The sequence below is a fragment of the Streptosporangium sp. NPDC023825 genome (genome assembly GCF_040639575.1).
In the GTDB taxonomy this organism is placed as follows: domain Bacteria; phylum Actinomycetota; class Actinomycetes; order Streptosporangiales; family Streptosporangiaceae; genus Streptosporangium.
Genome location: NZ_JBFAAE010000016.1, coordinates 1 through 56,344, shown reverse-complemented (window position 1 = coordinate 56,344; position 56,344 = coordinate 1). Strand labels below are relative to the sequence as shown.

The 56,344-nt window shown below is 71.9% G+C and carries 50 protein-coding genes, 1 pseudogene and 1 riboswitch (1 of these 52 cut by a window edge); of the genes and pseudogenes, 26 read left to right on the top strand and 25 right to left on the bottom strand.

Translation table 11 applies throughout. The features are described from left to right. The 3 genes from AB0G15_RS16805 to AB0G15_RS16795 all read left to right on the top strand — a co-directional run. Positions 1–32, top strand: partial view of a Tat pathway signal sequence domain protein gene (locus AB0G15_RS16805; protein WP_362840132.1) — the final stretch only. 2,698 nt of this gene lie to the left of the window's left edge; only the last 32 of its 2,730 coding nucleotides appear in the window; its start codon lies off the left edge, out of view; the stop codon is at positions 30–32. Between the two features lie 27 nt (positions 33–59). Further along, positions 60–1,928, top strand: coding sequence for a hypothetical protein (locus AB0G15_RS16800; protein ID WP_362840130.1), 1,869 nt, complete (start codon positions 60–62; stop codon positions 1,926–1,928). Positions 1,929–2,006: 78 nt separating this feature from the next. Then, the gene (locus AB0G15_RS16795) at positions 2,007–3,887 is read left to right on the top strand and encodes a DUF2264 domain-containing protein (protein WP_362840127.1); all 1,881 of its coding nucleotides are present in this window, start codon (positions 2,007–2,009) and stop codon (positions 3,885–3,887) included. 230 nt (positions 3,888–4,117) lie between these two features. Here AB0G15_RS16795 and AB0G15_RS16790 read toward each other — a convergent pair whose 3' ends face one another. The 3 genes from AB0G15_RS16790 to AB0G15_RS16780 form a co-directional block, all read right to left on the bottom strand. Continuing rightward, positions 4,118–5,767 (bottom strand): extracellular solute-binding protein, encoded by a 1,650-nt coding sequence (locus AB0G15_RS16790; RefSeq protein WP_362840124.1) that lies wholly within the window; start codon positions 5,765–5,767, stop codon positions 4,118–4,120. An 85-nt stretch (positions 5,768–5,852) separates the two neighbouring features. Continuing rightward, on the bottom strand, positions 5,853–6,734 hold the full coding sequence (locus AB0G15_RS16785; protein ID WP_362840122.1) for a carbohydrate ABC transporter permease: 882 nt from the start codon (positions 6,732–6,734) through the stop codon (positions 5,853–5,855). A gap of 5 nt (positions 6,735–6,739) precedes the next feature. Further along, positions 6,740–7,729, bottom strand: a complete 990-nt coding sequence (locus AB0G15_RS16780; protein WP_362840119.1) for an ABC transporter permease subunit — start codon at positions 7,727–7,729, stop codon at positions 6,740–6,742. 242 nt (positions 7,730–7,971) lie between these two features. Between AB0G15_RS16780 and AB0G15_RS16775 the strand changes: the two genes are divergently transcribed. Further along, positions 7,972–8,985: a hydroxyacid dehydrogenase gene (locus AB0G15_RS16775; RefSeq protein ID WP_362840116.1), complete on the top strand. Its 1,014-nt coding sequence runs from the start codon at positions 7,972–7,974 to the stop codon at positions 8,983–8,985. Positions 8,986–9,325: 340 nt separating this feature from the next. Then, positions 9,326–16,450, top strand: a complete 7,125-nt coding sequence (locus tag AB0G15_RS16770) for an RHS repeat-associated core domain-containing protein (protein ID WP_362840113.1) — start codon at positions 9,326–9,328, stop codon at positions 16,448–16,450. Between the two features lie 98 nt (positions 16,451–16,548). Here the strand turns inward: AB0G15_RS16770 and argG are convergent, their stop codons facing one another. From argG to AB0G15_RS16755, 3 genes are all read right to left on the bottom strand, one after another. Further along, a complete protein-coding gene (gene argG / locus AB0G15_RS16765) occupies positions 16,549–17,997 on the bottom strand; it encodes an argininosuccinate synthase (RefSeq protein WP_362840110.1) in 1,449 nt (482 codons plus the stop codon). 194 nt (positions 17,998–18,191) lie between these two features. After that, positions 18,192–18,815, bottom strand: a complete 624-nt coding sequence (locus tag AB0G15_RS16760) for a GNAT family N-acetyltransferase (protein ID WP_362840107.1) — start codon at positions 18,813–18,815, stop codon at positions 18,192–18,194. Positions 18,816–18,964: 149 nt separating this feature from the next. Continuing rightward, a complete protein-coding gene (locus AB0G15_RS16755; RefSeq protein ID WP_362840104.1) occupies positions 18,965–19,441 on the bottom strand; it encodes a TipAS antibiotic-recognition domain-containing protein in 477 nt (158 codons plus the stop codon). Positions 19,442–19,835: 394 nt separating this feature from the next. Between AB0G15_RS16755 and AB0G15_RS16750 the strand changes: the two genes are divergently transcribed. After that, the gene (locus tag AB0G15_RS16750) at positions 19,836–22,181 is read left to right on the top strand and encodes an ATP-binding domain-containing protein (RefSeq protein WP_362840101.1); all 2,346 of its coding nucleotides are present in this window, start codon (positions 19,836–19,838) and stop codon (positions 22,179–22,181) included. 214 nt (positions 22,182–22,395) lie between these two features. Here AB0G15_RS16750 and AB0G15_RS16745 read toward each other — a convergent pair whose 3' ends face one another. The 5 genes from AB0G15_RS16745 to AB0G15_RS16725 form a co-directional block, all read right to left on the bottom strand. Next, the gene (locus AB0G15_RS16745; protein ID WP_362840098.1) at positions 22,396–24,153 is read right to left on the bottom strand and encodes an ABC transporter ATP-binding protein; all 1,758 of its coding nucleotides are present in this window, start codon (positions 24,151–24,153) and stop codon (positions 22,396–22,398) included. Continuing rightward, positions 24,150–25,865 carry an ABC transporter ATP-binding protein gene (locus AB0G15_RS16740; protein ID WP_362840095.1) on the bottom strand — a complete coding sequence of 572 codons (1,716 nt, stop codon included), beginning with the start codon at positions 25,863–25,865 and terminating at the stop codon, positions 24,150–24,152. Before AB0G15_RS16740 ends, AB0G15_RS16745 begins: the two co-directional genes overlap by 4 nt. Before the next feature lie 52 nt (positions 25,866–25,917). Further along, positions 25,918–26,214: a hypothetical protein gene (locus AB0G15_RS16735; protein ID WP_362840092.1), complete on the bottom strand. Its 297-nt coding sequence runs from the start codon at positions 26,212–26,214 to the stop codon at positions 25,918–25,920. Positions 26,215–26,360: 146 nt separating this feature from the next. Continuing rightward, positions 26,361–27,479, bottom strand: coding sequence for a serine hydrolase domain-containing protein (locus AB0G15_RS16730; RefSeq protein ID WP_362840089.1), 1,119 nt, complete (start codon positions 27,477–27,479; stop codon positions 26,361–26,363). A gap of 106 nt (positions 27,480–27,585) precedes the next feature. Next, positions 27,586–27,726: a hypothetical protein gene (locus tag AB0G15_RS16725; RefSeq protein ID WP_362840086.1), complete on the bottom strand. Its 141-nt coding sequence runs from the start codon at positions 27,724–27,726 to the stop codon at positions 27,586–27,588. A 277-nt stretch (positions 27,727–28,003) separates the two neighbouring features. On the opposite strand from AB0G15_RS16725, the gene AB0G15_RS16720 reads away from it, so the two are divergent. The 3 genes from AB0G15_RS16720 (at position 28,004) to AB0G15_RS16710 (ending at position 29,646) form a co-directional block, all read left to right on the top strand. Next, on the top strand, positions 28,004–28,432 hold the full coding sequence (locus tag AB0G15_RS16720) for a MarR family winged helix-turn-helix transcriptional regulator (protein ID WP_362840083.1): 429 nt from the start codon (positions 28,004–28,006) through the stop codon (positions 28,430–28,432). Next, on the top strand, positions 28,422–28,937 hold the full coding sequence (locus tag AB0G15_RS16715) for a hypothetical protein (protein ID WP_362840080.1): 516 nt from the start codon (positions 28,422–28,424) through the stop codon (positions 28,935–28,937). Before AB0G15_RS16720 ends, AB0G15_RS16715 begins: the two co-directional genes overlap by 11 nt. 277 nt (positions 28,938–29,214) lie before the next feature. Continuing rightward, positions 29,215–29,646: a GNAT family N-acetyltransferase gene (locus AB0G15_RS16710; RefSeq protein ID WP_362840077.1), complete on the top strand. Its 432-nt coding sequence runs from the start codon at positions 29,215–29,217 to the stop codon at positions 29,644–29,646. 248 nt (positions 29,647–29,894) lie between these two features. On the opposite strand, the gene AB0G15_RS16705 is transcribed toward AB0G15_RS16710, so the two are convergent. Then, positions 29,895–30,362, bottom strand: a complete 468-nt coding sequence (locus AB0G15_RS16705; protein ID WP_362840074.1) for a nuclear transport factor 2 family protein — start codon at positions 30,360–30,362, stop codon at positions 29,895–29,897. A gap of 308 nt (positions 30,363–30,670) precedes the next feature. Between AB0G15_RS16705 and AB0G15_RS16700 the strand changes: the two genes are divergently transcribed. The 3 genes from AB0G15_RS16700 to AB0G15_RS16690 all read left to right on the top strand — a co-directional run bounded on the left by AB0G15_RS16700 (position 30,671) and on the right by AB0G15_RS16690 (position 32,988). After that, the gene (locus tag AB0G15_RS16700; RefSeq protein WP_362840071.1) at positions 30,671–31,183 is read left to right on the top strand and encodes an RNA polymerase sigma factor; all 513 of its coding nucleotides are present in this window, start codon (positions 30,671–30,673) and stop codon (positions 31,181–31,183) included. Next, positions 31,180–32,229: a CU044_5270 family protein gene (locus AB0G15_RS16695; RefSeq protein WP_362840068.1), complete on the top strand. Its 1,050-nt coding sequence runs from the start codon at positions 31,180–31,182 to the stop codon at positions 32,227–32,229. The genes AB0G15_RS16700 and AB0G15_RS16695 overlap by 4 nt, the downstream gene beginning before the upstream one ends. 135 nt (positions 32,230–32,364) lie before the next feature. Further along, complete coding sequence (locus AB0G15_RS16690) at positions 32,365–32,988, top strand: TetR/AcrR family transcriptional regulator (protein ID WP_362840065.1); 624 nt, start codon at positions 32,365–32,367, stop codon at positions 32,986–32,988. A 321-nt stretch (positions 32,989–33,309) separates the two neighbouring features. Here the strand turns inward: AB0G15_RS16690 and AB0G15_RS16685 are convergent, their stop codons facing one another. Beyond that, positions 33,310–33,792 carry a GNAT family N-acetyltransferase gene (locus AB0G15_RS16685; RefSeq protein ID WP_362840062.1) on the bottom strand — a complete coding sequence of 161 codons (483 nt, stop codon included), beginning with the start codon at positions 33,790–33,792 and terminating at the stop codon, positions 33,310–33,312. On the opposite strand from AB0G15_RS16685, the gene AB0G15_RS16680 reads away from it, so the two are divergent. From AB0G15_RS16680 to AB0G15_RS16655, 6 genes are all read left to right on the top strand, one after another. Then, entirely contained in the window at positions 33,706–34,281 is a 576-nt protein-coding gene (locus AB0G15_RS16680) for a sporulation protein (protein WP_362840059.1), read from the top strand. The two genes, AB0G15_RS16685 and AB0G15_RS16680, sit on opposite strands and share 87 nt — an antisense overlap. Next, positions 34,278–34,553, top strand: coding sequence for a hypothetical protein (locus AB0G15_RS16675; protein ID WP_362840056.1), 276 nt, complete (start codon positions 34,278–34,280; stop codon positions 34,551–34,553). Before AB0G15_RS16680 ends, AB0G15_RS16675 begins: the two co-directional genes overlap by 4 nt. Positions 34,554–34,620: 67 nt before the next feature. Then, complete coding sequence (locus tag AB0G15_RS16670; RefSeq protein ID WP_362840053.1) at positions 34,621–35,241, top strand: L-threonylcarbamoyladenylate synthase; 621 nt, start codon at positions 34,621–34,623, stop codon at positions 35,239–35,241. A gap of 216 nt (positions 35,242–35,457) precedes the next feature. Then, complete coding sequence (locus AB0G15_RS16665; RefSeq protein ID WP_362840050.1) at positions 35,458–36,489, top strand: LacI family DNA-binding transcriptional regulator; 1,032 nt, start codon at positions 35,458–35,460, stop codon at positions 36,487–36,489. Positions 36,490–37,492: 1,003 nt separating this feature from the next. Further along, entirely contained in the window at positions 37,493–38,944 is a 1,452-nt protein-coding gene (locus AB0G15_RS16660; RefSeq protein ID WP_362840047.1) for a glycoside hydrolase family 43 protein, read from the top strand. A 221-nt stretch (positions 38,945–39,165) separates the two neighbouring features. After that, a complete protein-coding gene (locus AB0G15_RS16655; RefSeq protein WP_362840044.1) occupies positions 39,166–41,262 on the top strand; it encodes a PQQ-dependent sugar dehydrogenase in 2,097 nt (698 codons plus the stop codon). A gap of 93 nt (positions 41,263–41,355) precedes the next feature. Here the strand turns inward: AB0G15_RS16655 and AB0G15_RS16650 are convergent, their stop codons facing one another. Both AB0G15_RS16650 and AB0G15_RS16645 read right to left on the bottom strand, forming a co-directional pair. Next, the gene (locus AB0G15_RS16650) at positions 41,356–42,270 is read right to left on the bottom strand and encodes a substrate-binding domain-containing protein (protein WP_362840041.1); all 915 of its coding nucleotides are present in this window, start codon (positions 42,268–42,270) and stop codon (positions 41,356–41,358) included. Positions 42,271–42,368: 98 nt separating this feature from the next. Next, positions 42,369–43,241: a bile acid:sodium symporter family protein gene (locus AB0G15_RS16645; protein WP_362840038.1), complete on the bottom strand. Its 873-nt coding sequence runs from the start codon at positions 43,239–43,241 to the stop codon at positions 42,369–42,371. A gap of 425 nt (positions 43,242–43,666) precedes the next feature. Beyond that, a riboswitch (cobalamin riboswitch) is annotated at positions 43,667–43,854 on the top strand. 95 nt (positions 43,855–43,949) lie between these two features. Between AB0G15_RS16645 and AB0G15_RS16640 the strand changes: the two genes are divergently transcribed. The 4 genes from AB0G15_RS16640 (at position 43,950) to AB0G15_RS16625 (ending at position 46,795) form a co-directional block, all read left to right on the top strand. Further along, positions 43,950–44,297, top strand: coding sequence for a (2Fe-2S) ferredoxin domain-containing protein (locus AB0G15_RS16640; RefSeq protein ID WP_362840035.1), 348 nt, complete (start codon positions 43,950–43,952; stop codon positions 44,295–44,297). A gap of 203 nt (positions 44,298–44,500) precedes the next feature. Next, positions 44,501–45,559, top strand: coding sequence for a methyltransferase (locus AB0G15_RS16635; protein ID WP_362840032.1), 1,059 nt, complete (start codon positions 44,501–44,503; stop codon positions 45,557–45,559). A gap of 65 nt (positions 45,560–45,624) precedes the next feature. Then, positions 45,625–45,960 (top strand): ABC transporter substrate-binding protein, encoded by a 336-nt coding sequence (locus tag AB0G15_RS16630; RefSeq protein WP_362840029.1) that lies wholly within the window; start codon positions 45,625–45,627, stop codon positions 45,958–45,960. 151 nt (positions 45,961–46,111) lie between these two features. Continuing rightward, a complete protein-coding gene (locus tag AB0G15_RS16625; RefSeq protein ID WP_362840026.1) occupies positions 46,112–46,795 on the top strand; it encodes a hypothetical protein in 684 nt (227 codons plus the stop codon). 222 nt (positions 46,796–47,017) lie between these two features. On the opposite strand, the gene AB0G15_RS16620 is transcribed toward AB0G15_RS16625, so the two are convergent. Then, complete coding sequence (locus AB0G15_RS16620; protein ID WP_362840023.1) at positions 47,018–47,179, bottom strand: hypothetical protein; 162 nt, start codon at positions 47,177–47,179, stop codon at positions 47,018–47,020. Here AB0G15_RS16620 and AB0G15_RS16615 point away from each other — a divergent pair. Next, positions 47,169–47,741 (top strand): sigma factor-like helix-turn-helix DNA-binding protein, encoded by a 573-nt coding sequence (locus tag AB0G15_RS16615; RefSeq protein WP_362840021.1) that lies wholly within the window; start codon positions 47,169–47,171, stop codon positions 47,739–47,741. The two genes, AB0G15_RS16620 and AB0G15_RS16615, sit on opposite strands and share 11 nt — an antisense overlap. A 117-nt stretch (positions 47,742–47,858) precedes the next feature. Here AB0G15_RS16615 and AB0G15_RS16610 read toward each other — a convergent pair whose 3' ends face one another. The 6 genes from AB0G15_RS16610 to AB0G15_RS16585 form a co-directional block, all read right to left on the bottom strand. After that, entirely contained in the window at positions 47,859–48,581 is a 723-nt protein-coding gene (locus AB0G15_RS16610; RefSeq protein ID WP_362840018.1) for a VOC family protein, read from the bottom strand. Between the two features lie 437 nt (positions 48,582–49,018). Further along, a complete protein-coding gene (locus AB0G15_RS16605) occupies positions 49,019–49,696 on the bottom strand; it encodes a hypothetical protein (protein ID WP_362840015.1) in 678 nt (225 codons plus the stop codon). A 171-nt stretch (positions 49,697–49,867) separates the two neighbouring features. Next, positions 49,868–50,308: a DUF1772 domain-containing protein gene (locus AB0G15_RS16600; protein WP_362840012.1), complete on the bottom strand. Its 441-nt coding sequence runs from the start codon at positions 50,306–50,308 to the stop codon at positions 49,868–49,870. After that, positions 50,305–50,943 (bottom strand): TetR/AcrR family transcriptional regulator, encoded by a 639-nt coding sequence (locus AB0G15_RS16595; protein ID WP_362840009.1) that lies wholly within the window; start codon positions 50,941–50,943, stop codon positions 50,305–50,307. The genes AB0G15_RS16600 and AB0G15_RS16595 overlap by 4 nt, the downstream gene beginning before the upstream one ends. Then, on the bottom strand, positions 50,940–51,389 hold the full coding sequence (locus AB0G15_RS16590) for a nitroreductase/quinone reductase family protein (protein ID WP_362840006.1): 450 nt from the start codon (positions 51,387–51,389) through the stop codon (positions 50,940–50,942). The genes AB0G15_RS16595 and AB0G15_RS16590 overlap by 4 nt, the downstream gene beginning before the upstream one ends. Beyond that, a complete protein-coding gene (locus AB0G15_RS16585) occupies positions 51,389–51,787 on the bottom strand; it encodes a hypothetical protein (protein ID WP_362840003.1) in 399 nt (132 codons plus the stop codon). The genes AB0G15_RS16590 and AB0G15_RS16585 overlap by 1 nt, the downstream gene beginning before the upstream one ends. 178 nt (positions 51,788–51,965) lie before the next feature. Here AB0G15_RS16585 and AB0G15_RS16580 point away from each other — a divergent pair. Next, positions 51,966–52,969: pseudogene (locus tag AB0G15_RS16580) on the top strand (IS5 family transposase). A gap of 19 nt (positions 52,970–52,988) precedes the next feature. Here the strand turns inward: AB0G15_RS16580 and AB0G15_RS16575 are convergent. Next, positions 52,989–53,576: a TetR/AcrR family transcriptional regulator gene (locus AB0G15_RS16575; protein WP_362840000.1), complete on the bottom strand. Its 588-nt coding sequence runs from the start codon at positions 53,574–53,576 to the stop codon at positions 52,989–52,991. 156 nt (positions 53,577–53,732) lie between these two features. Between AB0G15_RS16575 and AB0G15_RS16570 the strand changes: the two genes are divergently transcribed. Then, the gene (locus AB0G15_RS16570) at positions 53,733–54,752 is read left to right on the top strand and encodes an aldo/keto reductase (protein WP_362839997.1); all 1,020 of its coding nucleotides are present in this window, start codon (positions 53,733–53,735) and stop codon (positions 54,750–54,752) included. 428 nt (positions 54,753–55,180) lie between these two features. On the opposite strand, the gene AB0G15_RS16565 is transcribed toward AB0G15_RS16570, so the two are convergent. Further along, entirely contained in the window at positions 55,181–55,471 is a 291-nt protein-coding gene (locus AB0G15_RS16565) for a hypothetical protein (protein ID WP_362839994.1), read from the bottom strand. Between the two features lie 31 nt (positions 55,472–55,502). After that, the gene (locus AB0G15_RS16560; RefSeq protein WP_362839991.1) at positions 55,503–55,955 is read right to left on the bottom strand and encodes a carboxymuconolactone decarboxylase family protein; all 453 of its coding nucleotides are present in this window, start codon (positions 55,953–55,955) and stop codon (positions 55,503–55,505) included. Between the two features lie 95 nt (positions 55,956–56,050). On the opposite strand from AB0G15_RS16560, the gene AB0G15_RS16555 reads away from it, so the two are divergent. After that, a partial coding sequence (locus tag AB0G15_RS16555; protein WP_362839988.1) for a winged helix-turn-helix domain-containing protein occupies positions 56,051–56,344 on the top strand: 294 nt, incomplete at its 3' end.

Here is a 56,344-nt window from a genome sequence, read left to right as displayed (position 1 = left end):
TCGCTCTGATCGGCGACCGGCTTCCCGCGTAACCCCACCCTCCAATGAAGGAGATCTTCATGCGTGTCATGCGTGGATGGCGAGCCGCTCGACGGCCGGCCGTCATCGCCTCGGCGATCGTGATGGCCACGACGGCGCTGGTCGCCGGTCCCACCTCCGCGACCACCGCCTCGTCCGGCGGGTCGGCGCTCGCCCCCGTCCGCCCGATGGAGAAGCTGGGCCGCGGTGTGGTGGCCGTGCGCTCCGGCAGCAGGGACGTCCTGGTCAGCTGGCGGCTGCTGGGACTGGACCCGGACGGTATCGGTTTCAACGTCTACCGCTCCACCGCCGGCGGCTCTTACGTCAAGCTCAACTCCGGCGTGCTGACCGGCGGCACCAACTACGTCGACTCCACGGCCGACCTGAGCAGGTCCAACAGCTACCACGTACGGCCGGTGACCGGCGGCACGGAGCAGGCGGCGAGCGCGGCGTTCACGCTGACCGCCAACCACGCCACCGAGCCGGTGGTCCGCGTACCGCTGCGCGCCGGCGGCCCGGTGAAGTTCGTCTGGGCCGGTGACCTCGACGGCGACGGCGAGTACGACTACGTGCTCGACCGGCAGACCTCCCCCCAGAAGCTGGAGGCCTACCGCAGCGACGGGCGCTTCCTGTGGCAGGTCGACATGGGGCCCAACAGCACCAACCAGAACAACATCGAAGGCGGGTCCTCCACGATCGACGTGGGCCACAACGACGGTGTCACCGTCCAGGACCTCGACAGCGACGGCCGGGCCGAGGTCGCCGTGCGCATCGCCAACGGCGTGACCTTCGGCAACGGGACGAGGTTCACCAACGGCAACGACAACCGCCAGTTCATCGCCGTTCTCGACGGCCGGACCGGAGCGGCCCGGGCCACGGCCCCGGTGCCGGCCGACTACCTGTCCGACGGCCCGATGTACGCGCGCTTCGGGGTGGGCTACCTCGACGGCACCACGCCGAGCCTGGTGGCCTTCATGAAGAACCGGATCGGCAGCGGGGCCTTCAACCTCATGATGGCCGCCTGGAGGTTCGACGGCAGCACCCTGACCCAGCAGTGGAAGTGGCTGCGCGGCAACCAGAACACACCCGACGGGCACAACACCCGCATCATCGACGTCGACGGCGACGGCAGGGACGAGGTCGCCGAGATCGGGTTCGTGCTCAACGGCGACGGCACCCTGCGCTACTCGCTGGGGCCGGCGGGGATCGTCCACGGCGACCGTTTCCACATCGCGAAGATGGACCCCTCCCGCCCGGGCCTGCAGGGCTACGGCGTGCAGCAGGACAACCCCAGTGGCCTGCGCGAGTACTACTACGACGCCCGCAACGGCTCCGTCATCTGGCGGCACACCGGGTCCGGCACCGCCGACGTGGGGCGGGGCATGGCCGGCGACATCGACCCGCGCCATCCCGGCATGGAGGTCTGGTCCTTCTCCGGCCTGTACAACGCGCCCTCCAACCGGCTCGCCGAACCGAACACCTCGCTGCGGCCCTGGCCACAGATGGGTCTGTGGTGGGACGGCGACCTCACCATGGAACTGCTCAACGACGGCAAGTTCGAGAAGTGGGACCCGAACAACCCCACCGCCACCAACCAGGTCCCCCGGCTGCTGAACATCTCACAGTACGGCGCGGTCAGCGCGGCCCAGGGCGTGAACCCCACCCTTGTCGGCGACCTTCTCGGCGACTGGCGGGAAGAGGTCGTCTACACCAACGCGAGCTACGACGAGCTCATCATCTTCACCACGAACCGGCCCACCGGCACCCGGCTGTACACGCCGGCGCACAACCCCGCCTACCGCAACGCCATGACCCTCAAGGGCTACATGCAGTCCCACCACGTCGACTACTTCCTCGGCCACGGCATGACCACGCCTCCCCGCCCGAGCATCCGCTACGCGGGCGAGTGAGCATCGAAGTTAAAACGCTTACTTCGAGAGTCAGGATATTCCCGATAAAGCCGATGTAAGCGCTGTAGTATCCGTTTTATGTCATTGAGCGGCCTCCCATCGTCCGACGAACGACTGTCCGGCCACACCGGCTGGACCCGGGCGCACTGGGAGGCCGCCGCCGATCGCCTGCTGGCCTCCGTGGTGCCGTACGCGACGGAGGGTTTCGCCCAGTTCCGCCTGCCCGGCCGGGCGAGCCGGTCGGGGCCGGTGAGCGACGGGCTGGAGGGCTTCGCCCGCACGTTCCTGCTCGCCGCCTTCAGGATCGCCGGAGCGGGCGGCGCGGTGCCGCCCGCGCTGCTGGAGCGCTACGCGAGCGGCCTGACGGCCGGGACCGACCCGGCCCACCCGTACGCCTGGCCCGCGCTGACCGACATGTCCCAGCAGCTCGTCGAGGCGGCCTCGGTGGCGCTGGCGCTGCACGAGACCCGGCCGTGGCTGTTCGACCGGTTGTCGCCGGCCGAGCAGGAGCGGGTGGTGGCCTGGCTGGCCGGATTCGCCGGGCGGCGCACCCCGGACAACAACTGGGTGCTGTTCAAGGTGGTCGTCGAGCAGTTCCTGGCAGAGGTGGGCGGGCCGCACGAACCGGAGGAGATCACCGGCGGGCTGGAGCGGATCGAGGAGTGGTACGTCGGCGACGGCTGGTACTCCGACGGCAGGGGCAAGAACTTCGACTACTACTGCGGCTGGGCGATGCACCTGTACCCGTCGCTGTGGGCGAGAATGTCCGGCGACACCGCCCGCCGGGAACTCTACGCGGCACGCCTGCACCGCTTTCTCGGCCAGTACCAGCACTTCTTCGCCGCCGACGGCGGCCCGGTGCACCAGGGACGCTCGCTGACCTACCGGTTCGCGACGGTCGCGCCGCTGTGGCTGGGAGCGCTGACCGGCGCCTCGCCCCTTCCGCCCGGCCGCACCCGCCGCATCGCCGGCGGCGTCATGAGCCACTTCGCCGAGCGCGGTGCGCCCGACGAGCGCGGCCTGCTCACCCTGGGCTGGTACGGCCCGTTCCCGCCCCTCGCCCAGGACTACTCGGGGCCGGCGTCGCCCTACTGGGCCAGCAAGGCGTTCCTCGGCCTGCTGCTGCCGCCCGAGCACCCGGTCTGGACGGACGCCGAGGAGGCCGCGCCCGTCGACCTGGCCGACCAGACGGTGGCCATGCCCGCGCCCGGCTGGCTGCTGCACGCCACCCGCGCGGACGGCGTCGTGCGGCTCGTCAACCACGGCAGCGACCGTGACCGCGTCCAGGACCCGGACGGACCGCCCGACCCGCACTACCTCAAGCTCGCCTACACCAGCCACACCGGACCCGAGCTGGGGGAGAGGGCGCACGGGGTGGACAACCACCTGGCCGTCATCGCGCCCGACGGGACGCCCTCCCTCAGGCGGCGCATCCAGCCCCTGGCCGTCTCCGACCGGTTCGCCGCCTCCGCCTACCAGGACGGCCCGGTCCACGTGGTGACGGCCTCGGTCGTCGACGGCCCGGCGGAGATCAGGATCCACCGGGTCACGGCGCCCGCCGGATACCGGGTGCGGGACGGCGGCCACGCCCTGGCCGCGGCGGTCCCCCCGGAGCCGGGCCGGGGGGAGAGGGGCGTGGCGCTGGCCCGGCGGCCGGACGGGCTGAGCAGCGCCGTGCGCGCCCTGCACGGCTACACGGGCACGGGCCTGGTGACGGCGCGGGGCACCAACGCCTTCGGCGCGCACTCGGTCACGCCCTACGCGGTCGCCGACGCCCACCCCGGCGGCACCGCGGTCTACGTCAGCCTCGTGCACCTGGCGGTGACGCGGCGGTGGCCGCCCGCGCCGGGCGTGCGCGTGCGGGACGACCTGGTCGTCCTGACGCTGCCCGGCGGGGAGACGGTGACCGTGCGCCTGGACGGCGTCCCCACCTGCGAACGGCCGGCGTCCCGCGCCTGAGGTGGCGTCCGGAGACCTTCGCGGCCACGCGGGCGCGGCCGGCGACGTACCGGGGGACCGGCAGGGGAGGGAATCGGCCCCGGACGCCCCGGGAGGGGCCGGCCGGCCGGTTCGCGGTGCGCTCCCGGCCGGCCGACGAGGCATGCGCGCACGAGGAGATGAGGCGTGCGCGCCAGAGGAACCGGCGGACCGCGTGTTCCCGGCCCGCCGGTTCCTCGTGCGCTCCCGGTCTACTGGTTGGCCGCGTGCTCCTTGGCCAGCTCCGCGGCGACCTGGTCGCCGCCCGCCTGCCGCCACTGGGTGACGACGTCCTTCCACGCCGACAGCGGCTTGCGCCCGAACGTGATCGCCGTGATCCCGTCCCCGAGGATCTGGCCGAGCTGGGCACCCTTGCTCGCCTCGGTGGCCGAGCGCAGGCCGACGGCGGGGTTGCGGACGCTGTCGGGCAGGGTCGCCTTCTGCCACTCGTACACGGACTTGGCCACGTCGGAATGGCCCGGCAGGTAGAGGACGGAGGGGGGCGCGCCGAGGAACTTGACGGGCAGGAGGGTGTTGTTCTCCTGGGTGTACAGCTCGGTGGTCTTGATGCCGTCGGCGTCCTTGGTGAAGTGCCTGCCCTCGACGCCGTAGTTGGCCAGCTCGTACTCGCTCGTTCCGAACGGCGCGCTGAGATAGTCGCAGATGCGCAGCAGCAGCTTGATCCGCTCGGGGGAGGCCTTCTTGAAGGCGACGTAGCCGAAGATGCCGGGGCTCTGCCAGGGCGTGGGGCTCTCCCCGTACGGCCGCCCGAGGTCGAGGTCGAACCGGTCGTTGATCTTCGTGATGAAGCCCAGGTTCACCGAACCGAAGCCGTCGTTGATCGAGGCGACCGTGCCGTTGTGGAAGTAGCTCTGCATGTCGGTGGAGCTGACGGTGAGGCTGTCGGGGTAGTGCGTCCTGGCCTCGGCCAGCTTGCGCATGATCTCCAGGGCCTGCTCGAACTGCGGTGTGGTGATGGTGTGCGAGAACGTGCCGCCCGACGCCGACCAGGTGTTGGGCGCGCCCAGCGAGCCGGCGTGGTAGGTGATCCCGCCCAGGCCCCCGAACAGCGTCTTGAACCAGCCCACGCCCCACTTGCGGTCGCCGGTCAGCTCCTTCATGGCGTCCAGGTACTGCTCGGTCGTCCAGTCCTTGGGGATGCTCGCCGCGTCCATGGCCGAGCGGTTGACGAACAGGCTGTTGGCCGGCTTCGGCCGCTCCAGCGGGACCCCGTAGATCCTGCCGCCGATCCTGCCCATGCCCTGCCAGGCGTAGGTCGGGAGGTTGGCGAGGTTCGGGAACCGCTTGACCGCGTCCCCGCCGACGAACTCCGACAGGTCGGCGCAGCGGGCCTGGATGAACTCGGCCGCGTGCGGGAGCGCCAGGTTGTTGAACATGACGATGTCCGGCAGGTCGTCGCCGGCGGCCATCAGCGTGGCCATCTTCTGCGCGTACTCCGGGTCGGGCACGACGGTGACGTTCAGGTCGACGTTGAGCGCCTTGTTGAGCGCCTGCCAGTACTCGTTCCGGCCCACCGGCTTCGGCGGGGCGCCGAACGACACGACCATGGCCCTGACCTCGGAGCCGTCGCCCACGGTGTCGTTCACCGACCGTACGAGCTTTTCCGGGTACTTCAGGTAGAGCGGCTGCACGCCGGAGGCGTCGCCGGGAAGGTCCGGCGCCGGTCCGGCGAACGGCACGTAGGCCGGCCAGGGGGTCAGGCTCTTGCCCGCGTTGGAGACGCCCCCGCCTCCCGGGGGGCTCTGGCCCGCGCACGCGGACAGCAGGGGCGTGGCGGCCAGGCCGAGCGCGCCGGTACCGGCCAGGCGCAGCAGGGAACGGCGGTCGATGCGGTGATCCATGGCAGGGGTTCCTCTCCCGGCGTCGCGCCGAAAGGAGTGTTTCTCGTGGGGGGTCAGGCCCTCGGGGCGCCGGTCAGGACACCGGTCAGGCTTTCAGGGCGCCGGTCAGGACGCCCTTGGCGAAGTAGCGCTGCAGGAACGGGTACACGCACACGATGGGCAGCGTCGCGAGCATGACGACGGCCATCTGGACCGACTGTGGTGAGGTGGCCGCCAGCTCGCCCGAACTCTCGGACAGGGAGGCCCCTCCGGTGACGTACTGCCGCAGGACGGTGCCGATCGGCCACCTGGTCTGGTCGTTGAAGTAGATGATGGCCTCGAAGAAGCGGTTCCAGTACGCGACCGCGTAGAACAGGCCGATCACCGCGATGACCGCCTTGGACAGCGGAAGGACGACCTTGCGCAGGATCGCCAGCTCACCGGCGCCGTCCATCCGCGCGGCGTCGAGCAGCTCCTGCGGGATGGCCTGGAAGAAGCCGCGCATCACGACCAGGTTGAACACGTTGACCAGGAAGGGCAGGACCAGCGCGGCGTACTGGTCGAACAGCCCGGCGCCCTGCACCACCAGGAACAGCGGCACCATCCCCGGCGGGAACAGGAACGTGAACAGCACCAGCAGCAGCATCGGCTTGCCGCCGTAGACGCGCGGCCTGCTCAGCGTGTAGGCCAGGCCGATGGTGCACGCCAGGCTCAGCGCCGTGCCCACCAGGGTGACGCCCGTGCTGACCAGCAGCGCGCGGGTGATGATCCCGCCCTCCAGGATGTCGGTGTAGGCGTCCAGGGAGAACTCCGCCGGCCAGATCACCCAGCCGCCGTTCTCGATGACGTTCTGCGGGCCGGCCAGGCTGGTGGCCAGGACGGTCCACAGCGGGAAGACCACCAGCAGGACCACCACGCTCAGCGCCACGGCCTTGGCGGCGCGCACGGCCGGGCCGGGGCGGCCCTTCCAGGCGGGTGCGGCTGTCACGCTCCTCATGCCCTGTAGACCCCCTGCTCGCCCAGCCGGTGTGCCACCTTGTTGGCGGTGTAGATGAGCACCACGCCGATCAGCCCCTTGAACAGCCCGACCGCGGCGGCGTAACCGAAGTCGCCGCCCGCGAAGCCGGTGAAGTAGACGAACGTCTCCAGTACCTCGCCGGTCTCCGGTCCCACCGACTGGCGCTGCAGGAAGAACTGCTCGAACCCGATCGACAGGAACTCGCCCAGCCGCAGCACCAAGAGCAGCACGATGACCGGCCTGATCGCGGGCAGCGTGACGTGCCACAGCCGCCGTCCCCAGCCGGCGCCGTCCAGTGCCGCCGCCTCGTACTGCTGCTCGTCGACCTGCGACAGCGCCGCCAGGAAGATGATCGTGGCCCAGCCGCACTCCTTCCAGACGAGCTGCGCGATCACCAGCGGCCCGTAGGCGCCGGGGTTGCCGATGATCGAGACGCCGCCCGCGCCCAGGTCCGACAGCCAGCCGTTCACCACGCCCGCGCCGCCCAGCATCTGCTGGAAGAGCGCGATGACGATCACCCACGACAGGAAGTGCGGCAGGTAGATCACGCTCTGCACGAACCGCCGGACGGTGTCGCCCACCAGGCTGTTCAGCAGCAGCGCCAGGGCCAGCGGGGCGGGGAAGAAGAACACCAGCTGCAGGGCGGCGATGATCAGCGTGTTCTCCACCGCGTTCCAGAACGCGGGATCGCCGAACATGCGCTCGAAGTGCGCCAGGCCCACCCACTCGCTGCCCGGGACGCCGAGGAACGGGATGTAGTTCTTGAAGGCCAGGACGTTGCCGAACAGCGCGCCGTAGTGGAAGAACAGGAAGTACGCCAGGCCCGGCACCGCGATGAGCAGCAGCACGCGGTCGGTCCGGATGCGCCGGAGGCGACCGGCGGGGGAGCCGTCGGCGGGGGACGAGGCCGGTGCCTTCTCGAGGGGTGGGCTGGTGCCACCAGCGTCGCCGCGGACCCGCGTCATGCTCACGTCCAACGCCCTTCGTGCGGTACCGAGCCGAAACAGAATGTTCATCAACATAAAACGTTTACATAACCGCGTCAATAGCCTGGCGACTCCCCGGAACATGGCAAATCTCCACGCTCATACGGCGGTTGTCCTCGCGGGGAACCGTTGTGGGCAGTGCATCCGGAGCGTAAGGTTGCTCTGTTTGTGGAACCGTTTACATCCGTCCCCCCGCCGATCTACCGATAGGAGTCCACTCCGTGCCACGGCGACCCGTCGCGGCTTTCGCCATCGCCCCCTGGGCGTTCGGCGGAGTCTTCCCGGCCGACCTCGTCACTCGACTGCGACACCTGGTCGACATCGATCCGGCGACGACGTTCACCTCGTTCGAGGGGCCGTCCGCCGCCGCGGTCCTGGCGCGCGCGGACATCCTGCTCACCGGATGGGGCTGCCCGCGCATCGACGCCACCGTGCTGGAGGCCGCGCCGCGGCTGCGTGCCCTCGTGCACGCCGCCGGCACCGTCAAGACCTCCGTCGACCCCGTCGTGTTCGAGCGCGGGCTTCTCGTGTCCACCGCCGCGGAGGCCAACGCCGTCCCCGTCGCCGACTACACCATGGCCATGCTCGTCCTGGGCGCCAAGCAGGTGTTCGGCCGCGCCAGGCGCTACGCCACCGCCGTCGAGGGCGGGCCCGTGGACTGGCTCTCCGGCGACGGCACCGGCCTGCACGGCTGCACCGTGGGCGTGATCGGAGCCTCCCGGGTGGGCCGTCTCGTGCTGCGGCGGCTGCGGGAGTTCGACGTCGAGGTCCTGCTCTACGACCCGTACCTGACCGCCGCCGAAGCCTCCCGCCTCGGTGCCGAGGCGGTCGGCATGGACGACCTCTGCCGCCGCAGCGACCTCGTCACCGTGCACGCCCCCGCTCTCCCGGAGACCCGCCACATGCTCGACGGCCGCAGGCTGGACCTCCTGCCCGACGGGGCGACCGTCATCAACACCGCTCGCGGAGCCCTGATCGACACCGAGGCACTGACCCGGCTCTGCGCCACCGGCCGGATCTCCGCCGTCCTCGATGTCACCGACCCCGAGCCGCTGCCGCCCGGGCACCCCCTCTTCGGCCTGCCCAACGTCCTGATCACCCCGCACCTGGCGGGGGCGCAGGGCCGTGAGATGCGGCGTCTCGGCGAGTTCGCCGTGGCCGAGGTGAGCCGGTTCCTCAGTGGCACACCGCTGCTGGGGCGGGTGCAGCCGGAGCAACTTCCGTACATCGCGTGACGATCCCGCCGATTGCCTGTACGGGGCTGAGCCCCCGGTCCAGGGCGAGCCGGTCCGGAGCGGCGGCGGGTTCGGCGGGAAGGGGAACGTGCAGGAATACGCGCTCGCTGTGCGTATTCCTGCCTCCTGATCGCGGACGTCGCAGAACAAACTTCTGTGGACATGAGGGTTCCGTCCTGACGGCGGGCCCTCCTCTTCCTGTCCAAGGAGTTTCACGTGTTACGAAGACGGGCCGGGGGTCCGGTCGCGGTGGTCGCCGCGGTGGCCGTACTGGCGGGAGGGCTGGTGACGAACGCGCCCGCGCGCGGACGCGCGGCGGCCGGGAAACGCGGCCGCCCTGATGGCGGGGGCCAACAGGGCGCCGGAGGCGACGGCGCCGGCGGGGGGATCCGGGCAGACCGCCCCGGACGGTGACTTCACGTACTCGTACCCGATCGAGGTCCCGCCGGGACGGCGAGGGCAGAGCCCGGCGGTGGAGTTGCGGTACGCGTCGTCGGCGCCGGTGCACGGCGGGGTGGCCGCGGGGTGGAGCCTGCCGGTGCGGGCGGTCACGGTGGACCCGGAGGCCGGGACGTTCCGCCCCGAGCGGCCGGACGGCGGCGGCGCGGCCGATCCGCGCAACTTCGCCGCGCCGGACGGCAGCCCGATGGTGCCGGACCCGAGCCTGCCGGTCTCGCCCGGCGGGGTGGGGTACCGGTCGCTCAACGACACCGGCTACACCCGGTTCGAGTATCTCGGCGAGGTCGCCTCCGAGCCGTACTGGTGGAAGGCGTTCCGCGGCGACGGCACGGTGCAGCGGTTCGGGGTGAAGAGCCGGCACCCGTACGGGTACGCGCCGCTGGTCAGCGAGACCGACCACACCGGCCACCGGCTCAGTTACAACTACACCGTGGTGGGGCGCACCACGGCCGCGCCCGCGGCCGGGCACCCGCGGGAGTTCCTGCTGTCGAGCATCGAGTACTGGTCGCCCGGCTCGTCCCAGGCCGGCGGCGACCAGCCGTACGCCCGGGTGGTGTTCGACCACCTTGACCCGGTCTTCTGCGGCGATCCCGACACCTCGGACCTGCTGCCGGTCGGCAGCAGGCTCGACCACCGGTACGGGACGGGGCTGCTGTCCGGCACCCGCAAGCTGGACCAGATCGTCACGCAGCGCAAGAACCTGAACGGCACCGGGTTCTTCCACGTGCGCCGCTACCGGCTCGGCTACTCGGGCACCGACGACTGCGCGGCGGGGACGGCCGCGCCGTTCCGCGAGCTGGCGAGCGTCCAGCAGACCGCGTACTCGCCGAACATCGGCTCGGGTGCGGGCAGCACGACGGTGCTGCCCGCCACCCGGTTCACGTACGGCAAGGCGGCCGCGTACACCAGGGAGGAGCACTACCAGCCCGCGGTGACGGTGGCGAACCTGAGGATGCCGGAGTCGGTCGACACCAACACGGTCGACCAGTTCGGCGACACCGCCGGGCTGTTCGCGCCCACCTCGGGCTTCCGGTCCTGCGACGCGAGGTTCTGCGCGGTGCCGGGCGACGGCACGACGAAACCGCCGGGTACCTACCACCTGTCCTGGCAGGCGTCGGCGGCACAGGCGTCCGGGGAGAGCGTGACCCGGATGTGGCTGGACGTCAACGGCGACGGCCGGGTGGACCTGCTGAGGCGTTCGGGCGAGTCCGGCGACATGAACCTGTCGCGGGCAAGCACGGCCGGCCCGTTCACCGGCGGCTGCCACGTCGAGGTGTACGTGAACCGGGGCGACCGGGGCTTCGCCAGGGACGACGCGATCTTCGCGTCGTTCAGCCTGGCCAAGGCCATGGCGGACGTGCCGGTGAGCGCGGGCGCGGGCGACAGCGGGGTGGGCGAGCTGCTGTGCTCGCTGAACCGCTCGTTCGGCTCCACCTCGGCGGGCTGGCAGGGCGACGCGTCCAAACCGTGTCACACGGTGGCGAACTGGGGGGCGCGCGCCGGCTGGGGCTCCATGCAGCAGGTGAGGCACGGCTTCTACGACGTGGACGGCGACCGCCGCCCCGATCTGATCTCCCAGCCGATCGCCTCGGTGCACTGCCCGTACGCGAGCACGCACGGCGTGCCCGCGCCGCTGTGGGACGACCCGGAGCGCGACGGCGTGCCCGCGGACCCGCACTGGCGGACCGAGTTCGAATTCCGCATCCCGAACTCGTCGATCGACCCGATCCAGGTGACGGCGCGCCAGGCGTACTGGTACGTGTACCGCAACACCGGCACCGGCTTCGAGGCGACCCCGGTGAAGGTCCCGGCGGGCCGGACCACCGACACCCGGCTGAACGAGCGGATCGTCACGGTGCCCGAGCCGGGGTTCGTGGGCGCCTTCCACGCGCCGTACGCCCCCCTCGAAGGCTCCAAGCAGGTCCTCGGCACGCTGGCCGACATCACCGGCGACGGCTACGGCGACTTCGCGGTGGACAGCGGCTACGTGCTTCCCGGCACGAAGGGCGGCGGTTTCGGCGACCCGATCAAGTTGCCGGACGGGGCGCAGAACGCCGACTTCGCGCCGGGCAGGGACCGGGCCGAGGGCTCCGGCTGCCCCGGCTGCCTGGAGACCTACACCGGCTACATGCGGGGCGGCGTCGAGCCGGACGTCAACGCCGACGGGCTGCCCGACCGGATCGAGGTGCGAGACGGCGGCACCCGGGTGACCTACAACACCGGGTTCGGCTTCGGCACCGCGGCCGGCGGCGGCCAGGTGATGTTCAGCGAGGGCGCGGCCGACACCAGGCGGCTGGAGTCGTTCCGGCTGGTGGAGGACTCCCACGACTGGCAGGGCTACCCGACCGCGAGCACCCGGTACGTGAGGACCCGGCTGGTGGACCTGGACTACGACGGCGTGCCGGACGTGCTGTTCCACAACGCCGGCACCGCGGCCAAGCTGTACCTGGGCGGCGGCGCCGCCTGGGTGAGGGCCACCGGCGTGGACGCCGCCCTCGCCGACCGGCTCGGCGGCCGGGTCACCGGCGGGGCCATGCGGAACCAGTTCGTGGACCGCGCCGACTACCTGCACACCTACGCGCACAAGGCGGCCGACGTGAACGCCGACGGCCTGCTGGACCTGGTCGAGGACGGCGACGGCGACGGCTCGGTGACGGTCCGGTACGCCAAGCCGATCCTGGACACCGGCGAGAGCCACAACGCCCCGGCGCGGCTGCTGCGCACGGTGAGCAACGGCTACGGCGCCACGTCCCTGGTGTCGTACGGCTACGACCCGGCCGCCGGCAAGTGGACGGCCACGCGGGTCACCGTGCGTCCCGGGCAGGGCGAGCCGGAGATGACCACCCGGCACCACTTCCGGCTGCCCGCCTTCACGCCCGGCCCGTACGGGCAGTCCCGGTTCCGCGGGTTCGCCGAGGCGCGCACGCTGCGGGTCGGCGACCCGGGTGACGCCGGCGACGACCTGACCACGGTCCGGCTGTACGCCTTCGACCAGGACCACCGCGGGCTGCCCCGGCGCACCGCGACGGTCCGCGGCGACGCGGCGTTCACCGCGGCCCCGGCGTTCGACCCGGCCGGCCGGACGGGCGTGATGCGGCTGGTGGACGAGACCTACCACGTGCGGGAACTCGGGCTGCGCGCGCCCGGCATGGCGGCGGGCTTCTCGCCGCGGGTGGTGCTGCCGAGGGCGACGACCACCCGTACCTGCACCGGGGCCCTCGGGCAGACCGCGGACGCGTGCGTCGCGTCGGCGCCGTCGCTGGTCGTCGAGACCGGCTGGGCCGGCCACAGCGTCGGCGGGAAGTTCGTGGCGGACCTGCCGGGCAAGGTCGAGACCCGCTTCGTCAACGGGCAGGGCCGGCAGGAGATCCGGCGCGCCTCGCCGTCCCACAAGGTGGCCTGGACGAGCGCGGTGTACCGGGTGGCTCCGGACACCACCGCCGAGGAGCGCGTGCTCGACGGCGTGACCACCCCGCTCGGGGTGACCCGCACCTCCTACCACGACGGCGACTTCCACTACCCGAAGAACGTCACGGTGGACGACGCCATGGCGGGCGTGCCCGACCGGACCACCCGGTACCAGTACTACGGCGGCGACGGCGCCGACCGCGGCCTGCCGTACCGGACGTGGCAGCCGGCGCAGATCGCCAGGTACGGCAACACCAACGACGCGGCGGGGTTCACCGAGTACGCCTACGACGCCCACGGTGTGCACGCGGTCCGTACGACCAACCCGGCCGGCCACGTGACGACGTCCGTCGTGGACCTCGGCACCGGGGTCGCGCTCGACGTGGCGGGCCCGGACTACGTCTGCCCGGACGGGCCGGACTCCGGCGGCGAGCCGGATCCGGCGACCGCGTGCGCGTTCGGCGACGCGGAGTTCCGGGAGCGCACCGTCGTGAGAATCGACGGGTTCGGCCGGCCGCTGCAGACCCTGCGGTACGCCGCCGGCGCGGGCGGGGCGACCGGCGTCGAGGTGGCCGGCGCCACCTACGACGACGCGCCCGGCGCCGGCGTGCCGGTGTCGCGCGTGACGCGGGAACTGGTCGGGGACGGCCTGTTCAGCAGCACGACGACGGAGTTCGACGGCCTGGGCCGCACCCTCCGCAGCGTCGTGCGGCAGCGGGTCCAGCAGGACTTCACGACGAGCTACGACTACGACGCCGCGGGCCGGGCGTACCAGGTGTTCGTGCCGCGCGGCGACGGCGAGTCCGGCTCGGTGGGCGTGCGCACGACCTACGACGCGCTGGACCGGCCGGTCAGGGTCCAGGAGACCGGGTCGGGGTCGCAGGTCTTCGAGCTGCACACCTACGACGGGCTGGCGCACACCGTCTCGCAGCAGACCGCCGACGGCTCGCCGCCGTCCCAGACGATCACCCGGCGGGACGCGGCCGGGCAGGTCTCCACGATCGACGAGCGGCGCGGCACCCGCGACTCCGACGGCGAGAACCTCCCGCTCTGGGCCACCACTTTTTACGCCTACGACGGCGCGGGCCGCACGGCCTCGGTGTCGGACTCCGACGGCGTGACCACCACGCTGGTGCACGACCACTCCGGCAACCGCCGGTCGATCACCGGCGCGGGCCGTACCTGGTCGTACGGCTACGACGCCAACGGCAACATGACGTCGATCACCGAGCCGCTGCCGGCCGGCGCGCAGGCGGCGGCCTACACCCACACCACCGAGTACGACGACCTGAACCGGATCGTCAGGGAGACCCCGGCGGTGCGCGACCTGACCGCCGCCGAGCGGGACGAGTTCAGGTTCGGCCCCAAGGAGTACGGCTACGACCGGGCGCACTCGTCGCTCCCCGCCGTCCAGGCCGCCAACCAGGTCGGCCGGCTGTCGTACACCAGCTCGCCGTCGGTCACCGTGATCAACCGCTACACCCCGTACGGCCACCTGGCCGGCGCCCGGCAGATCGTGCCGGCGCTGCCCGGACCGGTCACGGCGGACGACCTGGTGGTCGACCACCAGCGGGACGCGGCCGGCAACGAGGAGCGCGGCACGTACTCCGCGGCGATGGCGCACGGAACGGTCACCTACGAGGGGCCGTCGGTGCACACCGGCTACGACCACGACGGCGTGCCCTCCGAGGCGCGGTTCACGGTCGGCGGCAGGAACATGACGATCCAGTCCTTCCGCAACCGGCTCGGCCTGGTCACCGTCAGGTCCGCCAACCAGGCCGACACCGCCGGGTTCGCCCGCCCGGTCGTGTTCCACGGCTACGACAGGTTCGGCCGCGCCACCTCGCTGCAGGCCATGGGCAGGGCCGGCGGCACCCAGCGGTACCGGCAGACGCTGGGCTATCACGACAACGGCGAGGTCAGGGAGATCGCCGAGCAGCTCGGCGGCACCGGCGAGCCGGTCCGCACCACCACCTACAGCTACGACCACCGCCACCAGCTCACCGGCGCCGCGCAGTCCGGCGGCACCGGCTACCGGGGCACCTTCCGCTACACCCCGGGCGGCCGGATGGCGGCGGCCGGCGTCTCCGCGACCGGCGCGGCCCGGCCGGTGACCCGTGACGTCACCCACGTCTACCAGGACCCGCGGGCGGGCGGCGACCCGCAGCGGCTGGTCGCGCTGCGCCGGGCCGACGGGACCGACCTGGCCGCCTACGCCTACGACGAGGCGGGCAACACGCTCACCCGCGCGCTGCCCGACGGCACCGTGGTCGGCCAGCGCTGGGACGGCTACCGGCTGCGCAGGGTGACCCGGCCGGGCGGGGAGAAGGAGACCTTCCTCTACGACGGCAACACCCGGATCGCCGCGGTCCGGTACGACGCCGGCGGCACCCTCGCCGAGGTCCGCCGCTGGTTCGGCGACCTGGAGGCCCGCTACCGGCCCGGCGAGGCCGCCGAGTACCGCAACCTCGTGCGGATCGGCGGCGACGTCGTGGCCCGCGTCGACGGCGACCACGCCACCGGCACCGTCGAGCACCACGTCGGCTCGGTGCAGGGCCACCAGGTCCTCACCCTCGGCGCGGCGCCCGACGCCGCCGGCCAGGCCCCGGCGCTGCGGACCGCCTCCTACGGCGCCTTCGGCGAGCTGCTCACCGAGACGCTCGCCGCGGGCACCCCGGCGGGGAAGTACTCCCGGGAGTTCAACGGAAAGGACCGCGACGCCACCGCGGGACTGCACTACTACGGATACCGCTACTACGACCCGCTGGCCCTGCAGTGGACCTCCGCCGACCCGAAGTACCGCTTCACACCGGACACCGCGGACCCGCGACGGGCGAACCTCTACACCTACACCCGCAACAACCCGGTCGGCCTGGTCGACCCGGACGGCCTGGAGGACCGGCCGGTGAACGGCTCCACCTTCGCCGCGCGGAGCCACTACAACGGCGGTGGCGTCGGCACCCTCATGCACGTCGAGGTCAACGCCACCAACGCCGAGATCTCCGCGGGCCGCCGGACCTGGGGCACCTCCGCGCAACTGGACGTCGGCCACCTGGAGACCTCCGTCGCCGACGGGAACTCCGCCGAGGCCATGCTGGTGACCGTGTACGGACCCGCCCTCCCGGACGCGGAGAGCGGCGGCACCTGGCAGGTCAAGGCCGAGGTCGGCATCTTCGGCACCGGGGGGTTCCTGACCGGCGCCGACGTCACCACCTACACCAGCGCGGACGGCCTCACCTACGAGGCCCCCGGGATGGTGGCGGCCAACGCGATGGACCACGACGACGACGGCGCGAGGGACGCGGCGAGAGGCCTGATCGCCTACGGGATGATGCTGCGGGCCAGGGCGGAGGACGCCAGGCGCAAGGCCTGGGACGGGCCCCTGGACCAGATGGGCGCGTACGGCACGTGCACCCCGGAGCACGCCGAGTGCGCCGGCCCGTCCCATCCGGAGACCGAGAAGCGGGTGACCACCACCCCGGACGAGCCCATGTCGCGCAAGGACTTCGGCCGTCTGATCGACGCCGCGAACCGGGACGGCGGCCCGGGGAAGGGGGAGCCCACCGACATCCTCTCCGGGTGGAAGGACCCGAAGTGATCCGGGACGGCCGGTGAGGGCGGCGGGGGAGACCGGCTTCCGCCGGAGGCCGATCTCCCCCGCCCTGGTGCACCGGGACGACTGACCGGGCGAGCCGGTCAGTCGGTGCCGAACTCCATCGCGGCGCGGTCGAGCATCTCGTCGTCGTCGGAGACCTCGCCGCGTGAGGCGATGGCCTCGGCGCCGCCCCGCGGCATCGCGCCGATCAGCCCGGTCGAGGCCGCCTGGGCGGCGCCGATGAGCGCGGGATGGGTGGTGCCGACCATGCCGAGGCCGGCGTACTGCTCGAGCTTGGCGCGCGAGTCGGCGATGTCGAGGTTGCGCATGGTGAGCTGGCCGATCCGGTCCACCGGGCCGAACGCCGAGTCCTCGGTGCGCTCCATCGACAGCTTGTCCGGGTGGTAGCTGAAGGCCGGGCCGGAGGTGTCCAGGATCGAGTAGTCCTCACCGCGCCGCAGCCGCAGCGTCACCTCGCCGGTGATCGCCGTGCCGACCCAGCGCTGCAGCGACTCGCGCAGCATCAGCGCCTGCGGGTCGAGCCAGCGGCCCTCGTACATCAGCCGGCCGAGCCGCCGTCCCTCGTTGTGGTAGCTCGCCAGGGTGTCCTCGTTGTGGATCGCGTTGACCAGCCGTTCGTACGCCGCGTGCAGCAACGCCATCCCGGGCGCCTCGTAGATGCCGCGGCTCTTGGCCTCGATCACCCGGTTCTCGATCTGGTCCGACATGCCCATGCCGTGCCGTCCGCCGATCGTGTTCGCCTCCATCACCAGGTCGACCGGGGTGGCGAACTCCTTGCCGTTGATCGTCACCGGGCGGCCCTGCTCGAAGCCGATGGTCACGATCTCGGCGGCGATCTCGACCTCGGGATCCCAGAACCGCACGCCCATGATCGGGTCCACGGTCTCGATGCCGGTGTCGAGGTGCTCCAGGGTCTTGGCCTCGTGGGTGGCGCCCCAGATGTTGGCGTCGGTCGAGTAGGCCTTCTCGGTGCTGTCGCGGTAGGGCAGGCCGTGGGCGAGCAGCCACTCCGACATCTCCTTGCGGCCGCCGAGCTCGGACACGAAGTCCGCGTCCAGCCAGGGCTTGTAGATGCGCAGGTGGGGATTGGCGAGCAGGCCGTACCGGTAGAACCGTTCGATGTCGTTGCCCTTGAACGTCGAGCCGTCGCCCCAGATCTGCACGTCGTCCTCGATCATCGTCCGGACCAGCAGGGTCCCTGTGACGGCACGGCCGAGCGGCGTGGTGTTGAAGTAGGGGCGCCCTGCCGAGCGGATGTGGAACGCGCCGCAGGTGAGCGCGGCCAGGCCCTCCTCGACCAGCGCCGCGCGGCAGTCGACCAGTCGCGCGATCTCGGCGCCGTACGCCAGCGCGCGGCCGGGCACCGAGGCGATGTCGGGCTCGTCGTACTGGCCGATGTCGGCGGTGTAGGTGCACGGAACGGCACCCTTGTCGCGCATCCACGCGACGGCGACCGAGGTGTCGAGGCCGCCTGAGAAGGCGATGCCGACCCGCTCGCCGGTGGGCAGGGAGGTGAGAACCTTGGACATGAAACAAGATTATGCATTATGGCGCATGGTCATGCAAAGCGGGGGGGGTGCGTGCCGTGGCGGAGCCCGGTGGCGATCGTCGTCACCGGGCCTGCGGGTCATGTCGCGATCACGGAGGGTGACGTATGTTCGACGGGTCGTGCCCGGGTGGTGCCGGCACGGCGGGTGTGCCGGGATGGCGGGGCCGCGGTGGTTCAGCGGGCGGGCAGGGTGTGGTGCGGAGGCGTCGGCCGGGTGCCGGTCATCCGCGCGGTGATGGCCCACCGTTCGTGGTCTCGCCAGGCGCCGTCGATGAACAGGAGATCGGGCGAGTAGCCCTCCTTCCTGAAGCCGTGCCGTTCGAGGAGCTTGAGGGACGCCCTGTTGCCGGGCTGGACCTGGGCTTCCAGGCGGTGGAGCCGCAGGTCCTCGAAGGCGTGTCTCAGCAGCAGCTGGAGACCCTCGGACATGTAGCCCTGCCCGGAGGTGGGAGCGAAGGCCGCGTAGGCGATGGCCCCGCACTGGAAGCGTCCGCGGATGATGTTGTTGATGTTGATCACGCCGGCGATGGCCCCGGTGTCGCGCAGGCGGACCAGCAGGCACTCCTCGTCGGGCTGGGCGTAGCGGGTGAGGAGAGCCTGGAACCCGTCGGCCGTGCCGGGCAGGGAGATCCACGGATGGTGCAGGCCGGCGCTGGCGCGGACCAGGCCGAGGAACTCCTCCCGGTCGTCGCCGGTGATCGGACGCAAGGTCACGCGGAAGGAGTCTCCCGGCCGGCCGGGAGACTCCTCGATCGCCGCCGCCCGTTCGGTTCCTTCGGTTCCGTCGTTCTGAATCACGGAGGGAACGCTATCGCGGCTCCCGGCCCGGCCGGCCCACCCCCGGGTTCCCCGGAAAGGCCGCCGCGCGGCCTCGGGCCGGGGGGCGAACCGCCGCGTGTCTCGGGGGGAGGCGAACCGCCGCATGCCTCACGCGCCGAGCGGGCCGGTCACCCGCCCGCGGGCGGCGCGCCGGCGGCGCGCGCGGCGTTGGCCGCGATCGCCTCCCGCAGCCACTCCGCCGCGCCCGGCCGGGTGTTCGTCTCGATGCCCGCCCGGAAACGTGGGTCCTCCACGTACAGGTGGCTCTTCAGCACGTGGAACTCGTGCGTCATGTCGTAGAACCAGCGGGCGATGTGCCGCCGCTGCGCCTCGGCCACGTCCATCGCCGCCTCGTCCGACGGGGTCGCGCCGACGTCCATCAGCTCGCGGATCCGCGCCTCGATCGCCGCGTTGTCGCGGTTGATCCGCTCCCACTGTTCCTTTCCGTAAGTCGCGACGCGCCTCGCGGACTGCGCGTACGCGGCGGAGTCCCCCCACCGCTGCTCCGCCTCGGCGAGGTACTCGTCCTCCCGGTCGGCGAACTCGCCCCAGACCTCGCGCTTCTCCTCGTCGCTGAGCGGGGACCTGATCTTCCTGTCACTCATGACGCCGACCGTACGGGCTGACGTCGCGTGAGGGTCAAACCGGTGGCACGCCGGCCCGCACCGGCGATCCCGGGTCGTCGCACGGGCGAGGCCCGGGCGTGCCGGCCGGTCCTGTGGCCACGGGCGGACACTGCGACCCCGGCGGACACTGCGAACGGTCACGCCGTCTCGCTGTCACACCGGTCATCGCCCGGCAGGGTGGGTGGCGCGTCCGATGAGGTGATCCACGGCCCGGGGTCTGCGCGACCCGAGGTCGGCGGCTGACGGCGGGCGGCTCGATGGCTGACGGCGCTGGGCCGATGCATCGGCACGAGGGACGGTCTATACTCGGTTTCTTAGCGCTCTCAACTAAAAAAGAGAAAACGCCCCCAACTAAGAGGAGCGTACCAAGGAAATGCCGAGCCGTCAAGTGTCAAGCCCTCAGATCGAAACCGAGCAGTCCTACGTCACCATGCTGTACGGCCACCTCGACAAGGCGCGTGAGCGGACCGAGATCTCTCTGAAGGAGGCCCACCGCAGTCCCGGGGTCGGCACCGCCCGGGGCATGGTCGAGCGGGAGGTGTTCTCCGGCGAGTACGCCAGGCGCCTCGCCAGGCTCAACGGAGTGGAGCATGGCCTGTGCTTCGGCAGGATCGACGACTCCGGCGGTGAGACCCTCTACGTCGGCAGGATCGGGTTGCGCGACGGCGACGGCGAGCCGGTCCTGATCGACTGGCGGGCGCCCGCCGCCCGCCCGTTCTACACCGCCACGCCCGGCGACCCGGGTTCACTGGTACGGCGCCGCCACCTGCACACTCGCGACCGGATCGTGGTCGGCGTCGACGACGAGGTGTTCGACCTCGATCGGATGAGCGACGCCGACCGCCGGTCGCTGGTCGGGGAGGCGGCGCTCCTGGCGACGCTGCGGCGGGCGAGGACCGGCAAGATGAGCGAGGTGGTGGCCACCATCCAGACCGAGCAGGACCGCGTGATCCGCTCGGGTCTGCACGGGATCCTCGTGGTCCAGGGCGGTCCCGGCACCGGTAAGACGGTCGCCGCGCTGCACCGGGCCGCCTACCTGCTCTACACGCACAGGGACGTCCTGGAGCGCAGGGGTGTCCTGGTCATCGGTCCCAACGACCTGTTCTCCCGCTACATCGAGCAGGTGCTGCCCTCCCTCGGCGAGAGCGACGTGGTGATGGCCACACTCGGGCGGCTCTATCCAGGCATCGCGGCGACGGCGGAGGACGGCCCGTCCCAGGCCGTGATCAAGGGTGACCTGCGGATGGCCGAGGTGATGGCGAAAGCCGTACAGGATCGGCAGCGGGTTCCCGAAGGAGACCTCGAGGTCAGGATCCCCGCTCGGACGTCGGTGCGCGGCGGCGAGGAGGTCGTGATCGACTGGACGACGCTCCGCGTGGACCACGACACCTGCGTCCTCGCCCGCGACCGAGCCCGTGGGCTGCGCAGCCTGCACAACGAGTCCCGGCACGTGTTCGTCCTCGACATGCTGCGGGCGCTGGCCACCGCCGAGGCCGCGCAGTACGAGTGGCTGACGGACGAGGAGGAGCTGGGGGTGGTACTGCCCGACGACGGCGACCCGTGGCTGGATCTGCCGCCGGACGAGGAGGAGATGCGGGTCGAGGAGGAGGAGACGCTGCGGGAGGCCTGCCGGGTGCTGTGGGAGCAGCCTGCGGTACGGCAGGCGGTGGACGAGCTGTGGCCGGTCCTCACCCCGGAGCGACTGGTCGGCGAGCTGCTGTCCGACTGGGAGGCGATGCTCTCGGCGGGCCTGGACGCCGGTGAGGCGGGGGAGCTGCTACGTGCGCCGGACGCGCCGTGGACGGTGGGTGACGTGCCGCTGCTCGACGAGGCCGCCGAGCTGCTCGGCTCCGACCTGACCGCCGATCCGGAACGGGACCGGGCCGACGCCGCCGAGCGGCGCGACGAGCGGGCCTACGCCCAGGACGTGCTGACCTACAACGAGAACTTCGAGATCCTGGACGAGGCCGGGGCGAGGCTCGGTGACCTGCTGGACGTCGGCACCCTGGCCGAACGCCACCACGACCGTGGCCCGGCGCTGACCACCGCCCAGCGCGCGGCCGCCGACCGGACGTGGGTCTACGGTCACGTGATCATCGACGAGGCCCAGGAGCTGTCGGCGATGGCCTGGCGTTCGGTCATGCGGCGCATCCCGACCCGCTCACTGACCGTCGTCGGCGACATCGCCCAGACGGGGTCGGCGGCGGGCGCCCGCACCTGGGAAGAGGTGCTGGCTCCCTACGCCGAGGGCCGCTGGCGCGAGGAGCGGCTGATGATCAATTATCGGACCCCGGCCGAGATCATGGACGTGGCCGCCGACGTCCTGCGCGCCGTGGCTCCCGGCCAGGTCCCCCCGCGGTCGGTCCGTACCGGTGGGGCTCCGCCTCGCGCCGTCCGCCGGACGTCGCCCGGGTTCGCGGACGTGGTGGAGTCCGAGCTCGCCGCGATCGGCGAAGGGCGGTTGGCCGTCATCGTTCCCGACGCGCGTCATACCGGCTTCGCCGAGGTCGATCTCGAGACGCCGGTGGTGGTGCTCACCGTGACCCAGTCCAAGGGGCTGGAGTTCGACGCCGTCGTGGTCGTGGCCCCTGACGAGATCCTCGCTCAGTCACCCAAGGGGGGTCACGATCTCTACGTGGCGATCACCCGAGCCACCAGGCGCCTTGCCGTGGTGCACGAAGCGGAACTACCCGACATGCTCGCCAAACTCGCCCGGTGACGGTGACGGTGACGGTGACGGTGACGGTGACGGTGACGGTGACGGAGCCGCCTCGACCGTCGGCAGGGCCCTGGGTGGGAGGACCGAGGCCCGGGCGCCGGTCGACGAGGTCGACACGAGGACCCAGGAGGCGAGGAAGGCCCGCCCCGGGTTCGCGGGGAAGACCATGGCGGTCGGCTTCGGCTTCGGCTCCGGGCGGGGCCCGGCCCCGGACCTAACGCGACTCCCAGGCCTCCCAGAGACGGGCGTAGCGGCCCCCGGCGGCGACCAGCCGTTCGTGGGGCCCCTCCTCGACGATCCGCCCGTGTTCCAGGACGACGACACGATCGGCGGAGACGGCCTGGGTCAGCCGGTGCGCCACGACCAGGGTGGTCCTGCCGCGCGTGGCCGCGGCGGCCGAGTCCTCCAGCACGCGCGCGCCCATGCTGCCCGCCTCCGCGGTGGCCTCGTCCAGTACGGCGACGGCCGGGTCGGCCAGCACCAGGCGGGCCAGGGCGAGCTGCTGCGCCTGGGCGGGCGAGAGCTCGTGGCCACCCTCCCCGACCACGGTGTCGAGACCCTCGGGCAACGCCAGCGCCCACGGCAGCGCCCCGACCACCTCCAGGGCCGCGGCGGCCTGCTCGGCCGTCGCGCCGGGATGGGCCAGGCGCAGGTCCTCGACGAGGGGGCCGGCGAAGACGTGGGTCTCCTGCGTGATGATCGCCACGTGGCCGCGCAGCCTCGCCGTGTCCAGCGAGGAGGGCGGCACCCCGCCGATCAGGACGCTGCCGCCGGTCGGGCGCAACGACCCGGCCGCGACGGCGGCGAGGGTCGACTTGCCCGCGCCCGTCGAGCCGACCAGGGCCACCCGGACCCCGGCGGGCACGCGAAGGGTGACGCCGTGCAGGACCTCGGCCGAGCCGTCGTAGCTGAAGCGCACGTCGACCAGGTCGAGTGAGGCGTCGGCCGGCGCCGATCCCCCCTCGGGTTCGGGGGCGGACTCCAGGCGGGCGACGCCGACCAGCCTGGCCAGGCTCGCCCCGGCCGCCTGCACCTCGTCGAAGACGAACAGCAACATGCCGATCGGGTTGAACAGCCGGTGGAACAGCACGGCCGCGGCGGCGGCCTCGCCGACGGTGACGGCGTCCGCGCGGACCAGCAGGAAGCCGGCGACCAGGATGGCGGTCAGGCCGAGGAACTCGGCCCGGTTGACCCGTCCCACGAGACGGGTGAACAGGTCCAGCACCCCCACCGACACCTCCCGCGAGTCGCGCGAGGCGGTGTCGATGGCGCGCAGGTGACCTTCCTCCACGCGGTAGGCGTGCACCGTGCGCACGCCCTGCATGCTCTCGACCAGTCGTTGCGACGAGCGCGCGACCGCGACGCGCTGTTTCGCGTAGTAAGGGGCGGCCCGGGGGAGATACCAGCGCAGCGCCAGCGCGTACAGCGGCACCGAGACGGCGCCGGCCAGGCCGAGCCGCCAGTCGAGGCCGACCATCGCGATCAGGCTCAGCGTGCCGAGCAGGACCGAGGCGATCACGCCGGGGACGACGTCGGAGACGGCCTTGGTGACCTCGGCGGCGTCCGCGCTGACGCGCGACAGCAGGTCGCCCTTGCCCGCGCGTTCCAGCGTGGTGAGCGGGAGCGTGAGGGCGCGGGCGACCGTACGCTCGCGAAGGACGGCCAGGATCTGGCCGCCCAGCCTGGCCACCAGGTAGGACGTCAGCCCGGTGGCGGCACCGCCGACGAGAGCCGACAGCGTGATGACCACGGCGACCGCGACGATCACCGCGGTGCCCGACTGCTCGCGCACCCGGTCGACGAGGATGCCCATCACGTACGCGGGGACGACCGACGCCGTCGCGCCGAGCAGGCCGACGAGCAGCGTCACGACCACCGTGCCGCGGCGCTCGCGCAGCCGGGCGCGCAACCAGTGCCAGGTCTCACCGCCGCTCGCGACCGGCAGCAGGTCCTGTTCCCCCTGCGTGCTCATCGCTGCACCGCCTGCCTGTAGTCGTCGTCGGTGGCCCCCAGCTCGGCGTGCGATCCCTCGGCGACCACCTTGCCGCCGTCCAGCACGAACACCCGGTCGGCGGCGGCGAGGAGGGCGGGGCTGCTGGTCACGACCAGGGTGGTGAAGGTGCCGCCGTCCCCGGGGTGGCGCAGGGAACGCAGGCCCCGGGCGATGCCCTGTTCGGTGACCGCGTCCACGGCCGTGGTCGGATCGTGCAGCACCAGGACCGGCGGGCGGGCCAGCAGCGCCCTGGCCAGTGCCACCCGCTGGCGCTGGCCGCCCGACAGGCTCGCGCCCCGTTCCACCACCTGGTGTTCCAGGCCGTCGGGATGGGCGGCGACCACGTCGTCGGCCGCCGAGGCGGCCAGGACCGCCGCGAGCTCCTCCGGGCTCCCCGGCTCGCCGCCCACGGTCAGGTTGGTGGCGAGGGTGCCCTCGAACAGGTCGGTGCGGTGGGGTTCGACGAGGATCCGGCCGCCGATCCGCACGCTTCCGCCGTACTCGGCGGGACTCACCCGCCCGGACAGCACCCGCACCAGCGCGTCGGCGTCGGCGGGGCGGTGGGCCATCACCCCGACGAACTCGCCGGGCCCGGCTACCAGGTCCACCCCCGCGAGCGCGTCGTAGCTCAGCCCGGAGACCTCCAGCCCGGGAGGGCCTCCGTCCGGCGGGTCCGCCGCGCCGGCATCGCCGGGCCGCGGGTCGCCGGGCAGCAGCACCGGCGCGCCGGCCACGCGCGCCACCCGGTCGGCCGAGGCGCGCGCCTCGGCCACCCAGCCGGGTACCAGCGTCAGCGTGCCCACCGGTTCCATCAGGAACTGCGCCAGACCGATCACCGTCAGGAACTCGCCGGCGGAGATCTGGCCGCGCAGCGCGAACCACCCGGCGAGCACCGCCACCCCGCTCGCCAGCAGCGCGCCGCCCGCGCCGGAGACGGCCGCGTAGATTCCCTGGGTACGGCCGGCCCGCAGCGCGGCCGCCAGCGAGAGCCTGCTGACCCGCTCGTACCGCCGGGAGGCCGCAGCCTCGGCGCCGATGCCCCGCAGCGGCCGCACGCCGCTGACCAGGTCGGTCGCGAGCGACGCCGCCTGACCGGCCAGCTCCTGCTGGGCGGCGACGTGCCGGGTGATGTACGGCGTGCCGACGTGCAGCGCCAGCAGCGTCAACGGCGTGGCCACCAGGACGGCCACACCGAGGGGCAGGTCGATGAGCAGCAACGTCACGGCGCACATCGCCGCCGCGACCAGCGCCCCGACCGCGCGCGGCAGGTAGTCCAGGAGTTCGGAGGTGTTGTCGGCGTCGTTGGAGGAGATCGTCAGCAGCTCGCCCGCGCGCAGGCCGGTGTCCAGGCCGCGCCGGTCGATGATCTTCGCGGCGAGTTCCAGGCGCAGCAGGTGGGCCTCGTGGGCGATGGCGCGCATGAGGGTCCGCGCGCCGTACCGGTAGGCCAGGCTCAGCACGGTGAACAGCGCGGCCAGCGCGGCGAGCCACCACAGCAGTGCCCCGCCGCCGCCCGGGCCGATCGCGCGGTCGACGATCACACCGATGAGGATCGGCACGCTCGCCTCGCACACCTGGTGCAGGCTGAGCAGCAGGGTGCCCGCGCCCAGGCGCGCGGCGTTGCGTCTCAGGGTCCTGCGCAGAACGTTCGCGCCGGTCATGCCCGCCTCTGCCGTGCGCGTTCCCGTCATGCCCGCCTCTGTCGTGCGCGTTCCCGTCATGCCCGCCCTTTTCGTGCGCGTGTCATGCGCGCGCCTGGCCGGCCTGCGGCCGGTGGAGCGCGCCGGCGGCGCACGCCACCGGCGGGACCCGTCGCCGGCGCGGATTGTTCAGGCTGCCCCGGCCCCACAGCGCCGCCACGCGGGCCGCGCGCGGGTCCACCTTGATGGCGCGCCCCTGGTTCGGCGAGCGGAGGATCGTGCTCACCCCGATTCCCGCGACGATCAGGCGCGGGCCCGGTACCCCGCGCCTCGGGGCCGGCAGGGCCGGGCAGTCCCGGAGCCGGACCGTACGGCGGGTGAGGGACTGCGCGGGGGGCATGGAGTACTCTTTCGGGCGGCTCTGGACGGGCTGGGCGGAGAGCTCGCCTGAAGTAGGTTAGCCTTTCCTAATCAACGGGAGACTAGCCGGGTCCGGTAAATTTCGACAAACCGGATGTTGCGCGCTGCCGGGCCCTCGGCCCCCGGTCACCGCCCCGCGCCGCCCGGTGGCGGGACGGCCGGGCCGAAGGGCGTCTCGAAGAGCGTGGTGAAGGTCTCTTGGAAGTCGTTCCAGTCGCCGTTCAGATTGCTCACCAGCATGCGGGTGCCCTGGCGGTCGCCCATCGCGTACGACATCGAGCCCTGGATGAAGCCGCCGCCGCCCCAGAGCGTGACCCCGCTCGGGAGCCTCTGGGAGTAGACGCCGAGGCCGTACCCGGTGTCCGGGACCCAGCCCGAGCCCTCGGTCGAGATGGTGGTGAACATCTCCTCCTGCTGGGCGGGCGGCAGGAGACGGCCGCACAGCAGGGCGTTCAGGAACCGGTGCAGATCCGAGGTCGTCGAGATCATGCCGCCGGCGGCCCCTGCCCAGCTCACGTCCATCTCGGTCACGTCGTGGATCTCCGCGTCGGGGCCGCCCTCGCCCGGCTTGGAGTAGTGGCGGGCGTGCGGGGCGCGGACCGCCGTGTCCTCGGTGCCGGGGAGGTAGGTCCCCGTCAGGTGGAGCGGGCGGGCGAGGCGGTGCTCGATCTCCTCCGCGAGGGTCGTACCCGTCGCGAGCTCGACGATCATTCCCGCGAGACTGTAGTTCACCTTGGAGTAGATGAAGCGCTTCCCGGGCTCCTCCGGGCGCGGGGTCTCCTGGCCGGGGACGGCGTCGGGGAGCCCGCTGGTGTGGTTGAGCAGCCGCCTGACGGTGATCCCGGCGCCGTCCGCGCCGAGGTGCTCCTCCACCACGCCGGGCAGCCACTTCGCCACCGTGTCGTCCAGGGTCAGCTTTCCCTCGGCCGCCAGTTGCAGGACCACCGTGCCGGTGAACGCCTTGGTGAGGCTTCCGATGCGGAAGTGCTCACCCGGCCGGCGCTCGCGGCCGGTCGTCATGTCGGCCACCCCCGCCGTGCCGAACCACGGTGCCGAGCGGGCGTCCATGAACTCGGCGACGACGCCGGGCCCGCCGCCGTCGGCCACGACCCGGTCGAGCGCACGCCGGAGCCCGGCGTGACCCCGGTCGCGGCCGGTCGCGGAGGAGGGGGTCGTCATCATGGCGGCCCCTCCCACGGCCAGGGCGGCGGCGAGCAGGCTCGCGCGGGCATGGAACATCGACATTTCGTCTCCTGGGGGATGGAAGAAGAACCGGGGGGTCGAAAAGGAAGGGCATGGCGCGGCACGGCACGGCATGGCACGGCATGCCGGAAGGGGACCGCCGTGGTCGTTACCCGAGGTCGCCGTCCGCGGCGGCGCTGTGGACGCGGGCCGGCAGGTCGGTGCGGTCGACGCCGGCCAGGGCCGGCGCGCGTGGCACCGTGCCGGCCTCGGCAGGATCCTGGGGGATGGGGATGTCACTCGCGGGCATGTAAGCAACATTAATTGACTAATCCGATGTTAGTCAACATGGGTTGCTTAAGGGGCAGTGTCCCGCCGGGCGGCCTGGCGGGAGACAGCCGATTGCGAAATGCAAGCAGGTTGCGGAGGCGGCGAATGGCCGGCACCGGGTCGCAGGCCGCGGGCGGGAAGGCGCTCCGGCGCTTCGCGACGTCGCTGGACGGATTCGCGGCGGGGCCGGACCGCGGGATGGGCCGGCGCCCGTCATCTGGTTGCCTCGTACAACTATCTGGTTGTATGGTCGAACCATGGCGGATGATCGCGAACTCCAGGAGGCCGTGGCCCGCTTCGTGCGGGCCTTCGGGCTTCACCAGCCGGACCGGACTCCCTGCGGGCAGCCCGTCCCGGTGTCGGAGGCTCACGCGCTGGGCGAGCTGGCCAGGGACGGCGTGTTGCGGCAGAGCGACCTGGCGCATCGGCTCCGGCTGGAGAAGAGCACCACCAGCCGGCTGGTCACGCAGCTCATCAACCGCGGCTGGGCCGAGCGCACCCCGGCGCCCGACGACGGGCGCGGCGTGCTGGTCCGGCTCACCCCGGACGGGGTGAAGGCCGCGGCCCGGCTGGCCGAGGCCAGGGCCGCGCGGTTCTCCGCCGTTCTGGAGCGTGTCCCCGAGGGCGAACGCGCCGACGTGTTGCGCGCCCTGACCATTCTCACGGAGGCCATGGATGAAACTTGAGGATCGGCGCGTTCAGGCGCTCGTCGCGGCGCTCGCGCTCGTCGTCGTCGCCGCGACGGCGTACGTGCTCACCGGCCGGAACGAGCAGCGGGCGCCGGCCGCCCGGCAGGCCGATATCGCGGCCAGGGGCCGGCAGGTGATGCCGTTCGACCTGGAGCGCACCACGCACCGCTTCGCCAAGTCCGCCACCGGCGGCGTGCAGACGGTCATCTCCGACGACCCCGCCGACGCCGAGCAGGTCACGCTGATCCGCGAGCACCTGACCGCCGAGGCCGCGAGCTTCGGCAGGGGCGACTACGGCGACCCCGCCTCCATTCACGGCGGTGAGATGCCGGGCCTGCGTGACCTCGAGCAAGGCCACGGCCGCATCGACATCCGCTACGCGGAACTGCCCGCGGGCGCCCGGATCACCTACACCACCCCCGACGCGCCACTGGTCACAGCGTTGCACGCGTGGTTCGACGCCCAGGTCGCCGACCACGGCCGGCACGCGGAACACGGCTGACCTCACCTCCGGGCGCCTTTCCCGCCATCGGATCCGCCTACCTCGTTCATACCTATCCGGGGTACGGTTTCTTTTACCCGCGTGGATACCTGACCCCGGTAGCGTTCCCTCCCGGCAGGGAGGGCCACCCCGGCCGGCCGTCCGCCGGGCGCGGCGAACGCGCCCGGCCCGGCGCCGCGCGGCCGGGCCCCGCCCCGCCCGGCGGCCGACGGCGACCGGCCTGAACAGCACACTGCCCCGCCCACTCCTCGAACCCCCACCTGGAAGGACCACCGTGATGGACATACGTCGCGCCACGCCCGATGACGCCCCCGCCGTGCACGGCCTCATCCGCGGGCTGGCCGAGCACCAGAACCAGGCCCGGAGCGTCACGGTGAGCGTCGACGACCTGAAGCGGATGCTCGCCCGCCCGGAGATCACCTACCTGATCGCCGAGCGGGACGGCGTGGCCATCGGCTACGTCTCCTGGCTGCAGCGCGTCGGCTTCTGGTCCGGCGAGGACTACCTCGCCCTGGACGACCTGTACGTGACCGGCGCCGAACGCGGCAACGGCGCGGGAGAGCTGCTGATGCGGGCCGCCGCCGAGGCCGCCGGCGGCAAGGTGATCCGCTGGGAGGTGGCCGAGGCCAACGTGGCCGCGCAACGCTTCTACGCGCGCATCGGCGCCGCTCTCGTCTCCAAGAAGATCGGCCGCTGGCAGCCGCGGTAGCCGCACCCCCGCACTCCGCGGCGCCCGGCGGTGTCGGGACCCGGGTGCGAGTGCCGCTCAGCCGAGGGCGGCCCCGGCCAGTCCACCCTCTTCTTCTTCCCGCAGCGCTACTTCATCGAGGGCGTCACCCTCGCCGGCGTCAAGAACTGAGGTCCCCACGCGGAAGGCCGTCCTCGCCGCCCGGGGGCCGGGCGGCGAGGACGGGGCGGCTCGCCCGGCACCCCCGCCACCCGGCCGCCCCTCACCGATCAGGCGCCCGGCGCGCCCTCCTTCCAGGCATCCGCCCACCCTCCCTGCACCATGGTCTGGAAGACCCACCGGCCACCCGACTTCACCAGCAGATCCGCGTAACGCATGGCGTACGCCTCACCGTTGACCGTCATCGTCGCGTCGGTGACCACGACGACCAGGTTCGCGGTCAGGAAGTGGGGGGTGCGGACCGACTCCATCGTGAGGTCGCCCGCATTCCCGCCTCCCATCACCTCGGCCATCGTGCGTGTGAACCGCTCCCTCGTCCAGCGGTCGGCCAGGCCGTCGCCGTCGGGGCCGTCGGTCACCACGTTGAGCGGGAACATCGCCATGTCCGCCATGCGCTCGACGTCGACCTTCGCGCTGTGGGCGTCATATTCGGCGAACCACGCCTCGACGCTCTCCCGGTCTTCGGCCGTCGGCGTGAAGGCACCTCTACCGAACGGGGATTCCTGGATCTCTGACACTGTTCCGCTCCTTCGTCGATGACGCGTCTTTTCGTCGGTGACGCGTCCCGCAGGTCCCTCACCCGTCGCCGGACGGCACAGGGCGCCGTCCGGCGGCACGCTCCGAACCGTACGACATACCGTACAGTGTACGGAAAGCTTGTCAAACGCGGCGGCCGAGAACCGCCCCCGGCATGCCGCCATCGCCCGCCGGACCGGACGCGGGCTCGATCGGGGCAAGGAGTGCGAAGTGCTCACAGCGATCTGCAACATTCCAAAAGGTGCCGGACATGTACCAGGTGTCCGGCACCTTTCGGCAAGGAGACCCTGTGACCCATCGAGATCGCTTCGAGGCGGTCTATGACGCGTACTACCCGGCGATACATCAGTACGCCGCCCGCCGCACCGGTTCGCCCGACGACACGACCGACGTCATCTCCGAGACGTTCCTCACCGCCTGGCGGCGCATCGGCGACGTGCCCGAGGGGGAGGAGGCGCTGCTGTGGCTGTACGGGGTGGCACGCCGGGTGCTGGCCAACCAGCAGCGCGGCGCCTCCCGCAGGGCCGTGCTCGCCGAACGGCTGCGTGCGGAACTGGCCGCCGACCGGCCGGCCGGGCCGGTCGACCTGGACCATGTTCGCACCGCCTTCGACGGGTTGCCGGAACGCGACCGCGAGGTCCTGGCGCTGGCCTGCTGGGAGGGCCTGACCAGCGAGCGGATCGCCAGAGTCGTGGGATGTACGGCCGTCGCCGCCCGGACCCGGCTGCATCGGGCGCGCAAGCGGCTGGCGGCGGCGCTGGAGCGGCAGGGATCCTTGACGATCGCGAGGGGAGAGGCATGACTGACATCGACGACCTGGTGAAGGCCATCGACCCGGCACCGCACGCGCCGGATCAGGGGCCCGGCGCGCGCGACCTGCGTGAGGCGATCATGGCGACCCGGGCGGGCTCGCCCCGGACGGCCTGGCGGCGCCTGCCGTGGTGGGCCGGTGCCGCCGGGCTGGTCGCGGCCGCGACCGTGACGGCCGTCCTCCTCGGCCAGGTCGCCCCCACCTCACCGCTCCCTCCCGCGGCCACGACCGGCGTCACCTCCCTGCCGGGCAGGTCGATCCTGCTGGCCGCCGCCGCCAAGGCCGAAGCCGCCCCCGAGGGGGCGTACTGGCGCCTCAGCCAGCTGTACACGATGCGGTGGCCCCGGCCGTTCGGCAAGAACGGCAGCACCTACCGTCTGGAGACCTCCAACCTCGCGGAGACGTGGATGGCCGGGGACGGCCGGGGCTGGATCGGCCGCAGGCAGCTGGCCGCCCGCCCCCTGGACACGGAGGCGTGGCGCCGGGACGGCTCTCCGACCGAATGGCCGATGGGGGAGGACGGCGGCGTCTACTCCACCTCGCCCGGCGAGGGCACGCTCACCCGGCTCAAGGGGAGGCCGCGACTCTACTGGAGTGCCATGCCGCTGACCCTGAAGGAGATCGCGGCGCTGCCCGCCGACCCCGAGGCGCTGAAGGGGCGGGCCGCCGAGGCGATCCGCAGGGACCGGGACTTCGCCGGTTCCGTGGAGGGCGGCCTGCCGCGTACCCTGGCCTCGCTCCTGTACGAACTGCCCGCCTCCCCGCAGGTGCGCGGCGCCGCCTACCAGGCGCTGGCGACGCTGCCCGCGGTGCGGGTCGAAGGCCCGGCCACCGACCCGCGGGGGCGGCCGGGCGTCGCCGTGACCTTCCCGATCCAGGAGGGCCGGCCTGCCACGGGCAGGCTGATCATCGACCCCGGCACCTCCAAGGTGCTGGCCTTCGAGGTCACCGGCATACCGGAGAAGGGCGACATGGTCGAGGTGGTGCTGGAATCCGGCTGGACCGACACCAGGCCGGCCCCGCCCCCGGCCGGGTGAGGGCCGGCGGGCCGCCGGGGCCCCGGCCCCAGGACCGACCGGCTTCCGTGCCCCAGGACCGACCGGCTCCGCCGTCACCGGACTAGCGCCGGCGTCCCAAATATATAGCAATGCAATGCTATATATTCTGGTGCCATGGTGAGGACGAAGGATCCGGCGGTCCGCACCCTGCTCATCGAGCGGGCCGCGCACATGCTCCGCACCCGCGAGCCCATCACCCTGAGATCACTGGTGGCCGGAACCGGGGTCTCGACGATGGCCGTCTACACCTATTTCGGAAACATGGACGGCATGTGGAAGGCCCTGCGCCAGGAGGGCTTCACCCGCTTGGCGGCCAGGTTCACGACGGTGACGACGTCCACGGACCCGGTGCGGGACCTGACCGCCATGGTCGCCGCCTACCTCCGCAACGCCCTGGACCACCCCGACCTGTACCGGGTCATGTTCGACGCGAACTTCGAGCTCGAGGACCTCAAGGCCGCGGACGCGACCCTGGAGCATCTGGTCCAGGCCGCCGAACGAGGCAGGAAGGCCGGCCGCTTCCGCGCCGGCACCGACCCGCTGGAACTGGCGATCCAGAGCTGGGCCGTCGTCCACGGGCTGGCCTCCCTGGTCGCCAACGGCCCCCTGCCGCGCGAAACGCTCGCTCACGGCGTCCCCCTGCTGACCGCGCTGTTCGTCAGCGTGGGAGACGACCCCGGCAGGTGCCGCCTGTCGGTCGAGAACGGCTGGAAGCAGCCGAGCCCGCCCGCCGGATAGCCCCGCCACACGTTCCGCCCGGCCGGACCCGCTCCGAGGGCCGGCCGGACGACGCTCCGGCCACGGCGAGAAGAAGCCCACCCACTACGGCATCTCGTACGGGACGCTGATCGGGCAGAGCGGGCGCAGGTCAACCGGCCGGAAGAGCGTGTCGCGCACCAGCCCGTGATCGACACGCTCGTCGCGGACGGCGGCGAGTTGCTCGGCTTCACCCTGGTGACCGCCCGCAAGAGGTGACCGTCCGCGAGAGGTGACCGTCCGCGAGAGGTGACGGCCCCCTCCGGGACAGGCGGCGAGGACGCCGTCCCGGAGGGGGTTCGGTCAGAGCCTCCGGTAGTAGACGGCGACCGGAAGCGGGACGGCTCCGAGCTTCTCGTAAAGAGCTCTGGCGGGCGCGTGGAAGGGGTCGCCCCCGGTACCGATCTCGACCACCTCGGCTCCGAGAGCTCGCATCTCACCGAAGGCGTGCTCGCACAGCGCGGTGCCCGCGCGGTGGCGGCGGTGCTCGGCCGAGACGGCGAGATGCGTGATGGTTCCGTTCCTGCGAGCCGGGTCGACGCTCCAGGCCACGTAGCCGAAGACGACGTCCTCGGTCTCGGCGACCGCGACGTACCTGTGCAGGTCCGGGGCGTGAAGTTCGGCGACCTGCTCGCGATAGTCGCCGCGCCAGTCGCCGTGCTGGTTGGCGAAGACGACCTCACCCACCAGGGGGCGGAAATGGTCCTCGTAGAACGGCCGGAACGTCTCGATGGTCAACGCGGTGAGCCGCGCCAGGTCGTGCCGAACGAACGGGCGGATGAGCATGGAAGTGCGCCTTTCAGACTGAGGGCTCGACACCCGAACGGGAAACTTGACGCCCGAACGGGAAAAGGGCGTCGGTCGGCCCGCTCACGGCCTGGTTCCGGCGGCGAGCAGGCCCTCAGTGACGGGTACGCCAAGCGGCGAAGCACTCCATGGCACACCACGATAGCGTCCCGCCGGACAACGGCGTCGCCCGGAACACCTCGCGGCGCGGCCCGCTCCCGGGCGCCTCGGCGGGGACCACCCGGACGCCATGGTCGAGATCGCGCCGCTGGCCTCCCAGCAGGCCGTGCTGGACGCCTTCGTGCGGCTCGGCTCCCCTTCAAGAGCGCCGACCTGGAGTCCGACCTGGAGTACGGCCACCTCCACGGTGTCAGCCAGCAGCTGCCGTTCTACCAGGAGATCGAGTTCCACCCGCCCAGTACGCCGGGCGGATCAACGAGGTCGAGCTCACCTTCGTCGCCGGCCCCGCGGGCCTGGACGTCATCGTGAAGGCCGGCAAGCGCTCCGGCCGCTACGGCGGTTCCAGCTCTGATGCCTTCGGCCGCCGGCAGACCAGCCACGACCAGGCTCCGCACCGCGACTGGGCCTCCGAGATCAACGCCTGGCCGGCCGCTCTTTCCCAGCACGGCTCCGGCTTCCACCCCGGCCGTGACGGCCCGCCCCGCACGCGCCGCGGAGCCCGCCACCGCCCCGGCGGCGGCTTCACCTCGTCCGGCGCCCGCCGGCCGTCCTCGCGAGCCGCGTGTCACGCCGAGCCTTGACGGGCCTTGATGAGCCTTGAGGGGTCACATGTCACGCGGGGTGGTGTTCGCTTCTAAGCTCGGGGGTGTGGCGAAATACCTTGATGTGCATCCGAACAGTCCCCAGCCCCGGCTGATCAGTCAGGTGGTCGAGCTTCTGCGCGCGGACGGGCTGATCGCGTACCCGACGGACTCCGGCTACGCGCTGGGGTGCAGGCTGGGCAACAAGGAGGGGATCGACCGGATCAGGGAGATCCGCAACCTCGGCAGCGACCACCACTTCACCCTGGTCTGCAGAGATTTCGCCCAATTCGGCCAGTTCGTGCATGTAAGCAATGCGCTGTTCCGCTCGGTCAAGGCGGCGACCCCCGGCGGCTACACCTTCATCCTGCCCGCGACCAAGGAGGTGCCGCGGCGGTTGCTGCATCCCCGGAAGAAGACGGTCGGCGTCCGGATCCCCGATCACGTCGTCACGCAGGCGCTGCTGGCCGAACTCGGCCAACCGCTGGTGTCGAGCACCCTGCTGCTGCCCGACGAGACCGAGCCCCTGACGCAGGGCTGGGAAATCAAGGAGAGGCTCGACCACGTGGTGGACGCCGTCATCGACTCCGGCGAGTGCGGCGCCGTCCCGACGACGGTCGTCGACTTCTCGCAGGACGAGCCCGAGATCCTCCGCCGGGGCACCGGAGACCCGTCCCCCTTCGAGTAGCGGGCGGCGGTGCCCGCCCCCTCGGGCCCGGGCACCTTGTCGCCGCAGGAGTCGCTCGTCGTGGACGCGGCCGGCACCTACCCCCGCGGCGGTATCGGACATCGCGATGCCGCCGCCGAGGTCGTTCCCGTGACCCGATTCCGGTACGGACCGTCCGTCGTAGCGGAGCGGGCCCGGAACTCCTGTTAGCGTTGTCGCATAGGGGGGTGAGCTGCTTTGAAGGCGAAATCGAACGACGGCCCGCCGCGCTCCAGACCTGCTGTGCTGGAGGACGTCGCCGCGCTCGCCGGAGTGTCGGCGATGACCGTCTCCCGGGCGCTCAACGCGCCCGAGAGAGTGCACAGCGAAACCCGGGCGCGCGTGCTGGCCGCGGTGCGGGAGCTGGACTACCGGCCCAACGCCGCCGCCCGCCAGCTCGCCACGGGACGGTCCGGGGTGCTGGGCGTGGTCAGCATCGACACCACCCTGTACGGTCCGGCCTCGACCCTCTACAGCATCGAGCGTGCCGCGAGGCTCAACGACTACGCCGTGAGCATCGCCAGCCTGAGCACGCTCGACCGCCGCTCGATCGAGGAGAGCCTCCGCCAGCTGCGGTCCCAGTCGGTGGACGGCGTCATCATCGTCGCGCCGCACGAGTCGGCGGCCGACGGCCTGCGCCATCTGTCGCCGGAGATCCCCGTGGTCGCGGTCGACGCCGGGGCCGGCCTCTCCGTTCCCGTCGTCATGGTCGACCAGCGGGCGGGAGCGACACGGGCGACCGGGCACCTGCTCGGCCTCGGCCACGAGACGGTGTGGCACGTGGCGGGCCCGGCCAGCTGGATCGACGCCAACGGCCGGGTCGAGGGCTGGCGCGAGGTGCTGGAGGCCGGAGGGCACCGGGTTCCCGAGGTGCTGCGCGGGGACTGGAGCTCGCGCTCGGGCTACCAGCTCGGCCGCCGCCTGGCACAGGACTCCGAGGTCACGGCCATCTTCGTGGGCAACGACCAGATGGCCCTGGGCGTGCTGAGAGCGCTGCGCGAGGCCGGGCGGCGCGTTCCCGAGGACGTCAGCGTGGTGGGCTTCGACGACGTGCCGGAGTCCGCCTACTTCTGGCCCCCGCTCACGACGGTCCGGCAGGATTTCGAGGAGGTCGGCAGCCACGCCTTCCACGTGCTGCTCGACCAGATGGCGGGCAGGCCGAGCCAGCCCCGGCGGCTGGTGGAGCCCGAGCTCGTCGTGAGGGAGAGCACCGGAGCCGCGCCGAGCTGACACCGCCCGCCGTGCGGGCTCTGGACCGGGCGGTGGCCGCCGCGGGCGCCGGTGAACCGCCGCTTCCGCCACGCGTCGCCGTTCCACGCCCACCGGCCGGCCCCGGCGGCGTCTCCGGTGTCCGGCTGCCGCACGCCGACGACCCCGCCGGAGCGGGTGGCGGGCAGGCATCGGCCGTCTCCTGCTACGTGACCTGGAAGGTGGCGTCCTGCCTGGCGGCCAGGGCTCATCCGGCGCCGGCCGGAAGAACCCAAGGTCAGATCGAGATGCCGGCGGAGCGGAGCTGTGTTAGCGCTAACAGTTTTCTTTCCGAGATCTCGGTAATCCCTGGGGTGATGACCGGATCCCCGTATTGCCAATGGGGTGGTGAAGGTCGGGTCGCGGCCCGTGTTTCCGGCGCGTTTCGCAGAGTGTTAACGCTCACAGCAGGGTTGTCAATACCCGGATTACAGGGCGGGGGTGGCCCGCGCGCTGCCGGCGAGCCGATAAGGTGCCACTGACCTGCTCTTTTGGGAGGCGTATCGTCACTCGTCGGCCGGTCGGCGGCGGTCGCTCGCCGGCCGGGTGTCACGAAGGTATTGACCGGCCGGATGTTGGCGATCACACTGATGTGACGCCGATGTAACCTCTGTCCGGCTGCGGTTACTGTTTGCGTTTCGCATGTCGGCGGTCATGCAATGCCGTAAAAGATAAATTTTCGCGATATGAATTGTTAGCGCTAACATCCGCGACCCGTCCGCGACCCGTCCGCGACCCGCAGATGGGGCGAAGAAGGGCGACACGCCCGTGTCCCCCGGACGCGGCCGTACGCGACGCCCCCGGCCCGCGCCCGGCCACGGGAGCGGCCCGCCCCCGGTCCGCGCGGCAGGCGAGCCCCCGTACCCGTCCAGCCCCCATCGGCGCCGCCGACGACGAGGAGGCAGGGAGACCACCGCCGACCGGATGGAGTTCGCCGCGGACGGCGCCATCCGCCCCATCGTGCCCGCTTCCGAAGGAGAAACGCATGTTGAAAGCCTTGTCCCGGGTGGGCGCGGTGCTCGCCGCCTGCCTGATGTTCACCTCGTGGTCGCTGGCCGTCCCGAAGGAGGCGGCCGCCCTCGAACCTTTCACCGGATACCTGATGGCGCACTTCACCGGGGAGTCGGCGAACGGCGAGCAGATCTACCTCGCCCACAGCGACGACGGGCTGCGCTGGACCGACCTGAACAACGGCGCGGTGGTCCTGCGCTCCACGGTCGGCACCCGAGGGGTCCGCGACCCCGCCCTCGTCCGGTCTCCCGCCGGCGACCGGTACTGGATCGTCGCGACGGACCTGCGCATCGCCAGCGGCACCTCGTGGGGCGACGCCTCGAGCCGGGGCAGCACCTCGCTCGTCGTGTGGGAGTCGACCGACCTGGTGAACTGGTCGGAACCGCGGCTGATCAACGTCGCGGGCGGCATCCCCGGCGCCGGCAACGCCTGGGCGCCCGAGGCCATCTACAACCCCGAGACCGGTGACTACGTCCTGTACTGGGCGACGAACTCGCCCCGCAACGGTGTGACCAAGCACCGCATCTGGTACGTGCGCACCGGCGACTTCCGCAGCTTCACCGCACCGCAGCTGTACATCGAGCGCGGCGGAAGCCAGGGCCTCATCGACACGCAGATCGTCGAGGTGCCCGGCAGCGTGGGCGGCTACCGGTACTACCGGGCCTCGGCGGACGGCCACATCACGATCGAGGCGAGCAACTCGATCCTGGGATCCTGGACGACCCTCGGGAACCTGTCGCACATGGGGATCTCCAACGGCACGGGCGGCGGCAACGTCGTGGAGGGCCCGATGTGGGCGCAGTTCAACGGCCGCAACGAGTGGGCCCTGTGGCTGGACCAGCACGCCACCGGCCGCGGCTACATGCCCATCACCTCCACCAACCTGGGCAGCACGCGCAACTTCCAGACGCGCTCCGACTACAACGTGGGCGCCAACCGCAAGCGCCACGGCTCCATCCTCAACCTGACCGCCGCGGAGGAGAACCGCGTCCTCGGCCGCTGGGGCGCCACCGCGCCGGTCAACCGCATCCAGTCGTACAACTTCCAGACCCGCTACGTGCGGCACGCGAACCTCGACGTGCGCATCGACGCGAACGTCAGCCCCGCCCAGGACGCGCAGTTCCGGCTGGTGCCGGGCCTGGCGAACGGCAGTGGCTACGTGTCCTTCGCGTCGGTGAACTACCCCGGGTACTACCTGCGGCACTACGGGTACGATTTCGTCCTCGCGCCCGACGACGGCACCGCCACCTTCGCGGGGGACGCCACGTTCCGCCAGGTCGCCGGGCTCGCCAACTCGTCGTGGACGTCCTTCCAGTCGTACAACTACCCCGACCGGTACATCCGGCACTACGACTACCTGCTCCGGCTCGACCCGATCACCGACGCTCAGGGCCGTGGCGACGCCACCTTCCGCGTGACGACGTGACGACGTGATCTCCGGCGAGCCGCCGTGCGGCTCGCCGGAGACGGGATCTCCTTCGCCCGCATCGCGCCGGGTGGGCGTCCAGGGCACCTCGGCCGGTTTTCCGCTGATCTTTTCGGACAGAGGGAGTCAGCACAACGCTCCCAAAACGGTCGGCATCGCCATAGAAGCCGACGATCAGCTCACCTCGGGAACCCCGCGGACGATCCCCACTTGGAGAACAGGTGCGAACACCCCCCTCGATCAACCGCCGAAGGCCACGGCCGCGCGCGCTGACGGCCGTGCTGGCCGTGCTGGCAGCGGTGGCCCTCACGGCCACCATGACGGTGGCGGTCGCGGCGCCCGCCTCGGCGGCGCCGGCGACCGTGGTCGGCGTGGCCTCCGGCCGCTGCCTCGACGTGATCGGCAACAGCACGGCCTCCGGAACCGGCGTCAACATCTACGACTGCAACGGGCAGGCCAACCAGTCCTGGAACCTCACCGCGGCCGGTGAGCTCCGGGTGTACGGCGACACGATGTGCCTGGACGTGGTCGGCCAGGACACCACCGCCCCGGCCGCGCTGCAGATCCACACCTGCACCGGCGGCGCCAACCAGCGCTGGAGGATCAACGCCGACGGCACCGTCACCGGTGTGCAGTCGGGCCTGTGCCTGGACGTGACCGGCGAGGGCACGGCGAACAGCACCCCGGTGGGGCTGTGGACCTGCACCGGGCGGGGCAACCAGAAGTGGACGACGTCCACCGGGAGCGCCGACACCCAGCCCCCGACGGTGCCGGGCAGCCCGCGGGTGAGCAACCTGGCGTGCGACTCGGTGACGTTCGCGTGGAACGCCTCGACGGACAACGTGGGGGTGGCCTTCTACGACGTCTACCACGACGGCCAGCAGATGAAGACGGTGAGCGGCACCACGCTGTCCACCGCCCTCACCGTGGTCCCCGGGGCGACGTGGGGCCTCTACGTCAACGCGCGCGACGCCGCGGGCAACGTCTCGCAGGCGAGCACCACGGTGACGATCACGCCGCCGCAGTGCCAGGCCGACACCCAGGCGCCGAGCGCGCCGACGCAGCTCACCGCCTCCGCCTCCGGCACCACGGTGACGCTGAGGTGGACCGCCTCGACCGACAACATCGGGGTCCGGGCCTACGACGTCCACCGCGGCGGAGCCAGGGTCGGGACGGTCAACGGCACCCCGCCGGTCACCACCTTCGTCGACAGCGGGCTGGCGGGCAACACGGCCTACCAGTACCACGTGGTGGCCCGCGACGCGCAGGCCAACGTCTCGGCGCGCAGCAACACCGCGACGGCGACCACCGGCGCGGCGTGCGCCAACCCGGTGTGCACGGTGAGGCAGGTCGCGACCGACACCGACGTCCCGTGGGGCCTGGTCACGCTTCCCGACGGCACGATCCTCTACAGCCGCCGCGACGCCGACGACATCATCCGCCTCGACCCCGCCACCGGGGCGAAGACGAACGTGGGCACCGTGCCGAACGTGGCCGGCACCGACGGCGAGGGCGGCCTCCTGGGCCTGGAGATCTCGCCCACCTTCAACAGCGACCGCTGGGTGTACGTCATGCACACCTCGCCCACCGACAACCGGGTCGTGCGGATCAAGCTGGGGAACGACAGGCTCGACACCGCCACCGCCCAGGTCCTGCTCAGCGGGATCCTGCGCAACAAATATCACGACGGCGGCCGCCTGCGGTTCGGCCCGGACGGCAAGCTGTACGTCGCCACCGGCGACGCGCAGAACGGTGACTACGCCCAGGACAGGTCCAACCTGAGCGGCAAGGTCCTGCGGGTCAACGCGGACGGCAGCGTGCCGTCGGACAACCCGTTCGGCAACCCCGTGTGGAGCTACGGGCACCGCAACCCGCAGGGGCTGGCGTTCGACTCCCAGGGCCGGCTGTGGGAGCAGGAGTTCGGCAACAGCGTCATGGACGAGACCAACCTCATCACCAGGGGCGGCAACTACGGCTGGCCGGCGTGCGAGGGCACCAGCGGCTCCTGCGGCACCGCCGGGTTCGTCGCCCCCAAGCGCACCTACCCCACCGCCGCCGGCTCCTGCTCGGGCATCGCCATCGTGCGTGACGTGATCTACGTGGCCTGCCTGCGCGGTACCCGGATGTATCGCTCGCCGATCAGCGGCACCGGCCTGCCCAGCGTGCAGGAGTACTTCAACGGCACCTACGGCCGGCTGCGCACCGTGGAGCCGGCCCCGGGCGGCGGCCTGTGGCTGACCACCTCCAACACCGGTGACAAGGACAGCACGCCTAACAACAGCAACGAGAGGATCCTGCACGTCACGCTCGGCGGCTAGCCGGGCGGTGCGGGCGCCCGGCGGTCCCGGAGCCGCCTCCGGGACCGCCGGGCGTCCCTCTCTCGCGCTCCGTGCGAGGGCGGCCGGGCCGGGTCACCTTCCGGGGGCGGCCGTGCTGTTGCGCACCACCAGGCGGGTCGGGACGAGGTCGGTGCCCGGCGGGGAGGTCTGGTTCTCGCGAATCTGGACCAGGACCCGCTGCACGCATCTCCTGCCCACCTCCGCGAAGTCCTGGTGGACGGTCGTCAGGGGCGGGATGAAGAAGGCCGCTTCGGGGATGTCGTCGAAGCCGACCACGCTGATCTCGTCCGGGACCACCCGGCCGCGTTCGTGCAGGGCGCGCAGCAGTCCGAGGGCCATCTGGTCGTTGGAGACGAACACCGCCGTGCAGCCGGGCTCGTCGGCGAGCGCGAGACCGGCGGCGTAGCCGGATTCGGCCGACCAGTCGCCGTGCAGGGGCGCCGGCACCGGCCGTCCGGCCTCCTCGAGCGTGGTGCGCCAGGCCTGGGTGCGGCGCTGGCCGGCGTAGGAGGTCCGCGGCCCCGTCACGTGCCAGACGGTCCGGTGTCCCAGGTCGAGCAGGTGGTGGACGGCCCGCCGGGCACCGTCGGCCTGGTCGGTGTCGACGACGCTGTAACGGTCGCCGGCGTCGGAGTCGACGACGATGACGACGTGGACCCCGGGGGGCAGGGTCACGGTGCCCGCGTCGAGCAGGTGGATCTCGATGATGACGATGACCGCGTCCACGGCGAGCTCGCCCATCCGGGTGAACGCGCCCAGCACGTTGTCCTGGGTCGGCACGTCGACGGGGATCAGCGTGATGGCGTACCCCTCGGCGACGTGCGCCGGCACCTCACGCTCCGGCGTTCGCCAGGGCCGCCCCGGGTGCCGGGCGAGGCTGTCCGTCGACAGGCACTCGAATCCGAGCCTGCCGGCCACCGCCCGGGCGACGGTCGACTTCCCGACGTTCGACGTCCCCCCGAGCAGCACCACCCGTACCCCGCCCATACCGGCGACCTTACCGACCGGCGCGGGAGGTCGCGAGCAGGCGCCCGCGACCTCCCGCGTTCACCCGGGAGTCCGGGAAGCGGAACCTCGCACTCCTTTCACCGGGCCGCGTCGGGGGCGAGCTTCGCCGCACGGGACCTGAGGAGGAACCCGGCCGCGGCGGCGGTGAAGAACATCAGCACGCCGTAGGTGGCGGCGGGGACGGCCATCTGGTTGTTGTTCAGCAGCGTGAGCGCGACCGCGATGGACAGCGTGGCGTTGTGGATGCCGATCTCCATGCAGGAGGCGACGGCCTGGCCACGCTCGATCCCGGCCAGGCGCGGCACCCAGTAACCGATGGCCAGGCTGATCACGCTGAACACCAGCGTGATCGCGCCGACCGAGCGGATGTAGCCGCCGAGGTTGTCCAGCTCCTGCAGCAGGGCGCCGAGGATGACCAGGACCAGGATGACGGCGGAGGCGATCTTCACGGGCGCGTTCATCCGATCGGCGAAGCGCGGCAGCCCCGCCCGGACCGCCATGCCGATCGCGACGGGGACGAGCACGATCGCGACCACCTGGACGGTCTTGTCGAACTGCAGGCCCAGCGCGGCCGAGTCGGCGGCGAAGTAGCTCAGCGACAGGTTGGTGACCAGCGGCAGCGTGACGACGGCCAGCACGGAGTTGATCGCGGTGAGGGTCACGTTGAGCGCGACGTCGCCGCCGAACAGGTGGCTGTAGAGATTGGCCGTGGTCCCGCCGGGGGAGGCGGCCAGGAGCATCATGCCCACGGCGAGCGCGGGCGGCAGCCCGAAGGCGAGCACCAGGCCGAAGCAGATCGCGGGCAGCACCAGAACCTGGCAGACGAGCGCGACCAGGGTGGCCTTGGGATAGGCGACGACGCGGCGGAAGTCGGCGATCGTCAGGCTCAGGCCGAGGCCGAACATGATGATCGCGAGGGCGATGGGCAGGAAGACACCGGCAAGGGCCATGGGGGGTGTGTCCTCTTTCCTCGGACGGGAGCGGGAGCGGGTCGGTGTGGCGGGGGCGGGGTCGACTGTGGCGGTGCCCGGTGGGCGGGGCGGGTCGGGGGGGTGCCCGGCCGTCACGGACGGCGTCCGCGCGGCGTCCGTGACGGCGCCGGGAGGCGGAGAAGGCGACGGCACCCGATCCCGCGGCGATGGTACGGACGAGAGCACGGCGCTGCATGGTGGGTCCAATGATCACGTACATTTCGCGATCACGCCAGGTAGGGAGCCGTATCTTCTCCGGTCGCCGGGATCGTCGCGACCCCTGATCCGTCCGGGGTGTCGCGGTGTGCGCGACACGGGTGGCCCAGCCGCGGTCCGCGATCGGTCCGCGCCGCCACGTTGTGCAGGGCAGGTAAGGGGAGGGCAGGGCCGGGTCCTGCCGTCGGTGGTGGTTGTGCGACCATGGTCGGCGAAGGCGACGGCGGAACGAGGAAGCCGGTGTGAATCCGGCGCGGTCCCGCCACTGTGATCGGCGAGCGACCCCCGACGAAGCCACTGCCCGCACGCGGGTGGGAAGGCCGGGACGAGCCTCGACCCGAGAGCCAGGAGACTCACGCTGTCGCCCCTCAGGAAACGGGGCGGATCTCCCCAGGAGAGGACGGCGGTCGTCATGCGGTTCGGGCTGGGACCCGACCCCCTGGACCGCCTCGGGAAGGGATTCACACGCGCATGAGCAGGCTCACCGTCTGCCGGGACTGCTGCTGCGGCAGCACCCGCAAGGTTCCCGCCCTCGACCACGACGAGCAGCTCCGCCGCCTGTCGGAGATCGCACAGGTCCGCGTCAGCGACTGCCTGGACGTGTGCGAGCAGGCCAACGTGGTCGTCGTGCGGCCCTCACCCGCCGGACGCGCCGCGGGCGGGCGGGCGGTGTGGCTCGGCCTGCTGAACCAGCCCGACGCCGTCGAGGACATCGCCGCCTGGATCCGGGCCGGAGGCCCCGGCCTCGCGCCGATCCCTGACATCCTCGCCCTCCACGTCTTCACGAAGAGCCGTTCGCAGGGCCGTCCCCCTCGGTGACGGACGCCGCCGGGGCGGGAGTCCATGTGGGGGCACGAACGGGAATCCCCGCCCGTCGGTGTGGGGAACACATCGGGGCAGACCAGCGACTCCACGAAAGCCGGGGTACATCAGTCTCGAAGGCGCGCGGCGGGGAAGGACGGGTGCCGATTCGTCCAAGCCGTGGCCGGCCTCGGCGCGCACCATGGGGACAGGAGGTGCGTATGACGAGCAACGACGAGGCGACCGCGACGACCGGCGCCGCGCTGGACGGGCTCGCCGCGTGGCGGGCCCTGACGCCGCTGATGGATCTGGTGACCCCGATGGCACTCCGGGTGGCCGTGACCCTGCGGCTGCCCGATCTGGTGGACGAGGACGGTTCGGACATCGAGGACCTGGCCGCCCGGGCCGGCGCGGACCCGGACGCGCTGGGCCGGCTGCTGCGCCATCTGGTCTGCCGCGAGGTGTTCGCCGAGCCCCGGCCGGGCACGTTCGCGGCGAACGGGACGGCCGCCCTGCTGCGCCGGGACCACCCGTCCGCGATGTGGCGGTGGCTGGACCTGGACGGGTTCGGCGGCCGGATGGACCTGGCCTTCACCGGCCTGGCGGACACGGTACGCACCGGCCGGCCTGCCTGGGCGGCGGTGTTCGGCGCACCGTTCTGGCGCTATCTCGACGCGAACCCCGAGCTGAGCGCCTCCTTCGACGCGACGATGGCGGCCGGCACCGGGTACGGCGAGCTGGCGGAGGGCTACGACTGGTCGGCGCTGACCCGGGTGGCCGACGTCGGCGGCGGTACCGGGGCGCTGCTGGCCGAGCTGCTGTCGCGCCACGAGGGCCTGCGCGGTGTGCTGATCGACCTGCCGGACACCGCGTCACGCGCGCAGCGGTACCTGGCCGGACGCGGGCTGGCGGACCGGTGCGAGACGATCGGGCGGAGTTTCTTCGACGAGCTGCCCGGCGGCGCCGACGTGTACGTGCTCAACCGCGTGCTGCACGACTGGGCCGACGACGAGGCGACCGCCATCCTGCGCCGCTGCGCCGGCGCGGCGGGCCGGCGCGGCCGGGTGCTGATCCTCGAGTCGCCGATCGTCTCGGGGGGCGATCCGGCCATGTTCGCGGAGATGAACCTGCGGATGCTGGTCCTGGCCGGTGGCCGGGAACGGACCGCCGACGACTACCGGGCGCTGGCCGCGGCCGCCGGGCTGCGGGTCGCCGCCGTGCGCGACCTCACGGCGCGGCACACCGTCGTCGAGTGCGTCCCGGCCGCCGTCGACACCTGACGGTCCTTTCCCGCCGGGCCGCGGTGCGTACCCCGGCGGGAAACAGCGAGCGTCTGCCCGTCGTCATGCAGGGGTCCTCTCGCAGGGGCCGACGAATCGTCAGCGGGAACCGGCGTCACCGGAACACGTCGTCAGGGGCGGCGCAGGAGTTCGGCCTGGCCCTGGACCGGCAGGCGATGGCCGACACGATCCTCGCCGGCGCGGGCACCCCCGCCTACGGGCCGGTCTCGCCCGACACCGGCTGGCACGACCCCGAGGTGACCGGCGGCGGCCCCGATCCCGCGGCGGCCGGCAAGTTGCTCGACGAGGCGGGTAGCGCAGCGAGAGGCGGCGGGCGCAGGGGGGCGGTTCGTCTGGGTCGTCCGGCGAGGTCGATGCCCCTTTATGAATCTACATTGTAAAGACGTCAGGTCATTTCAAAATCATTAAAAGTAAGACGGACTGAAGCCCACCTTCGAGGAACAAGGTTCCTCCGGGGTTCGGCGGGACCATGGACGTAGATCATTGAAAGCGGTAGCGTCGGCCGGGTAGCCAGGTGACAGGAGCCGCTGGATGTCCTCGAAAACGGTCAGGCCACCCCGTGTGCCGTCCCGGCCGGACGTTCGCCCGTCCAACCGGGCGCGTCAGATCGTCGTGGCCGTTGTCGCCGCCGTCGCGATAGCCGGGCCGGTGGGCTATCTCCTCGGTAGCCCCGACGCCTCCCAGGTCGCCATCGCCGACATGCGGGAGGCGGAGAAGAAGCGGGACGTCCAGCAGATCGGTGAGCTGACCTCCACGGCGCGGGTGACCGCCGGAGAGCTGAACGGGGTGCTGTCCAAGCTCACCGAGGTGCTTCCCCGTGATGGAGCGCCCGGCGCGCGGTCGGCGGAACCGGCGGAGGTCGACGGGTGGCGGAAGGTTCTGCGGCAGGCCGTCGAGCGGCACGCGGAGACTCCCTCGGGAACGACCGCGACCAACGTGGCTCGTGCGGGATTCCGTGGCGCGGTGGACGCCATGGCGGTCGCGGTCGACACGTACGCGGCCGGCCGGGAGCTTCCCGCGGACCTGCGGCAGCCCTTCCTTGAGCTGGCGGCCCGCCAGCGGTCCGCGGCCGTCGCGACGTGGTCCGTCGCGGCGACGCAACTCGACCAGATCAACGTCGACGCCGGCAACGGCCACCAGCACGTCTACCTGACGAGCGCTCCGGGAGAAGGGGGCATGTCCGCGGACAGCGTTCCTGAGGGCACTCACGGGTAGCCCTCCGGGCCGGCGACGGCGACCGGGATCCTGCTCGACGGCCCCGGCTGCGCACGGACGAGACGTTGACCAGCGTGGGCGACGCGCGCATCGTCGCGGCCGGGGACTCGGCGGCACCGTCGGACCTGCAGTTCCGGATGAGCTGCCAGGCAGCGGTCCAGCTGGGCCCGCACGCCGCCGACACGGTCCTCAGCCGGATCGCGGGCGAGCACCCCGCCGCGCCTACCTGGTGCGGATCACGACCCGGCAGGCGCTCAACCGGCTGCGCACCATGAGGCGCCGCAAGGAGGCGTAGGTCGGATCCTGGCTGCCCGAGCCGCTGCTCACCGCGCCGGACGTGGTCCAGGACGTCGAGCTCGCCGAGAGCGTGTCGATGGCGCTCATGCTCGTCCTGGAGACGCTGTCGCCGACCGAGCGCGCCGTCTTCGTGCTGCGCGAGGCCTTCGGCGTCGGCTACGACGAGATCGCGGCCGCCGTCGGCAAGAGTCCCGCGGCCGTCCGCCAGATCGCGCACCGCGCCCGCCGGCACGTCGATGCCCGCCGCCCTCGCGAGGTGGTCTCCCCGGGCCAGGCCCGGGCGGTTCTGGAGTCGTTCCGGCGCGCGGTCGAGACCGGGGACCTGCAGGGCCTCCTTGACGTGCTCGCCCCCGGGGTCGTCCTCATCGCCGACGGCGGCGTCGTCAAGCAGGCCGTGCTGCGGCCGATCGCCGGTGCCGGGAGGGTGATCCGCGTGATCGCCGGTGGTCTCGGCAAGGCCGGGGCCGTGCCCACCGGTGACCTCACCGTGGTCAACGGCAACCCGGCACTCGTTTTTCGCCTGGACGGCGCGTTCGACGGCGTCAGGGCGGTCCGTGTCGAGGACGTCCGCATCACCGGCCTCTACTGCATCCGCAACCTGGAGAAGCCGACCCGCGTCGAATCCGAGACCCCGCTCACCCTGCGATGACCACCGGCGGCGAAACGGCCGCCCGGGCCGTCCGGGAGGGAGGGGGGTCCGGCCGGCCGGACCGCGTGCCCGCGACCGGCGTGGAGGGCGGGCGCGCCGTCCCCGGGGCCGGTCGCGCTACCGGGGGGTGCGCACACAGAACTCGTTGCCGTCGGGGTCGGCCATCGCCACCTGGCCGGCCTCGTGCCGGCCGATGTCGATTCGCGTCGCTCCGAGGGAGACGAGACGGTCGACCTCCGCCTGCCGATCGCCGTGCGCGGGCGGAGCGAGGTCGAAGTGCAGTCTGTTCTTCCCGGTCTTCGGCGCCACCGGCGGGCCACCCCAGGTGATCTTCGGGCCGCCGTGCGGCGAGCGGATCGCGGTCTCCTGGTCCTGGTCCCAGACCAGCGGCCAGCCCAGCGCCTCGCTCCAGAAGTATCCGACCTCCTGCGAACCGTCGCACGCGAGCGCCCCGACGAATCCGCAGTCGGCGAGGAACTTGTTGTCCGGCCCGACGACGCAGAACTCGTTGCCCTCGGGGTCGGCGAGCACGACGTGGTCCTCCTCCGGGCGTTGCCCGACGTCGATGTGGCGCGCGCCGAGTTCGAGTGCCCTGGCCACCGTCTGCCGCTGGTCCTCCAGGGACGTGCTCGTCAGATCGAAGTGCATCCGGTTCGGGCCGGTCTTCTTCTCCTGGGTCGCGAGACATCGGATCCGGAACCCGGTGTCATCGTTCGGCAGGAGCGTGATGCCGTCGTGGGGGTCGTCGGCCGTCTCCCAGCCCAGGACCCCTGCCCAGAAGCGCGCGAGACGGAGGGGGTCGTTCGCGTCGAAGCAGAGTGCGACGAGCTGAGCGGGCATCCCGGATCTCCCATTCAACGACTCACAGGCGCAGACGGGGCGTGGTCTCCTGCGCATGACGGAAGCCAACGCTAGCCTGCTCGAGGACCGCGACGCCAACGCATTTAGGTCAGAGGGCGACGCTTCCGGCATCCCCGGCATCCGGCCTCTGGGGAGGATCGGACCGGATTTTGACGGTAGCACTCTCTGTGACATGGCGTCCTCCTCCCGAACGTGTTCCCAGCCGCCAACCAGCGGCGCGATCCTGTTTTCGGAAGTGCCGGGCTGGGTTTTCGCCTCTCAGCTGTGCGTGTTCTCGGAAGTCGTGGCCGTCTCCGCTTCCGAGAACCAACTTTCTCGGAAGTCCCGTGACCTGCGCAGATCGGCTCACCTTGGGGCTGGGGGCACGTTCGGGAGGAGGACGCCGACTCTGTCGTGGAGGGGCCCTCGTCGACTGGTCAGCCCACCTCGTGCGACAACGAGGCCGGGTTCAGGCGGATCAGGGTGATGCCGTACGCGACGATCCAGGCGACCCACATCAGCCAGCCGACGAGGCCAAGGAGACCGAGGGGGCCGGCGTGGTCGATGACCAGGGGGGTGAGGGTGGCCGAGCCGAACAGCAGCGCGGCCGATGCCAGCCCCAGGGCGCCGTGCCAGGGCCGGATGAGAGCGGCGCGCAGTCCGGCGACGGACAGGCCGAGGAGGGCCAGTGCCAGGAAGGTGCCGTTGAGGGTGAACAGCGCGTCGTGCAGGACCCACAGCCCTGCGGTCGTGGCGCTGTCGCGCGCGGTCGTCGACGTGAGCGCGAGGCGGGTCGCGATGACCGCGGCGAAGGTGGCGTTCTGCAGTGCCAGGCCGGTGAATCCGAGCAGTGACCACGCCTCGTCCCGGCCGCGTTCGAAGCGCCGCAGCGCGGAGACCGCGCCCGCGCCGAACAAGGTGGCCAGGAGCCAGGCGGCGGGAGTGAGCGCGGACGCGATGGCCACGATATCGCCCTCGGTGCCGAAGAACGCGGTGACCTCGCCGATCTCGGCACCGGTGAGCGGCAGGCCGGCAGGCACCATGATCGCGTTGGCGAGGACGATCGTGATGGCGAAGCCTAGGGCGGCGATGCCGGTGATTCGAGAGAAGCCCATGGTTGCCTCCGTATTCATGTTTGACGTGGTAGAGGCGAGCACCTGCCTTGAATTGCCGCAGGTCGGGACAACGGGCTGTGGTGCTGGCGGGGCCGGTACGGCGCGCTGGAACTTGGTGGGGCGTCTTCAGGCAGACCCGCACGCGCGCTCGTGGCTGCCGCGGCGCGCTGATCAGGCGGTGCCTGCCGCGCAGACCAGGACGAAACCGATCAGCAGCAGCCAGGAGCGCACGCCCTGGAAGAACTCCCAGCGGTGACGGGTCCGTTCCCATCCGGCGGGCGGGTTCGCCGGGTCCCAGCGTCCGGTGGCGATGTTGATCGGGACGTTGACGGCGACGGTGAACCCCACCGCGACGGCGAACGCGACCACCGCGGACCAGGCGAGCCACCCGGGCCCGCTGCCCTCGATCGCGACGGCCACCGCGAGCACCACGCACAGTGTCATCCCAATCGGCATGACCCGCCCGAACGTCTTGAGCAGGCCCTTCTCGACGGTGATGCGTTCGGTGCCGGGCAGGTGGCGCAGCACAGGATGGACGAAGGCATAGGAGCCGAACTCGGAACAGGCGATGAAACCGGTGACGGCCAGCGTGACGAAGACGAGCAGGTTCATGGCGACTCCGTGGGTAGTGGCCCCGGCGGCGACGCGGCTCGCACGGCGGTCAATGCCGTCTCGATCAGCGCATCGGGCTCGGGCCATGGCATGTCGGGTTTGGTGATGCGCAGGTCGATGGCGCCGTGCAGGGAAGCCCACAGCTCGGTGGCCAGCACGAACGCCGCATCGCGGCGGGCGGGCGACAGGCACGCGCTGACCGCGTCGACCAGTACTTTGTAGGAGGCCGCGCCGGGATGCGCAGCGCCGGGTTCGAGCCCCAGCCCGGCCGGGCCGGCGTTCATGGCGCTGAACAGCACCCGGTAGTGCCCCGGCTGCTCCAGACCGCTCCGGACGTACGCCTTGGCGATCGCCTCGAGCCGCGCGACGGGGTCGTCGGCGGCGGACACGGCGGCGCTTTCGAGCTGTTCGGTGAACTCGGCGAACCGCTCGGCGATGACAACACGCAGCAACGTCTCCTTGTCCGGGAAGTGCCGGTACACCGAGGGTGCGGTGACGCCTGCGGCGGCGGCGACGGCCCGCATGGTGAGCGCGTCGGCGTCGCCGAGCTGCGCCAGCAGGTCGGCGGCCACCCGGACCACCACTTCACGCAGCTCGTGCCCGGTGCCACGGCGCCTGCGGTGCGTTGCGGTCATGGGGTGACGGCCTCGTCGTCCAGTAGTACGCGGATCAGAACCCGGCCGCTCGCGATAGCCGCGTGTACGTCTGCGGTGTCCGGGATGCCGTCCGCGCCGACCCGGACCCGCGCCCAGCGCCCGTACGCGCGGTGGTCACGCACGAGTGCGGTGAGCGCCTCGGCCACAACAGCGGGCTCGCGCACCGCCTCGGCCGTCGCCGCGACCCGGCGGCCCCGCAGCCGCAGCTCCACCGGCGCCCCGCCGTCGAAGTTGCGCCACCACCTCCCCTTCGTGGTGATCAGCAGCTCGCGGTCACGCTGGAGGTAGTTGACGGGGGTGACGTAGCGGATGCCGCTGCGGCGCCCGGTGAAGCTCAGCAGGAGACTCCTCCGGCTCATCACCGGGTGCAGCGGCGAGGACAGGATCGCGGCCGGGATCCAGTTGCGCAGTGATGGGGTGGCCATCAGACGGCACCGCCGGGGCGCGGCACACCCAGCCGCCGTCCCATCTCGTCGGCCAGCGCCTGCAACGCCGCGAGCGGCCGGACGAACACCGTGAGATCCGAGATCCGCTCGTCCCGGTCCTGGCGGGCGACGAGCAGCCCGTCGGCCCGGCCGGGGTGGCCCGCGACCTGGGCGCTGAACATCAGAACCGAGGTGTCGCCGACGCCGCCGATGGTCGCCGACACCTCGATGTCGTGCAGCACCCCGTCGAGCACAGCCCCGATGACGTGAGAGGCGGCACCGGCCCCCTCGATCGGCTCGTCGTGCACCGCGACCCGCAGAGTGACGTCCTCGGCCAGCACCACGGACACGGCGGTGGCGTCCTCCGCGGCGAGCGCCTGTCCCAGTTGATCCAGCACTGCTCCCCCTCCAAGTAGGTTAACAGCCGTTATAGTAACGTACGTTAGCACACTCCTGCAGGTCCCATTGCCCCCTCGTTCGACCGAATGCACGCCACCCAACTGGGGCGCGTATTGGGTCGTGATCAATCTGTCGATTCGCCCTCCTGGTGAGATCTGGACCGGTAGATCTTGTTGCGTGACGCGAGTGCAACTGACGGACGCGGAGTGGGAGTTCATCGGGCCCTACCTGCCGATCGGCGAGTATGGCCCGTATCCCGAGCGGTTACGGCAGCAGTTCGAGGGTGTGGTCTGGCGGTTTAGGACCGGCGGACAGCGGCGGGAGATGCCGCAGGAGTTCGGTGCCTGGTCGACCGTCCACAACCGCTTCAGGCAATGGCGTGACGCCGGCGTCTTCGAGGCCCTGCTGGAGGGCCTGATCGCGGAGGCGGCCAAGCGGGGTGAGGTGGACCTGTCCCTGGTCGGCGTCGACTCCACCACCGCGCGTGCTCACCACGACGCGGCCGGGATGCACCTGGGCGAGGACGTCCTCGGCGTACTGGAGAAGGCAGCCGCCGAGGAGGAGAAGGCCAGGTCAAAAGGGGCAGTCTCGAAGAACAAGACGGACAGGACGCCGAGATCGATCCCGAGCGGGAGGAGCGACGACGCGTCCGGCGCCGGCGGAAACTCCGGCTGAAGGCCGCCCTGCTGGGACGCTCCAGGGGCGGGCAGACCAGCAAGGTTCACCTGGCCGCCGACCGCAACTGCCGCCCGCTGGCATTCGTGCTGACCGCAGGTCAGGCCGCGGACAGCCCGCAGTTCATCCCCGTCCTGGGGAAGATACGGGTCCGCGTCCCCGTCGGCCGCCCCTGCACCCGGCCGGACGCGGTCGCCGCCGACAAGGCCTACTCCTCCCGCGGCAACCGGGCTCACCTGCGCAGACGCGGTATCAAGGCAGTGATCCCGGAGAAGAGAGACCAGGCCGCCAACCGGAAGAAGAAGGGCTCCGCGGGTGGTCGGCCTGGCAGTCACGACGCCGGCCTCTACAAGGAGAGGAACACCGTCGAGCGCCTGATCAACAAGCTCAAGGCCTGGCGGGGCGTCGCCACCCGATACGACAAGACCCCCGGTAGCTACCTCGCTGGCCTCCATCTGCGCGCCTCAATGATCTGGGTCAAGCACCTCGCCCGGACCACCACTTGATCACGACTCGATACGCGCCCTAGCGGAGGCGCAGTCCCGCGACGAGGAGCGCGACCATGCGACGCGCGTCGTAGCGGGGGTCGGTTTCCGCGCCGACGCACAGATTGCCGACGCCGCGCAGCAGGTGGTAGGCGTCCACGTCGGGGAGGATCTCGCCCGCCGCGGCGGCGGCGTCGAGCAGCCGGGCGCACACGGGGACGAGGCGGTCGAGGAAATAGGCGTGCAGGGTCGCGAAGGCGGCGTCGTTGGACTGCAGCGCCTCGGCGAGGCCGTGCTTGGTGACCAGGAAGTCGACGAAGAGGTCGATCCACCGCGCCAGGGCGGCGTGCGGCGTGCCGCCGCTCGCCAGCAGCGCCGGACCGGCCTCGGCGCATGCCTCGACCTGGTGCCGGTAGACGGCGACGATGAGATCGGCCCGCGTCGGGAAGTGGCGGTAGATCGTGCCGACGCCGACGCCGGCCCTGGCCGCGATGTCGCGTACCGGGACGTCGACGCCGGAGGCGACGAAAGCCGCGGCGGCCGCGTCCAGGAGCGTCTCCTCGTTACGCCGGGCGTCGGCCCGCTTCCGCGGGGCTTGCGACCCCGATCCGCTGTCGATGTCGGCCACCGTTCCGCTACCTCCGTCACTCCGTTTGGCAAACGGAACAGCGTTCCGTATATTGATTAGCGGAACACAGTTCCGCTTCTTCAGGATGCCAGAAGAGGTGAGCCGTCACCAAGCCGGGCATCGACCACTCCCTTCACCTCCCCAGGAGGAACAGTCATGCAGTACCGCACTTTGGGCCGCACCGGTGTGCAGGTCAGCACCCTCGCGCTCGGCGCGATGAACTTCGGCAAAATCGGGCGCACCACCCAGGACGAGGTCACCGCCATGGTCGACGCCGCCCTGGAGGGGGGGATCAACCTCATCGACACCGCCGACATGTACAGCCAGGGCGAGTCGGAGGAGATGGTGGGCAAGGCCATCGCCGGCCGCCGCGACGACATCGTCCTGGCCACGAAGGCGGGCATGCCGATGGGCGGCGAGCGCAACCACCGGGGCGCTTCGCGCCGCTGGCTGGTCACCGAGCTGGACAACAGCCTGCGCCGGCTGGGCGTCGACCATGTCGATCTCTACCAGATCCACCGGTGGGACCCGGACACCGGCGACGAGGAGACCCTGTCGGCCCTGACCGACCTGCGGCGCGCGGGAAAGATCCGCTACTTCGGCTCCTCGACGTTCCCCGCGTACCGCATCGTGCAGGCCGAGTGGGCCGCCCGGGAGAACCACCTGGGCCGTTACGTCACCGAGCAGCCCAGCTACTCGATCCTGCAGCGGGGGATCGAGGCCCACGTCCTGCCCGTGACCGAGCAGTACGGGCTCGGCGTGCTGGCGTGGAGCCCGCTGGCCTCGGGCTGGCTGTCGGGCGCGATCCGCGAGGGCAGGGAGATCGCCACCAGCCGCTCGGCGTTCATGCCGGAGCGCTTCGACACCGCCGTCCCCGCCAACCGGGCCAGGCTCGATGCCGTCGAGCGGCTGGCCACGCTCGCCGACGAGGCCGGGCTGACGATGATCCAGCTCGCCCTCGGGTTCGTCACCGCGCACCCCGCCGTGACCAGCGCGATCATCGGCCCTCGCACCATGGACCATCTGCGCTCCCAGCTCGCCGCCGCGGACACCGTGCTCTCCGCCGGGGTGCTCGACGCGATCGATGAGATCGTCGCTCCCGGTGTCGACCTCGCCGCGCACGAGAAGTTCGACACGCCGCCCGCCCTGCTCGACGCGGCGCGGCGACGTCGCTGATCACTCGTCACCCGGCACGCCGGTCACCGGGCGGGCGACGGCGTGCGCACCCCCGCCGCCCGGCACGTCGCGAGGGCGGGCCGTCGAGGTCCCGCACCCCTCGTGGGCCGCGCGGGATCGGCTCCCCGGTGCCGGAGATCGGCCCGTCTCCGGACGCGGCCGGCCGGCGAGGTCTCGCGGCAGCGGCCGGTCGTGCGTGGCGACGACGGCGACGACGAGCCGCCGGAGAACCACCACCGCGACTGGCGCCACCCGCCGCCGGCGGACTGGAACGGCCGGGTCCCCCTCCCGAGGCGTCAGCGGCGAGGCCGGCGTGACCGGCCGGCTCGCCGGACCGGGCGCCACCGGACCCGGGTCGGGTTCGGCGCGCCCGGTCGTGCAGGACCGAAGGCCCGGCCAGGAGATCCTGGAGCCGGCCGCCGCAGGTCTCAGCGCTCGTCGACGACCTGGCCGTTCAGGGCGGTGCCGTCCCTGGTGAGGGCCATGGTCAGCGGCGCCTCCGGGAAGGTGGGCAGGGCGGCGAAGGCGGCGCCCATCTGCTCGGCGGTCTCCCAGTGCCAGGTGTCGGTGTAGGTGCCGTCCTCGAGCCGGATCAGCACGGCGCGGGTGAGCCCGGGGTGTCCCTCCCGGACGGTCGCGATCAGCGAACTCCGGCGGGCCAGGAACTCCTCCAGGTCGATGTCGGCGACGGAGTAACGGTGTGAGCGGGCGACGGGCATGTCGGTGCCTCCTGTGCGCGGGGGCCGGTGCTCACCAGCTGCCGGCGATCTGCCGGATCGGGGCGTTCAGGCGGTTGAAGAGGTTGGTGACGGCGGTCATCAACAGGATCGAGGCCAGCTGCCGCTCGTCGAAGTGGTCGGCGGCGTTGTTCCAGATCTCGTCGGAGACGGCGTCGTCGTGGTCGGCCAGCCGGGTCGAGGCCTCCGCCAGTTCCAGCGCGGCCCGCTCGGCGTCGGTGTAGTACGGTGCCTCGCGCCAGGCGGTGACCAGGCCGATGCGCTCGTCGCTCTCGCCGAGCTTGCGCAGGCCCTTCAGACCGGCGTCGACGCAGAAGCTGCAGCCGTTGATCTGGCTGACCCGCAGGTGGATCATCTCCATGAGTTCCTGGGGGAGGCCCTGCGACCGGGCGGCCTTCATCAGCTCCTGGATGGGCCGGCCGGCGGCGGGGATGAGCGTGGCGGGGTTCTTCATGCGGGCTTCCATCGTGTTTCCTTCGTCTCGGTTCGTGTGAGATCAGAGTGGCCGCCCGGATTGATACATTCGCTATGCGCGCGCGATGCGACGTTGTTGGAGGGACGATGCTGCGTTTCACCCTTCTCGGTCCCGTCCAGGTGATCGTCGACGGTGTGCCGCTGACGGGCATCGCCCCACGTCATCGGGCTGTTCTGGCCTATCTTCTGCTCAACGCCGGCCGGGTGGTCGGCATCGAGCGGCTGATCGGCGCGATGTGGGGTCACGATCGGCCGGACACCGCCCGATCGCAGATCCACGCCTCGGTCACCGCGATCCGCAAGGCGCTGCGCGGCGCGGGCGCCGAACGGCTCCTCGAGACGCGGGCTGGCGGCTACGTCGCGCAGCCCGAGGCCGGGCAG

Bases quoted from the DNA above. Each gene is read 5' to 3' on its own strand.
- AB0G15_RS16800 (WP_362840130.1), top strand. From the start codon at position 60: ATGCGTGTCATGCGTGGATGGCGAGCCGCTCGACGGCCGGCCGTCATC.
- AB0G15_RS16795 (WP_362840127.1), top strand. From the start codon at position 2,007: ATGTCATTGAGCGGCCTCCCATCGTCCGACGAACGACTGTCCGGCCAC.
- AB0G15_RS16790 (WP_362840124.1), bottom strand. From the start codon at position 5,767: ATGGATCACCGCATCGACCGCCGTTCCCTGCTGCGCCTGGCCGGTACC.
- AB0G15_RS16780 (WP_362840119.1), bottom strand. From the start codon at position 7,729: ATGACGCGGGTCCGCGGCGACGCTGGTGGCACCAGCCCACCCCTCGAG.
- AB0G15_RS16770 (WP_362840113.1), top strand. From the start codon at position 9,326: ATGGCGGGGGCCAACAGGGCGCCGGAGGCGACGGCGCCGGCGGGGGGA.
- argG (WP_362840110.1), bottom strand. From the start codon at position 17,997: ATGTCCAAGGTTCTCACCTCCCTGCCCACCGGCGAGCGGGTCGGCATC.
- AB0G15_RS16755 (WP_362840104.1), bottom strand. From the start codon at position 19,441: ATGAGTGACAGGAAGATCAGGTCCCCGCTCAGCGACGAGGAGAAGCGC.
- AB0G15_RS16750 (WP_362840101.1), top strand. From the start codon at position 19,836: ATGCCGAGCCGTCAAGTGTCAAGCCCTCAGATCGAAACCGAGCAGTCC.
- AB0G15_RS16745 (WP_362840098.1), bottom strand. From the start codon at position 24,153: ATGAGCACGCAGGGGGAACAGGACCTGCTGCCGGTCGCGAGCGGCGGT.
- AB0G15_RS16740 (WP_362840095.1), bottom strand. From the start codon at position 25,865: ATGACGGGAACGCGCACGGCAGAGGCGGGCATGACCGGCGCGAACGTT.
- AB0G15_RS16735 (WP_362840092.1), bottom strand. From the start codon at position 26,214: ATGCCCCCCGCGCAGTCCCTCACCCGCCGTACGGTCCGGCTCCGGGAC.
- AB0G15_RS16730 (WP_362840089.1), bottom strand. From the start codon at position 27,479: ATGTCGATGTTCCATGCCCGCGCGAGCCTGCTCGCCGCCGCCCTGGCC.
- AB0G15_RS16725 (WP_362840086.1), bottom strand. From the start codon at position 27,726: ATGCCCGCGAGTGACATCCCCATCCCCCAGGATCCTGCCGAGGCCGGC.
- AB0G15_RS16720 (WP_362840083.1), top strand. From the start codon at position 28,004: ATGGCGGATGATCGCGAACTCCAGGAGGCCGTGGCCCGCTTCGTGCGG.
- AB0G15_RS16715 (WP_362840080.1), top strand. From the start codon at position 28,422: ATGAAACTTGAGGATCGGCGCGTTCAGGCGCTCGTCGCGGCGCTCGCG.
- AB0G15_RS16710 (WP_362840077.1), top strand. From the start codon at position 29,215: ATGGACATACGTCGCGCCACGCCCGATGACGCCCCCGCCGTGCACGGC.
- AB0G15_RS16695 (WP_362840068.1), top strand. From the start codon at position 31,180: ATGACTGACATCGACGACCTGGTGAAGGCCATCGACCCGGCACCGCAC.
- AB0G15_RS16690 (WP_362840065.1), top strand. From the start codon at position 32,365: ATGGTGAGGACGAAGGATCCGGCGGTCCGCACCCTGCTCATCGAGCGG.
- AB0G15_RS16680 (WP_362840059.1), top strand. From the start codon at position 33,706: ATGGTCCTCGTAGAACGGCCGGAACGTCTCGATGGTCAACGCGGTGAG.
- AB0G15_RS16685 (WP_362840062.1), bottom strand. From the start codon at position 33,792: ATGCTCATCCGCCCGTTCGTTCGGCACGACCTGGCGCGGCTCACCGCG.
- AB0G15_RS16660 (WP_362840047.1), top strand. From the start codon at position 37,493: ATGTTGAAAGCCTTGTCCCGGGTGGGCGCGGTGCTCGCCGCCTGCCTG.
- AB0G15_RS16650 (WP_362840041.1), bottom strand. From the start codon at position 42,270: ATGGGCGGGGTACGGGTGGTGCTGCTCGGGGGGACGTCGAACGTCGGG.
- AB0G15_RS16645 (WP_362840038.1), bottom strand. From the start codon at position 43,241: ATGGCCCTTGCCGGTGTCTTCCTGCCCATCGCCCTCGCGATCATCATG.
- AB0G15_RS16640 (WP_362840035.1), top strand. From the start codon at position 43,950: ATGAGCAGGCTCACCGTCTGCCGGGACTGCTGCTGCGGCAGCACCCGC.
- AB0G15_RS16635 (WP_362840032.1), top strand. From the start codon at position 44,501: ATGACGAGCAACGACGAGGCGACCGCGACGACCGGCGCCGCGCTGGAC.
- AB0G15_RS16630 (WP_362840029.1), top strand. From the start codon at position 45,625: ATGCAGGGGTCCTCTCGCAGGGGCCGACGAATCGTCAGCGGGAACCGG.
- AB0G15_RS16625 (WP_362840026.1), top strand. From the start codon at position 46,112: ATGTCCTCGAAAACGGTCAGGCCACCCCGTGTGCCGTCCCGGCCGGAC.
- AB0G15_RS16615 (WP_362840021.1), top strand. From the start codon at position 47,169: ATGGCGCTCATGCTCGTCCTGGAGACGCTGTCGCCGACCGAGCGCGCC.
- AB0G15_RS16620 (WP_362840023.1), bottom strand. From the start codon at position 47,179: ATGAGCGCCATCGACACGCTCTCGGCGAGCTCGACGTCCTGGACCACG.
- AB0G15_RS16610 (WP_362840018.1), bottom strand. From the start codon at position 48,581: ATGCCCGCTCAGCTCGTCGCACTCTGCTTCGACGCGAACGACCCCCTC.
- AB0G15_RS16605 (WP_362840015.1), bottom strand. From the start codon at position 49,696: ATGGGCTTCTCTCGAATCACCGGCATCGCCGCCCTAGGCTTCGCCATC.
- AB0G15_RS16600 (WP_362840012.1), bottom strand. From the start codon at position 50,308: ATGAACCTGCTCGTCTTCGTCACGCTGGCCGTCACCGGTTTCATCGCC.
- AB0G15_RS16595 (WP_362840009.1), bottom strand. From the start codon at position 50,943: ATGACCGCAACGCACCGCAGGCGCCGTGGCACCGGGCACGAGCTGCGT.
- AB0G15_RS16590 (WP_362840006.1), bottom strand. From the start codon at position 51,389: ATGGCCACCCCATCACTGCGCAACTGGATCCCGGCCGCGATCCTGTCC.
- AB0G15_RS16570 (WP_362839997.1), top strand. From the start codon at position 53,733: ATGCAGTACCGCACTTTGGGCCGCACCGGTGTGCAGGTCAGCACCCTC.
- AB0G15_RS16565 (WP_362839994.1), bottom strand. From the start codon at position 55,471: ATGCCCGTCGCCCGCTCACACCGTTACTCCGTCGCCGACATCGACCTG.
- AB0G15_RS16560 (WP_362839991.1), bottom strand. From the start codon at position 55,955: ATGGAAGCCCGCATGAAGAACCCCGCCACGCTCATCCCCGCCGCCGGC.